This is a genomic window from Agrococcus sp. GCM10030265 (assembly GCF_042666675.1).
Taxonomy (GTDB): Bacteria; Actinomycetota; Actinomycetes; order Actinomycetales; family Microbacteriaceae; genus Agrococcus.
On sequence record NZ_JBHTCZ010000002.1, the window covers coordinates 1,395,965 to 1,448,873 of the forward strand.

The 52,909-nt window shown below is 74.2% G+C and carries 59 protein-coding genes and 1 tRNA gene (1 of these 60 only partly in view); 25 read left to right on the forward strand and 35 right to left on the reverse strand.

Going from position 1 to position 52,909, the window contains the following annotated elements; all coding sequences use genetic code 11:
- The 5 genes in view from ACFQPP_RS11110 to ACFQPP_RS11130 are tightly spaced (at most 10 nt apart) and all read right to left on the reverse strand, a layout consistent with a single transcriptional unit that may run on beyond the window.
- On the reverse strand, positions 1 to 167 hold the start of the coding sequence (locus ACFQPP_RS11110) for an aldose 1-epimerase family protein (RefSeq protein WP_376916653.1). The gene continues 757 nt to the left of window position 1, outside the view; only the first 167 of its 924 coding nucleotides appear in the window; its start codon is at positions 165 to 167; the stop codon falls past the left edge of the window.
- Positions 164 to 1,147 carry a glycoside hydrolase family 43 protein gene (locus ACFQPP_RS11115; protein ID WP_376916654.1) on the reverse strand — a complete coding sequence of 328 codons (984 nt, stop codon included), beginning with the start codon at positions 1,145 to 1,147 and terminating at the stop codon, positions 164 to 166. Before ACFQPP_RS11115 ends, ACFQPP_RS11110 begins: the two co-directional genes overlap by 4 nt.
- Positions 1,148 to 1,149: 2 nt before the next feature.
- Complete coding sequence (locus ACFQPP_RS11120; RefSeq protein ID WP_376916655.1) at positions 1,150 to 2,001, reverse strand: carbohydrate ABC transporter permease; 852 nt, start codon at positions 1,999 to 2,001, stop codon at positions 1,150 to 1,152.
- Positions 1,998 to 2,969, reverse strand: a complete 972-nt coding sequence (locus ACFQPP_RS11125; RefSeq protein WP_376916656.1) for a carbohydrate ABC transporter permease — start codon at positions 2,967 to 2,969, stop codon at positions 1,998 to 2,000. The genes ACFQPP_RS11120 and ACFQPP_RS11125 overlap by 4 nt, the downstream gene beginning before the upstream one ends.
- Positions 2,970 to 2,979: 10 nt before the next feature.
- The gene (locus ACFQPP_RS11130; protein WP_376916658.1) at positions 2,980 to 4,251 is read right to left on the reverse strand and encodes an ABC transporter substrate-binding protein; all 1,272 of its coding nucleotides are present in this window, start codon (positions 4,249 to 4,251) and stop codon (positions 2,980 to 2,982) included.
- 178 nt (positions 4,252 to 4,429) lie between these two features.
- Between ACFQPP_RS11130 and ACFQPP_RS11135 the strand changes: the two genes are divergently transcribed.
- From ACFQPP_RS11135 to ACFQPP_RS11150, 4 genes are all read left to right on the forward strand, one after another.
- A complete protein-coding gene (locus ACFQPP_RS11135) occupies positions 4,430 to 5,440 on the forward strand; it encodes a LacI family DNA-binding transcriptional regulator (protein WP_376916660.1) in 1,011 nt (336 codons plus the stop codon).
- Positions 5,441 to 5,450: 10 nt separating this feature from the next.
- Positions 5,451 to 7,319, forward strand: coding sequence for a sugar-binding domain-containing protein (locus ACFQPP_RS11140; RefSeq protein ID WP_376916661.1), 1,869 nt, complete (start codon positions 5,451 to 5,453; stop codon positions 7,317 to 7,319).
- Positions 7,320 to 7,623: 304 nt separating this feature from the next.
- On the forward strand, positions 7,624 to 12,171 hold the full coding sequence (locus ACFQPP_RS11145) for an ATP-dependent helicase (RefSeq protein ID WP_376916662.1): 4,548 nt from the start codon (positions 7,624 to 7,626) through the stop codon (positions 12,169 to 12,171).
- Positions 12,172 to 12,193: 22 nt separating this feature from the next.
- Entirely contained in the window at positions 12,194 to 12,982 is a 789-nt protein-coding gene (locus ACFQPP_RS11150) for a DNA-formamidopyrimidine glycosylase family protein (RefSeq protein ID WP_376916663.1), read from the forward strand.
- A gap of 73 nt (positions 12,983 to 13,055) precedes the next feature.
- On the opposite strand, the gene ACFQPP_RS11155 is transcribed toward ACFQPP_RS11150, so the two are convergent.
- The 5 genes from ACFQPP_RS11155 to ACFQPP_RS11175 form a co-directional block, all read right to left on the reverse strand.
- Complete coding sequence (locus tag ACFQPP_RS11155; protein WP_376916664.1) at positions 13,056 to 14,426, reverse strand: hypothetical protein; 1,371 nt, start codon at positions 14,424 to 14,426, stop codon at positions 13,056 to 13,058.
- A complete protein-coding gene (locus ACFQPP_RS11160; RefSeq protein WP_376916665.1) occupies positions 14,423 to 14,773 on the reverse strand; it encodes a PadR family transcriptional regulator in 351 nt (116 codons plus the stop codon). Before ACFQPP_RS11160 ends, ACFQPP_RS11155 begins: the two co-directional genes overlap by 4 nt.
- 64 nt (positions 14,774 to 14,837) lie before the next feature.
- Positions 14,838 to 15,230, reverse strand: coding sequence for a hypothetical protein (locus ACFQPP_RS11165; RefSeq protein WP_376916666.1), 393 nt, complete (start codon positions 15,228 to 15,230; stop codon positions 14,838 to 14,840).
- 110 nt (positions 15,231 to 15,340) lie between these two features.
- Complete coding sequence (locus ACFQPP_RS11170) at positions 15,341 to 15,658, reverse strand: hypothetical protein (RefSeq protein WP_376916667.1); 318 nt, start codon at positions 15,656 to 15,658, stop codon at positions 15,341 to 15,343.
- A gap of 31 nt (positions 15,659 to 15,689) precedes the next feature.
- Positions 15,690 to 16,496 (reverse strand): alpha/beta fold hydrolase, encoded by an 807-nt coding sequence (locus ACFQPP_RS11175; RefSeq protein WP_376916668.1) that lies wholly within the window; start codon positions 16,494 to 16,496, stop codon positions 15,690 to 15,692.
- A 64-nt stretch (positions 16,497 to 16,560) separates the two neighbouring features.
- Between ACFQPP_RS11175 and ACFQPP_RS11180 the strand changes: the two genes are divergently transcribed.
- Positions 16,561 to 17,256, forward strand: coding sequence for a hypothetical protein (locus ACFQPP_RS11180; RefSeq protein WP_376916669.1), 696 nt, complete (start codon positions 16,561 to 16,563; stop codon positions 17,254 to 17,256).
- Positions 17,257 to 17,283: 27 nt separating this feature from the next.
- Here the strand turns inward: ACFQPP_RS11180 and ACFQPP_RS11185 are convergent, their stop codons facing one another.
- Entirely contained in the window at positions 17,284 to 18,165 is an 882-nt protein-coding gene (locus tag ACFQPP_RS11185; protein WP_376916670.1) for a carbohydrate kinase family protein, read from the reverse strand.
- Positions 18,162 to 19,058 (reverse strand): pseudouridine-5'-phosphate glycosidase, encoded by an 897-nt coding sequence (locus ACFQPP_RS11190; protein ID WP_376916671.1) that lies wholly within the window; start codon positions 19,056 to 19,058, stop codon positions 18,162 to 18,164. Before ACFQPP_RS11190 ends, ACFQPP_RS11185 begins: the two co-directional genes overlap by 4 nt.
- Positions 19,059 to 19,224: 166 nt before the next feature.
- On the opposite strand from ACFQPP_RS11190, the gene ACFQPP_RS11195 reads away from it, so the two are divergent.
- Positions 19,225 to 19,914, forward strand: coding sequence for a type 1 glutamine amidotransferase (locus ACFQPP_RS11195; RefSeq protein WP_376916672.1), 690 nt, complete (start codon positions 19,225 to 19,227; stop codon positions 19,912 to 19,914).
- 131 nt (positions 19,915 to 20,045) lie between these two features.
- Here ACFQPP_RS11195 and ACFQPP_RS11200 read toward each other — a convergent pair whose 3' ends face one another.
- From ACFQPP_RS11200 to ACFQPP_RS11215, 4 genes are all read right to left on the reverse strand, one after another.
- Positions 20,046 to 20,999 (reverse strand): asparaginase, encoded by a 954-nt coding sequence (locus ACFQPP_RS11200; protein WP_376916673.1) that lies wholly within the window; start codon positions 20,997 to 20,999, stop codon positions 20,046 to 20,048.
- 110 nt (positions 21,000 to 21,109) lie between these two features.
- Positions 21,110 to 21,703: a methylated-DNA--[protein]-cysteine S-methyltransferase gene (locus tag ACFQPP_RS11205; RefSeq protein WP_376916674.1), complete on the reverse strand. Its 594-nt coding sequence runs from the start codon at positions 21,701 to 21,703 to the stop codon at positions 21,110 to 21,112.
- Entirely contained in the window at positions 21,696 to 22,163 is a 468-nt protein-coding gene (locus tag ACFQPP_RS11210) for an RNA polymerase sigma factor (protein WP_376916675.1), read from the reverse strand. Before ACFQPP_RS11210 ends, ACFQPP_RS11205 begins: the two co-directional genes overlap by 8 nt.
- Positions 22,160 to 22,684 (reverse strand): methylated-DNA--[protein]-cysteine S-methyltransferase, encoded by a 525-nt coding sequence (locus ACFQPP_RS11215; RefSeq protein ID WP_376916676.1) that lies wholly within the window; start codon positions 22,682 to 22,684, stop codon positions 22,160 to 22,162. Before ACFQPP_RS11215 ends, ACFQPP_RS11210 begins: the two co-directional genes overlap by 4 nt.
- A 133-nt stretch (positions 22,685 to 22,817) precedes the next feature.
- Here ACFQPP_RS11215 and ACFQPP_RS11220 point away from each other — a divergent pair, with 133 nt between their 5' ends.
- Positions 22,818 to 23,366 carry a histidine phosphatase family protein gene (locus ACFQPP_RS11220; RefSeq protein ID WP_376916677.1) on the forward strand — a complete coding sequence of 183 codons (549 nt, stop codon included), beginning with the start codon at positions 22,818 to 22,820 and terminating at the stop codon, positions 23,364 to 23,366.
- On the forward strand, positions 23,366 to 24,715 hold the full coding sequence (locus tag ACFQPP_RS11225) for an FAD-binding oxidoreductase (protein ID WP_376916678.1): 1,350 nt from the start codon (positions 23,366 to 23,368) through the stop codon (positions 24,713 to 24,715). Before ACFQPP_RS11220 ends, ACFQPP_RS11225 begins: the two co-directional genes overlap by 1 nt.
- A gap of 3 nt (positions 24,716 to 24,718) precedes the next feature.
- Here the strand turns inward: ACFQPP_RS11225 and ACFQPP_RS11230 are convergent, their stop codons facing one another.
- Together ACFQPP_RS11230 and ACFQPP_RS11235 are read right to left on the reverse strand one after the other, a co-directional pair.
- Positions 24,719 to 25,159, reverse strand: coding sequence for a hypothetical protein (locus ACFQPP_RS11230; RefSeq protein WP_376916679.1), 441 nt, complete (start codon positions 25,157 to 25,159; stop codon positions 24,719 to 24,721).
- An 86-nt stretch (positions 25,160 to 25,245) separates the two neighbouring features.
- Positions 25,246 to 25,794 carry a MarR family winged helix-turn-helix transcriptional regulator gene (locus ACFQPP_RS11235; RefSeq protein WP_376916680.1) on the reverse strand — a complete coding sequence of 183 codons (549 nt, stop codon included), beginning with the start codon at positions 25,792 to 25,794 and terminating at the stop codon, positions 25,246 to 25,248.
- A gap of 326 nt (positions 25,795 to 26,120) precedes the next feature.
- On the opposite strand from ACFQPP_RS11235, the gene ACFQPP_RS11240 reads away from it, so the two are divergent.
- The 3 genes from ACFQPP_RS11240 (at position 26,121) to ACFQPP_RS11250 (ending at position 27,701) form a co-directional block, all read left to right on the forward strand.
- The gene (locus ACFQPP_RS11240; RefSeq protein WP_376916682.1) at positions 26,121 to 26,441 is read left to right on the forward strand and encodes a hypothetical protein; all 321 of its coding nucleotides are present in this window, start codon (positions 26,121 to 26,123) and stop codon (positions 26,439 to 26,441) included.
- 103 nt (positions 26,442 to 26,544) lie between these two features.
- Positions 26,545 to 27,090 (forward strand): hypothetical protein, encoded by a 546-nt coding sequence (locus ACFQPP_RS11245; RefSeq protein ID WP_376916684.1) that lies wholly within the window; start codon positions 26,545 to 26,547, stop codon positions 27,088 to 27,090.
- A gap of 113 nt (positions 27,091 to 27,203) precedes the next feature.
- Complete coding sequence (locus tag ACFQPP_RS11250; RefSeq protein WP_376916685.1) at positions 27,204 to 27,701, forward strand: MarR family winged helix-turn-helix transcriptional regulator; 498 nt, start codon at positions 27,204 to 27,206, stop codon at positions 27,699 to 27,701.
- 48 nt (positions 27,702 to 27,749) lie between these two features.
- On the opposite strand, the gene ACFQPP_RS11255 is transcribed toward ACFQPP_RS11250, so the two are convergent.
- Positions 27,750 to 29,519, reverse strand: a complete 1,770-nt coding sequence (locus ACFQPP_RS11255) for a cation:proton antiporter (RefSeq protein WP_376916686.1) — start codon at positions 29,517 to 29,519, stop codon at positions 27,750 to 27,752.
- 85 nt (positions 29,520 to 29,604) lie between these two features.
- Here ACFQPP_RS11255 and ACFQPP_RS11260 point away from each other — a divergent pair, with 85 nt between their 5' ends.
- Complete coding sequence (locus ACFQPP_RS11260) at positions 29,605 to 30,027, forward strand: OsmC family peroxiredoxin (RefSeq protein WP_376916687.1); 423 nt, start codon at positions 29,605 to 29,607, stop codon at positions 30,025 to 30,027.
- 95 nt (positions 30,028 to 30,122) lie between these two features.
- Positions 30,123 to 31,304 carry a YncE family protein gene (locus ACFQPP_RS11265; RefSeq protein ID WP_376916688.1) on the forward strand — a complete coding sequence of 394 codons (1,182 nt, stop codon included), beginning with the start codon at positions 30,123 to 30,125 and terminating at the stop codon, positions 31,302 to 31,304.
- Between the two features lie 34 nt (positions 31,305 to 31,338).
- Here ACFQPP_RS11265 and ACFQPP_RS11270 read toward each other — a convergent pair whose 3' ends face one another.
- Entirely contained in the window at positions 31,339 to 31,815 is a 477-nt protein-coding gene (locus tag ACFQPP_RS11270; RefSeq protein ID WP_376916689.1) for an Lrp/AsnC family transcriptional regulator, read from the reverse strand.
- Positions 31,816 to 31,988: 173 nt separating this feature from the next.
- Here ACFQPP_RS11270 and ald point away from each other — a divergent pair, with 173 nt between their 5' ends.
- Positions 31,989 to 33,095, forward strand: a complete 1,107-nt coding sequence (ald, locus tag ACFQPP_RS11275) for an alanine dehydrogenase (RefSeq protein ID WP_376916690.1) — start codon at positions 31,989 to 31,991, stop codon at positions 33,093 to 33,095.
- Positions 33,096 to 33,182: 87 nt separating this feature from the next.
- Here the strand turns inward: ald and ACFQPP_RS11280 are convergent, their stop codons facing one another.
- Genes ACFQPP_RS11280 through ACFQPP_RS11295 form a run of 4 tightly spaced genes read right to left on the reverse strand, consistent with a single transcriptional unit; the run spans position 33,183 to position 36,888 of the window.
- On the reverse strand, positions 33,183 to 34,181 hold the full coding sequence (locus ACFQPP_RS11280) for a glycine betaine ABC transporter substrate-binding protein (protein ID WP_376916691.1): 999 nt from the start codon (positions 34,179 to 34,181) through the stop codon (positions 33,183 to 33,185).
- Positions 34,178 to 35,005, reverse strand: a complete 828-nt coding sequence (locus ACFQPP_RS11285; protein ID WP_376916692.1) for an ABC transporter permease — start codon at positions 35,003 to 35,005, stop codon at positions 34,178 to 34,180. The genes ACFQPP_RS11280 and ACFQPP_RS11285 overlap by 4 nt, the downstream gene beginning before the upstream one ends.
- Positions 34,998 to 36,239 (reverse strand): ABC transporter ATP-binding protein, encoded by a 1,242-nt coding sequence (locus tag ACFQPP_RS11290; RefSeq protein WP_376916693.1) that lies wholly within the window; start codon positions 36,237 to 36,239, stop codon positions 34,998 to 35,000. Before ACFQPP_RS11290 ends, ACFQPP_RS11285 begins: the two co-directional genes overlap by 8 nt.
- The gene (locus ACFQPP_RS11295) at positions 36,232 to 36,888 is read right to left on the reverse strand and encodes an ABC transporter permease (protein ID WP_376916694.1); all 657 of its coding nucleotides are present in this window, start codon (positions 36,886 to 36,888) and stop codon (positions 36,232 to 36,234) included. The genes ACFQPP_RS11290 and ACFQPP_RS11295 overlap by 8 nt, the downstream gene beginning before the upstream one ends.
- Before the next feature lie 257 nt (positions 36,889 to 37,145).
- Between ACFQPP_RS11295 and ACFQPP_RS11300 the strand changes: the two genes are divergently transcribed.
- The 3 genes from ACFQPP_RS11300 to ACFQPP_RS11310 are packed head-to-tail and all read left to right on the forward strand — an operon-like array spanning position 37,146 to position 38,239.
- Positions 37,146 to 37,454, forward strand: a complete 309-nt coding sequence (locus ACFQPP_RS11300) for a putative quinol monooxygenase (protein WP_376916695.1) — start codon at positions 37,146 to 37,148, stop codon at positions 37,452 to 37,454.
- The gene (locus ACFQPP_RS11305; protein WP_376916696.1) at positions 37,451 to 37,846 is read left to right on the forward strand and encodes a hypothetical protein; all 396 of its coding nucleotides are present in this window, start codon (positions 37,451 to 37,453) and stop codon (positions 37,844 to 37,846) included. Before ACFQPP_RS11300 ends, ACFQPP_RS11305 begins: the two co-directional genes overlap by 4 nt.
- A gap of 48 nt (positions 37,847 to 37,894) precedes the next feature.
- The gene (locus ACFQPP_RS11310) at positions 37,895 to 38,239 is read left to right on the forward strand and encodes a hypothetical protein (RefSeq protein WP_376916697.1); all 345 of its coding nucleotides are present in this window, start codon (positions 37,895 to 37,897) and stop codon (positions 38,237 to 38,239) included.
- Between the two features lie 205 nt (positions 38,240 to 38,444).
- On the opposite strand, the gene ACFQPP_RS11315 is transcribed toward ACFQPP_RS11310, so the two are convergent.
- Together ACFQPP_RS11315 and ACFQPP_RS11320 are read right to left on the reverse strand one after the other, a co-directional pair.
- Entirely contained in the window at positions 38,445 to 39,509 is a 1,065-nt protein-coding gene (locus ACFQPP_RS11315) for an oxidoreductase (RefSeq protein WP_376916698.1), read from the reverse strand.
- 84 nt (positions 39,510 to 39,593) lie between these two features.
- Positions 39,594 to 40,706, reverse strand: a complete 1,113-nt coding sequence (locus ACFQPP_RS11320; RefSeq protein WP_376916699.1) for a hypothetical protein — start codon at positions 40,704 to 40,706, stop codon at positions 39,594 to 39,596.
- Positions 40,707 to 40,826: 120 nt separating this feature from the next.
- Between ACFQPP_RS11320 and ACFQPP_RS11325 the strand changes: the two genes are divergently transcribed.
- Positions 40,827 to 41,378, forward strand: a complete 552-nt coding sequence (locus ACFQPP_RS11325; protein WP_376916700.1) for a VanZ family protein — start codon at positions 40,827 to 40,829, stop codon at positions 41,376 to 41,378.
- Between the two features lie 102 nt (positions 41,379 to 41,480).
- Entirely contained in the window at positions 41,481 to 42,005 is a 525-nt protein-coding gene (locus ACFQPP_RS11330) for a VanZ family protein (RefSeq protein ID WP_376916701.1), read from the forward strand.
- A 13-nt stretch (positions 42,006 to 42,018) separates the two neighbouring features.
- Here the strand turns inward: ACFQPP_RS11330 and ACFQPP_RS11335 are convergent, their stop codons facing one another.
- The 3 genes from ACFQPP_RS11335 to ACFQPP_RS11345 are packed head-to-tail and all read right to left on the reverse strand — an operon-like array spanning position 42,019 to position 44,821.
- Complete coding sequence (locus tag ACFQPP_RS11335; protein WP_376916702.1) at positions 42,019 to 42,918, reverse strand: cytochrome c oxidase assembly protein; 900 nt, start codon at positions 42,916 to 42,918, stop codon at positions 42,019 to 42,021.
- Complete coding sequence (locus ACFQPP_RS11340; RefSeq protein WP_376916703.1) at positions 42,915 to 43,403, reverse strand: DUF2243 domain-containing protein; 489 nt, start codon at positions 43,401 to 43,403, stop codon at positions 42,915 to 42,917. The genes ACFQPP_RS11335 and ACFQPP_RS11340 overlap by 4 nt, the downstream gene beginning before the upstream one ends.
- Entirely contained in the window at positions 43,400 to 44,821 is a 1,422-nt protein-coding gene (locus tag ACFQPP_RS11345) for an APC family permease (RefSeq protein ID WP_376916704.1), read from the reverse strand. Before ACFQPP_RS11345 ends, ACFQPP_RS11340 begins: the two co-directional genes overlap by 4 nt.
- A gap of 210 nt (positions 44,822 to 45,031) precedes the next feature.
- Here ACFQPP_RS11345 and ACFQPP_RS11350 point away from each other — a divergent pair, with 210 nt between their 5' ends.
- Positions 45,032 to 45,766, forward strand: a complete 735-nt coding sequence (locus ACFQPP_RS11350; protein WP_376916705.1) for an MBL fold metallo-hydrolase — start codon at positions 45,032 to 45,034, stop codon at positions 45,764 to 45,766.
- Positions 45,767 to 45,805: 39 nt separating this feature from the next.
- On the opposite strand, the gene ACFQPP_RS11355 is transcribed toward ACFQPP_RS11350, so the two are convergent.
- Complete coding sequence (locus ACFQPP_RS11355) at positions 45,806 to 46,765, reverse strand: helix-turn-helix transcriptional regulator (protein WP_376916706.1); 960 nt, start codon at positions 46,763 to 46,765, stop codon at positions 45,806 to 45,808.
- Between the two features lie 103 nt (positions 46,766 to 46,868).
- On the opposite strand from ACFQPP_RS11355, the gene ACFQPP_RS11360 reads away from it, so the two are divergent.
- The 5 genes from ACFQPP_RS11360 (at position 46,869) to ACFQPP_RS11380 (ending at position 49,949) form a co-directional block, all read left to right on the forward strand.
- Positions 46,869 to 47,288, forward strand: coding sequence for a VOC family protein (locus ACFQPP_RS11360; protein WP_376916707.1), 420 nt, complete (start codon positions 46,869 to 46,871; stop codon positions 47,286 to 47,288).
- 176 nt (positions 47,289 to 47,464) lie between these two features.
- Positions 47,465 to 48,505, forward strand: coding sequence for an NAD(P)-dependent alcohol dehydrogenase (locus ACFQPP_RS11365; RefSeq protein WP_376916708.1), 1,041 nt, complete (start codon positions 47,465 to 47,467; stop codon positions 48,503 to 48,505).
- Positions 48,506 to 48,597: 92 nt separating this feature from the next.
- Positions 48,598 to 48,732 (forward strand): hypothetical protein, encoded by a 135-nt coding sequence (locus ACFQPP_RS11370; RefSeq protein WP_376916709.1) that lies wholly within the window; start codon positions 48,598 to 48,600, stop codon positions 48,730 to 48,732.
- Between the two features lie 45 nt (positions 48,733 to 48,777).
- A complete protein-coding gene (locus ACFQPP_RS11375; protein WP_376916710.1) occupies positions 48,778 to 49,293 on the forward strand; it encodes a hypothetical protein in 516 nt (171 codons plus the stop codon).
- Between the two features lie 389 nt (positions 49,294 to 49,682).
- Positions 49,683 to 49,949, forward strand: a complete 267-nt coding sequence (locus ACFQPP_RS11380; protein ID WP_376916711.1) for a hypothetical protein — start codon at positions 49,683 to 49,685, stop codon at positions 49,947 to 49,949.
- Between the two features lie 49 nt (positions 49,950 to 49,998).
- Here ACFQPP_RS11380 and ACFQPP_RS11385 read toward each other — a convergent pair.
- The 5 genes from ACFQPP_RS11385 to ACFQPP_RS11405 all read right to left on the reverse strand — a co-directional run bounded on the left by ACFQPP_RS11385 (position 49,999) and on the right by ACFQPP_RS11405 (position 52,811).
- A tRNA-Arg gene (locus ACFQPP_RS11385) sits at positions 49,999 to 50,071 on the reverse strand.
- A gap of 80 nt (positions 50,072 to 50,151) precedes the next feature.
- Positions 50,152 to 50,355: a cold-shock protein gene (locus tag ACFQPP_RS11390; protein WP_376916712.1), complete on the reverse strand. Its 204-nt coding sequence runs from the start codon at positions 50,353 to 50,355 to the stop codon at positions 50,152 to 50,154.
- A gap of 176 nt (positions 50,356 to 50,531) precedes the next feature.
- Entirely contained in the window at positions 50,532 to 51,311 is a 780-nt protein-coding gene (locus ACFQPP_RS11395) for an enoyl-CoA hydratase-related protein (protein ID WP_376916713.1), read from the reverse strand.
- 10 nt (positions 51,312 to 51,321) lie between these two features.
- Complete coding sequence (locus tag ACFQPP_RS11400) at positions 51,322 to 52,356, reverse strand: 3-hydroxyisobutyryl-CoA hydrolase (RefSeq protein WP_376916714.1); 1,035 nt, start codon at positions 52,354 to 52,356, stop codon at positions 51,322 to 51,324.
- A 116-nt stretch (positions 52,357 to 52,472) separates the two neighbouring features.
- Positions 52,473 to 52,811, reverse strand: coding sequence for a hypothetical protein (locus ACFQPP_RS11405; RefSeq protein WP_376916715.1), 339 nt, complete (start codon positions 52,809 to 52,811; stop codon positions 52,473 to 52,475).
- Positions 52,812 to 52,909 lie beyond the last annotated feature (98 nt).

Consider the following 52,909-nt stretch of genomic DNA (forward strand, 5'->3'; position numbering starts at 1 on the left):
GCGCCGTGGTACCGGAGCGTCGTCGTGTCGGGGTCGAAGGGCATGAAGACGTCGCGGCCGCCGTGACGGAAGGCGCGCACGGACGCACCCACCGACGCGATCGTCGCCTCGTAGGCGCCGTGCCGCAGGTGCACCACCCCCGAGAGCCCCTCGGATGCGGCGGTCATCCGAGCTCGCTCACGGGCTCGAGCCCGTCCCACGACAGGGGCGCGACGTACATCGAGCGATAGGTGAACGCCGCGTCCCAGCCGTGCAGGACGAGTCGCGGCTCGCCGTCCGGGCCCTCGACGACGTCCTGCCCGCCGGGCCCGACGACGTGCTCGCCGGTCGAGGCCGTCGTGATCCAGGGCCCCTCGTGCTTCGTCCACGGACCGGACAGCGACGGCGCGGTCGCGTACCCGATCGCGTAGTCGTCGCTGCCGTAGTCGTTCGCGGAGTACAGCATCGTCAGCCCCTCGGGATGGGCGACGATCGTGGGCGCCTCGACGAGCGCGCCCTCCCAGTCCTGATCCTGCTGGACGAGCCGCACGGGCTCGCCCGCGAGCGACAGGCCATCGGCCTGCAGGGGCGCTGCCTGCAGCCACGTGTCGACGCCGACCGCGTTGCCGTCGTTCTTCCACACCAGATGCAGCACGTCGTCGACCCGCACGGTCGTCGCGTCGATGGCCCCGCCCTGCGCCTCGTCGCACACGAGCATCCCGGTGCCCTGCACGACGAACGGGCCCGCGGGACTCGCCGCGGTCGCGACGCCGATGCACTGCGCCGACGCCGCGAAGTCGTGCGCGGTGAAGTAGAGCGCGTACTCGCCGCTCGCGAGCCGCGTGACCTCGGGCGCCCACGTGCGCCCCGGCACGATCCAGCTCGGCAGCTCGGGCATCGCATCGCCGAGGGACTCCCAGCGCTGCAGATCCTCCGAGAACGACACCGGCACGTTCCGCCGGTTCGACTCCGTCGAGTAGGCGTAGTAGCCGTCGTCCGTCGCGAGCACGTCGGGATCGGGGAAGTCGTCCGCGATGACGGGCGACGCCCACGCGGGCCCGTCGGCCTCGCCGCCCTGCGGTGCGACGTCCGCCGTGCCGCAGCCGGCGACCGACAGCGCGAGCGCGGCGGCGACGACCGCCGCGATGCGCATCCTCGTCGTCGGCACGCTCATCCCTTCACCCCGGACTGCGCGACGCCCTCGACCACGAACCGCTGCAACGCCACGAACAGCGCCAGCACCGGGGCGCTCGCGATCACGGCGCCCGCCATGAGCAGGTCGTAGCGCACGGCGTTGGCCGACTGCAGCGTCGACAGGCCGGCGGGCAGCGTCTGCAGATCCGGGCTGAACAGCACGTACACGGGCCAGAGGAAGTCGTTCCAGTTCGTCAGGAACGCCAGCAGCCCGAGCGTCGCGAGCGCGGGCCGCGCCAGGGGGAGCACGACGCGCACGAACGTCGTGAGCCGGTTGGCCCCGTCGAGGCGTGCCGCCTCCTCGATCTCCACCGGGATGCCGAGGAAGAACTGCCGCATGAGGAACACGCCGAACGCGCCGGCTGCCGTCGGCACGATGACCGCGACGAGCGAGTTGAGCCATCCCAGCTCCGAGACGATCGTGTAGTTGGGGATGACGAGGATGACGGGTGGCACGAGCAGCGTCGCGATGATCGCGCCGAAGACGAGGCGCTTGCCGCGGAACTCCATGCGCGCCAGCGGGTACGCGGCGAGCGACGCCGTCACGACCACGAGCACCGCGTTCGCGGCGGCAGCGGTCAGGCTGTTGAGGAACCACGTGAACACCGGCGTGCTCGCCGAGCCGAGGATCGTCTCGTAGGCCTGCAGCGTCCACTCCCGCGGCAGCCAGCTCGTCGCGTCGCCCGTCGCGTCCGCACGCGACTTGAACGACGTGAGGACCATGTAGACGATGGGGCTGACGAAGCCGAGCGCCAGCAGCGACAGCAGCACGGTGCGCGCGACGAGCGACGCCCTCGGCCTGCGTCGGGAGCGCGTCGTCGCGGTCATCGGATCCCTCCGGCCTGCACGCGCGTGCGCGTGCGTTCGCGATCGCGGAAGAGCCAGAACACGACGACGCTCAGCAGCACGAGGATGAGCGTGAGGATGTAGCTCATCGCAGCCGCGCTGCCCATCTGGAAGTTGCGGAGCCCCGTCTCGGCGATCTGGAAGATGGCGGTGCGGGTCTCGCGACCCGGCCCGCCCTGGGTGAGCAGGTACGACTGCCCGAACATGTTCGCCGACGCGATGATCGTGTTGAGCGTCACGAACGTGAGGATGGGCCGCAGGCCGGGCAGCGTCACGTGGCGCAGCTGCTGCCACCGGTTCGCGCCGTCGACGCGCGCCGCCTCGTACAGCTGGGCCGGGATGTCCTGCAGCGCGGCGAGGTAGATCACGGCGTTGAAGCCGAGCGTCCACCACAGCGTGACGCCCACGAGGGCCACCCACGCCGCCGGCACGGTCGTCAGCCAGGCCGTCGCATCCGGCAGGCCCACCGCACCGAGGTACTGGTTCACGAGACCGATGTTGTTGTCGAGCAGGTAGCGCCACAGCACCGTGACCACGGCGACGCCTAGGACGTACGGTGCGAAGTAGACCGCGCGGAACACGTTGCGGCCGGGGACCTTCGCGTTCATGATGAGCGCGACCGCGAGCGGCACCACGAGCAGCAGCGGCACGCTGAACGCCGTGAAGATGCCGGTCGCCTGCATCGACTGCCAGAAGATCTCGGCGATCGACGAGCCCGGCGTCAGCAGGTCGGCGTAGTTGTCGAGGCCGACGAAGGGCTTCATCGGCAGGGTGTAGTCCCAGCGGTGCAGGCTCATCCACAGGCCGAGCACGGCGGGGAAGGCGACGAAGCCGACGAAGAGCAGCAGGTACGGGGCCATGAACAGCCACGGCGTGGCCGCGGCCTGCTCACGCAGGCCCCGCGTGCGCCCAGGCGTCTGCCTGGGCGCACGCGCGGTGGAGGACGTCACGGGCGTCTCGTCACTCGCCGAAGGCGGCGAGGTTCTCCTCGATGAGCGCCGTGGCCCGGTCGCTCGCGTCCGTCAGCAGCGTCTCGGGCTCCCCGGCCCCCAGCACGCCCTCGGCCACGGCGATCTCGAGGGTCTCGGTCTGCACCGAGCCGATGCCGGGCACCGTGGGGATGAACTGCATCGCGTCGAGGTCGTCGACGAGCACGCTCTGCGGCAGGGAGTCGAGCGCGCCGTCCTCGAGCGCCGTGAGGCGCGCCGGGATCATGCCTGCGCCCGCCCACTCGGCGGAGTGCTCGCTCATCCATGCGATGAAGACGCGCGCCGCGTCGATGCGGTCCGGGTCGTCCTGCCGCGGCAGGAAGAACTGGTGCGACGACGCCCATGCGGCCTCCGTGTCGCCGATGGTCGGCACGGGCGCGAGCGCGTAGGGCGTGCCCGACTCCTCGAGGTCGTTGATCTGCCAGATGCCGTCCCACGTGATCGACGTCTCGCCGTTCTTGAACGCGACGTACTGCGAGTCCTGGGCGACGTCGCTCGGCGAGTAGCCGGCGTCGACGATGCCGCGCATCCACTCGAGCGCCTCGACGCCCTCCTCGGCCCCGTAGGTGGCTGCCGACGCGTCATCCGCGTAGGCCTGTCCCCCGAACTGCCCGTTCAGCGTCAGCCACATGAGGTGCGCGGGCCATCCGCTCGGCATCCAGAACGGCGTCTCGTAGCCGGCGGCCTGCAGCGCGTCGAGCGCGGCCTGGAACGACGCCGCGTCGGTCGGCGGCTCGGTGATGCCCGCCGCCGCGAAGTGCTCGGTGTTGTAGTACATGCCGATGGAGTGGACGTCGAGCGGGACGCCGTAGCGCTGGTCGTCGTAGATGCCGGCCTCCCAGACCGGCTCGGAGAAGTCGTCGGCCGAGAGCTCGAGCGCATCCGTCATGTCGTCGAGCGGCAGGATGACCTGCCGAGCGGCGTTCGTCGCGAGCTGGTCGAAGTGCATGACGCCCACGTCGGGCCCCTCGCCCGCCGTGACGGCCGCGGGGAGGCGCTGGTACATGTCGCCCCACTCCATCGTGTTCGTCTCGATCGCGATGGTGTCGTGCTCCTCGTCGAACTGCTCGACCAGCGCCTGCATGAACGGGCCGTCGCCACCGGTGAACCCGTTCCAGAACGACAGCGTCACCTCCGGCCCGTCGTACTCGCCGGTGAACGGCTCGGCGGCCGCGCCGGCGCCGCCTCCACCCGAGCATCCGGCGACCAGGCCGATGCTGCCGATCGCGGCGATGACGGTCACCGCCCGACGCGACCTGCGGCTCCAAGCTGACTGCTTCACGGGGTCCTCCTCGTCGAAAACCATCGGCCGACGCGTGCGGTCGACCTGTCCGCAGCGTACAGCGCTGTAAACCGGGAAGTAAAGAGGGGCAGATCGCGGCTGACCTAGGCTGACGCCATCGCGTGCGTGAGGAGCGACCATGGCGAGAGTCCGACTGATCGACGTCGCCGAGCGCGTGGGCGTCTCGATGAAGACCGTCTCGAACGTCGTCCACGGCCACCCGAACGTGGCACCCGCGCTGCGGCAGCGCGTGCAGGCGGCGATCGACGAGCTGGGCTACCGCCCGAACCTCACGGCGCGTCGCCTCGCCACCGGCAAGACCGGCATGATCGCGCTGGCGGTGCCCGAGATGGACCACCCCTACTTCGCCGAGCTCTCGCGCAACGTCGCCGAGGTCGCGACGACGCTCGGGCTCCGCGTCATCATCGAGCAGACCCTCGCCGACCCCGCGGCGGAGGCAGCGGTGCTGCAGGACCGCGAGCAGGGGCTCGTCGACGGCGTCGTCTTCCACCCCGTGAGCATGGACACGCTGCAGATCGCGCGGCTCAACCCCGACACGCCGCTCGTGCTGCTCGGCGAGTCCGCGAAGCCCGTCACCGCGGACCACGTGATGATCGACAACCGCCTCGCGGCAGCCGACGGCACCACGACGCTGCTCGAGTCGGGCAGACGTCGGGTGGCGTTCCTCGGGGTCATCGACCACGACGCGACCGGCTCCACCGCGCTGCGCCTCCTCGGCTACCAGGAGGCGCTCATCGGCGCCGGCGCCGCGCTGGAGCCCGCCCTCGTGCTGCCCGTCGGAGGCTTCCGCGTCGCCGACGCGTACGCCGCGATGCGCGCGGCGCTCGAGGCCGGCATCGAGATCGACGCCGTGCTCTGCCGCGACGACCGCTTCGCCATCGGCGCGGTGCGCGCGATCGCCGACCACGGGCTGCGCGTGCCGCAGGACATCGCGGTCGTCGGCTGGGACGACACCGAGCTCGCGACCTCCAGCACCCCGACGCTCACGTCGATCTCGCCGGACAAGCAGGCGCTCGCCCGCGAGGCCCTCACGCTGCTCATCGAGCGCATCGACGGCTACACCGGCATCGGTCGCCACCGGATCGTGCCGCACGCCATCGCTACCCGGGAGAGCAGTTTCCAGCGCTAGAATCTGGCGCATGCTCGACACCCCGACGACGCGACCGAGCGTCCACGACGGCCAGTACCCACGCCCGCAGCTGCACCGAGCTGGATGGGCGTCGCTCGACGGGGCATGGGGATTCCAGCTCGACGACCTGGATGCGGGGCGCCGCGAGCGCTGGTTCGAGCCGGCCAGGACGTTCGCCGCGACCATCGCCGTGCCCTACCCGCCGGAGTCGCCGCGCTCCGGCATCGCCGACACCGGGCACCACCGCGTCCTCTGGTATCGACGCACCGTCACGCCCGACGACCTGCGGCGCGCAGGCTGGCACGGCACCGGCAGCGCGCTGCTGCACCTCGGCGCCGTCGACTACCGCGCCGAGGTCTGGGCCGACGGCATGCTGCTCGGCACCCATGAGGGAGGGCACACCCCCTTCACGCTCGACGTGACCGCCGCGGCGAGCACCGGGGCCCCCTTCGACGTCGTCGTCCGCGTCGAGGACGACCCGCTCGACCTCGAGCAGCCGCGCGGCAAGCAGGACTGGCAGGAGCATCCGCACTCGGTCTGGTACCACCGCACCTCGGGCATCTGGCAGCCCGTGTGGCTCGAGACCGTGCCCGCGTGGCACGTGCGCGCCCTGGCATGGACGAGCGACGTGCACGCCGGCACCGTGCGCCTCGACCTCGACACGAGCCGCCGACCCGAGCCCGGCGCCGCCGTGCGCGTCGTCATCCGCGACGAGCACCGCACGCTCGGCAGCGCGACGCACGCGATCGCAGGCCCGCGCGCGTCGGCGACCGTCGCGCTCGACGGCCTCGACAACGGGCAGGGCTACGAGCACATGCTCTGGTCGCCCGAGCACCCCAGGCTGCTGGATGCGACCGTCGAGCTGCTCGACGCCGACGGCGGCGTCGTCGACCACGTCGGCTCGTACCTCGGGCTGCGCACCGTGGGCGTCGAGGGCGGACGCCTGCTGCTGAACGACCGCCCCTACCCCGTGCGCGCCGTGCTCGCGCAGAACTACTGGCCCGAGTCGCACCTCGCCGCCCCGAGCGCCGACGCGCTGCGCGACGAGGTGCAGCTCATCAAGGACCTCGGGTTCACGACCGCCCGCGTGCACCAGAAGATCGAGGATCCCCGCTTCCTCTACTGGGCCGACCGCCTCGGCCTGCTCGTCTGGGCCGAGATGCCGAGCGCGTACGCCTACTCCCCCACGAGCGTCGCCCGCATCACGAGCGAGTGGATCGACGTCGTCGCGCGCGACCGGTCGCATCCGAGCGTGGTGGCCTGGGTGCCGATGAACGAGAGCTGGGGCGTGCAGCATGCGGCACACGACCCGCGGCCGCGCGACTTCATCCGCTCGCTCTTCCATCTCACGAAGGCGCTCGACGACACCCGCCTCGTGATCTCGAACGACGGCTGGGAGCACGCCGACTCCGACCTCCTCACCGTGCACGACTACGAGGGCGACGCCGACGTCCTCGCCGCCTCCTACGCCGACGCCGACGCCATCCGCTCCACGCTCGACGGCGTGGGCCCGGCAGGCAGGCGCATGCGCCTGCTCCCCGCGGCCGAGAGCCCCGCGCTCGCCGTGGCGCCCGTCGTCCTCAGCGAGTTCGGCGGCATCCAGTACGCGCCCACGGCCGACATCCCGACCTGGGGATACTCCGAGGCGCGCACCGCGGACGAGTTCGAGCAGCGGCTGCGTGCGATCGTGACGGCCGCGGCCGCCTCGCCCGCGCTGGCCGGCTACTGCTACACGCAGCTCACCGACACGGTGCAGGAGGCGAACGGGCTCGTCGACCAGCATCGCCGCCCGAAGCTGCCCATCGAGACCATCCGCGCGATCGTGCTCGGCGAGGAGCCTGCACGCCCCGATGCCCGGCCCGCGGAGGACGCCGCCTGACGGGCGGGTCGCCGTCGGAGCGCATCGCCCGCTCGTGAGACACAGGAGATCCACAGCCCCTTGAGGCCTCGCTCGTTACCGTTCCGTTATAGCGTGAGGATCACGTTGATGGTTGTGCTGTGGCCATCAGCGGAGGGTGCGATCCGAGATCCACCTTGGTGCAAGGGACTGGGGCCGGTCGAGCGAACTCGACCGGCCCTTGCGCATGTCCGGGGTGCTGCATGCTGGCTCGCACCGCTCGACCCGCGCGCGCGCACGATGCAAGCCCGTCCGTCGTGTCGGTGGTCTGGGCTTGGATGGGTGGATGCCTGACGCACTCGACGCCTTCGGCCCCGCCACCGCGGCGTGGTTCCGCGGCGCGTTCGAGGCGCCGACGCCCGCGCAGGAGGGCGCGTGGGCTGCGAGCCGCGACGGTGGCAGCGCGCTGGTGATCGCGCCGACGGGCTCTGGCAAGACGCTCGCGGCGTTCCTCACCGCGATCGACCGCCTCGCGCGCGAGCCCAAGCCCGACGATCCGCTGCATCGCACGCGCGTGCTCTACCTCTCGCCGCTCAAGGCGCTCGGCGTCGACGTCGAGCGCAACCTGCGCAGCCCCCTCGTCGGCGTCGCCCGCACCGCCGCCGAGCTTGGCCTCCCCGCGCCCGACATCACGGTGGGCGTGCGCTCCGGCGACACCCCGCAGGCCGAGCGCAGGCAGCTGCTGAAGACGCCGCCCGACATCCTCATCACCACGCCCGAGTCGCTCTTCCTCATGCTCACGAGCGCGGCGCGCGAGACCCTCGTCGGCGTCGAGACGATCATCGTCGACGAGATCCACGCCGTCGCCTCCACGAAGCGCGGCGCACACCTCGCCGTCTCCCTCGAGCGCCTCGACGCCATGCTCGAGCGACCCGCGCAGCGCATCGGCCTCTCCGCCACGGTGCGCCCGCCCGAGGCGGTCGCCCGCTTCCTCGGCGGCCCCCGCCCCGTCACGATCCTGGCGCCCGAGGCGCGCGGCCGCGTCGACCTGCAGGTCGTCGTGCCCGTCGACGACATGAGCGACCTCGGCTCCGCTCCTCCGCGCGAGGGCGCGGCGAGCGCATCCACCGACGAGACGCAGCCGCAGCAGCAGTCGATCTGGCCGCACGTCGAGGAGGCGATCGTCGATCGCGTCGTCGAGCAGCGCTCGACCATCGTCTTCACGAACTCGCGCCGGCTCGCAGAGCGCCTCACCGCGAGGCTCAACGAGATCTGGGTCGGCAGGCAGGCGGAGGCGGCCGAGCCCGGCTCGAGCGAGGCGCAGCCGACGCCCGCCGCCGACCGCATCCCCGCGCAGATGATGGGCCAGTCGGGCCAGACCTCCGGCGCCGAGCCCGTGCTCGCTCGCGCGCACCACGGCTCGGTGTCGAAGGAGCAGCGAGCCCAGATCGAGGACGACCTGAAGCGCGGCGTGCTGCGCTGCGTCGTCGCGACGTCGTCGCTCGAGCTCGGCATCGACATGGGGGCCGTCGACCTCGTGATCCAGGTCGAGTCGCCGCCGACGGTCGCGGCCGGCCTGCAGCGCGTCGGACGCGCAGGCCACCAGGTGGGCGAGATCTCGCGCGGCGTGCTGTTCCCCAAGCACCGCGCCGACCTCTTGCACGCCACCGTCACGACCGAGCGCATGCGCGAGGGCGCCATCGAGCGCATCGCCGTGCCGCAGAACCCGCTCGACATCCTCGCGCAGCAGACGGTGGCACACACGGCGCTCGGTCCCGTCGACGTCGACGACTGGTTCGAGATCCTGCGGCGCTCGGCGCCCTTCGCCTCCCTGCCGCGCAGCGCGTACGAGGCGACGCTCGACCTCGTCTCGGGCCTCTACCCCTCCGACGAGTTCGCCGAGCTGCGACCCCGCGTCGTCTGGGATCGCGTGTCGGGCACGCTCACGGGGCGCCCCGGCGCGCAGCGGCTCGCGGTGACGAGCGGCGGCACCATCCCCGACCGCGGCATGTTCGGCGTCTTCCTCGCGGGCTCCGAGCGCGGGGGCCGCGTGGGCGAGCTCGACGAGGAGATGGTCTACGAGTCGCGCGTCGGCGACGTCTTCGCGCTCGGCGCGACGAGCTGGCGCATCGAGGACATCACGCACGACCGCGTCGTCGTGACCCCGGCGTTCGGGCAACCGGGCCGCGTGCCGTTCTGGACGGGCGACGCGATGGGGCGCTCGGCCGAGCTCGGCGCAGCGATCGGCGGATTCCTGCGCGAGGCCGGCGCCTGGACGCCCGAGGGCGCGTCCGCACGGCTGGCCGAGGCGGGGCTCGACGCGCGTGCGTCGCAGAACCTCCTCGCGTTCCTCGCCGAGCAGCGCGCCGCGACGGGGCAGCTCCCCAGCGATCGCACGCTCATCGTCGAGCGCTTCCGCGACGAGCTCGGCGACTGGCGGGTCGTGCTGCACTCGCCCTACGGCAACCGCGTGCACCAGCCGTGGGCCCTCGCGATCACGGCCCGCATCCGCGAGCGCCACGGGTTCGACGGCGGCGCGATGGCCTCCGACGACGGCATCGTCGTGCGGCTGCCCGACACCGACGCCGACCCGCCGGGCGCCGAGCTCTTCGTCTTCGACCCCGACGAGCTCGAGGCGATCGTCACCGAGCGCGTCGGCGACTCCGCGCTCTTCGCGAGCCGCTTCCGCGAGTGCGCGGCCCGAGCGCTGCTGCTGCCGCGTCGCAACCCCGGCCGCCGGTCGCCGCTGTGGCAGCAGCGGCAGCGCGGTGCCCAGCTGCTCGAGGTCGCGCGCCGCTACCCGTCGTTCCCGATCGTGCTCGAGACCGTTCGCGAGGTCCTGCAGGACGTCTACGACGTGCCGGCGCTGCGCGGCGTCGCCGAGTCGATCGCGAGCCGCGGCATCCGCCTGCTCGAGGTCGAGACCGCCGACGCGTCGCCCTTCGCGCGCTCGCTGCTGTTCGGCTACGTCGCCTCCTTCCTCTACGAGGGCGACGCCCCGCTCGCCGAGCGCCGAGCCGCCGCGCTGTCGCTCGACACGACGATGCTCGCCGAGCTGCTCGGCCGCGCCGAGCTGCGCGAGCTGCTCGACCCCGACGTCATCGCCACCACCGAGGCGCAGCTGCAGCGCCTCGACCCCGAGCGCCGGCTGAAGGGCGTCGAGGGCGCCGTCGACCTGCTGCGCCTCCTCGGCCCGATGGACGCGAGCGCGCTGCGCGAGCGTCTCGACCCCGCGTCGGTCGCCGACGTCGACCTCGACGCGGCGCTCGACGCGCTGCGGCGCGAGCAGCGCGTCATGCGCCTGCCGATCGCGGGTGCGCAGCGCTGGGCCGTCGTCGAGGATGCCGCGCGCCTCCGCGACGCCCTCGGGGTGCCGCTGCCCGTCGGCCTGCCCGAGGCGTACCTCACCCCCGTGCCCGACGCGGTCGGCGACCTCGTGAGCAGGTACGCGCGCACGCACGGGCCGTTCCAGCCCGGCGAGGCGGCCGCAACCCTCGGCCTCGGCGTCGCCGTCGTGCACGACGCGCTGCGTCGGCTCGCGGGCACCCGCCGCGTGCTCGAGGGCGAGTTCCGCCCGGGCTCCGTGGGCGTCGACTGGTGCGACGCCGAGGTGCTGACGCGGCTGCGATCGCGCTCGCTCGCCGCGCTGCGCAAGGAGGTCGAGCCGGTCGAGCCCGAGCAGCTCGCGCGATTCCTCCCCGTGTGGCAGCATGCCGACGGCTCGCTGCGCGGCGTCGACGGGGTGCTGCAGGTCGTCGAGCAGCTCGCGGGCGTCGCCGTCCCCGCGAGCGCATGGGAGTCGCTGGTGCTGCCCTCTCGGGTGCGCGACTACCAGCCGGCCATGCTCGACGAGCTCACGAGCACGGGCGAGGTGCTGTGGAGCGGCGACGGCACCCTCCCCGGCTCCGACGGCTGGGTGCGGCTGCACCTCGCCGAGACCGCGCACCTGACGATCGACGCCCCGACCGAGGCTCCCGACGTCGCGGGCGCCGCCGTGCTCGAGGCGCTCGGCAATGGCGGCGGCTGGTTCTTCCGCCAGCTGCAGCAGTCGCTCGACGTGCCCGACGCCGAGCTCACGACGACCCTGTGGCAGCTCGTGTGGGGCGGGCACGTGACGAACGACACGCTCGCGGCGCTGCGCGTGCGCACGGGCACGGCGTCGCGGCGCACGCGGCAGCCCACGCGCACGCGCGCCTACCGCGGCCGCATGCGACCGCGCGGCACGACGCAGACCGCCGCGCCCGAGGTGGGTGGTCGCTGGTCGCTGACGCCGCAGCCCGAGGGCGACGCGACGGTGCGGCGCCTCGCCGCGGCCGAGCAGCTGCTCGAGCGACACGGCATCGTGACGCGCGGTGCCGTGCAGTCCGAGCAGGTGCCGGGCGGGTTCGCCGCGGCGTACCGCGTGCTGACGCAGCTCGAGGAGGCGGGCCAGACTCGCCGCGGCTACTTCGTCGCCGGGCTCGGCGCCGCCCAGTTCGCGACGCCCGCCACCGTCGACCGACTGCGCGCGTTCGGCGTCGACCCCGACCAGGCGCCGCCGCTCACGGCTCGCACGTTCGCCGCGACCGACCCCGCGAATCCGTACGGCGCCGCGCTGCCGTGGCCCCAGCGCGACGAGGGCCACCGCCCCGGTCGCAAGGCGGGTGCGCTCGTGACGATCGTCGACGGCGCGCTCACGCTGTTCGTCGAACGCGGTGGGCGCACGCTGCTCACCTTCGACGACGAGCCCGCGCGCCTCGCCGCGGCAGCCGCGTCCCTCGCCTCGGTCGCCCCGGCGCTCGGGCGCATCGCCGTGCATCGCGTCGACGGCGAGGGCGTGCTGGGCTCGGCGCTCGACCCCGTCCTGCGCGAGGCGGGCTTCGCCCTCACGCCGAAGGGTCTGCGACTGGGATGAGCGACACGACGGAGGCTCGCTGATGCCCGAGGGAGACACGGTCTGGCGCACGGCGCGCTCGCTGCACGAGGTGCTCGCGGGGCAGACGATCACGCGATTCGACCTGCGCGTGCCGCAGCACGCGACCGCCGACCTCTCCGGCGGCGTCGTGCAGGAGGTCGTCGCGCGCGGCAAGCACATCCTGCACCGCATCGTCGACGACGAGGGCATGGCGTGGACGCTGCACACCCACCTGAAGATGGACGGCTCGTGGCACCGCTACCGGCAGGGTTCGCGGTGGCAGCGGCCCGCGTACACGGTGCGGGCGGTGCTCGACACCGCCGAGTGGCAGACCGTCGGATATCTGCTGGGCGTCGTCGACCTCGTCACGACCGCCGACGAGTCGACGGTGGTCGGGCATCTCGGCCCCGACCTGCTCGGACCCGACTGGGATGCGGAGGCCGCGGTCGAGCGCCTCGCCGCCGACCCCGACCGCGAGATCGGCGTCGCGCTGCTCGACCAACGCAACCTCGCCGGCCTCGGCACGGTGTTCCGCGCCGAGCTGTGCTTCCTGCGCGGAGTCTCGCCGTGGCGCCCCGTGCGCGACGTCGACGACCTGCCGGGCCTCGTTGCGCTCGCGCAGCGCAGCATCCGCGCGAACCGCGACCGCACCGAGCGCACCTTCACGGGCTCCCTGCGCCGCGACCGCTTCTGGGTGTACGGCCGCGAGCACGAGCCGTGCCGCCGCTGCGGCACCCCCATCGAGCGCGGCCACCTGGGCCCGGCGACGATGGAGCGCGTCGCCTACCGCTGCCCCGTCTGCCAGCCGTAGCCGGCGGCTCGCCGCAGGTCGCCGCCAGCCCCTGCCCTCTCCGCCAGCCGCGGACGACGGCTCGCGGCGGCCCTCACCCGCGCGAGCGGTCGAGCGCGGGCTCGCGGCTCGCGGCATCCGCGGCGGCCCTGGCGTCGGAGCGCGCACGCACGAGCGCCGCGATCAGGATCGGCACGCCTGCGACCCACGCGACGGGTGCGAGCCAGGTGGCGGGCTGCAGCAGCATCAGCGTCGCGACGCATCCCGTCGCGAGTGCGGCGGGCACGCGCCACGGCGTCGAGCGCAGCAGCAGCACGACCGCGGCCGCGCACGCCGCACCCGCGCAGGCCGCCGAGACGACGGCGCTGCCGACATGCGCGAGCGCCGACGGGTCGAGCGCGACGGCGACGCTCGCTGCGAGCACCGCCGCGACGAGCGTGACCGCGGGCGCCCACGCCCACCGCCCGACGGCGGTGCGCACCATGGTCGCACCCGCGACGATGGCGGGCACCGAGGCCGCCGCCGCGAGGGCGCCGACGAGGCGCATCCCTCCGTCGTCGACCGGCACGAGCCCGCCTGCCGCGAGCAGCAGGAAGACGCTCGTCGGCGCACCGAGCACCAGCGAGACGCCGCCGAGGGCGCCGACGAGTCGCGGCGACCAGGAGGGCCGCGCGGGCTGCGCGACGGCCGTGGAGCCCAGGCGTGCGAACGACAGCAGCAGCAGGACCACGGCGGCGAGGGCGTCGAGCGTCGTCATGGCCATCGCGACGGCGCCTGCCGCGAGGGTTGCGGCGCCGAGGAGCGCGAGCGGCCACCGCCAAGGGGCCCCGACCCGGCCCTCGAGCCACCCGCCGACGAGCGGCACGGCGCAGGCGGCGGCGAGCAGCACCACGAGTCCGAGGATCCACGAGGGCATCGCCGGCGACGCGGACGACGACCCGTCGCCGTGCCGGACGACCGTCGGGTACAGGGATGCGGCGATGCTCGCCACAGCGAGCGCACCGCCCAGGATCGACGCGGCGGCGGCGGCGAGCAGCAGCGCGGGCGCGTAGCCGGAGCGGCGGGCCCCTGCGAGCGAGAGGGCGCTCCACACGACGAGCGGTGCCGCGATGGCGAGGGTGAGCACCTGCGCGACCAGGTGCGCCACCCCGACCGGCACGAACGCCTCCGACCCGGTGGGGATCGGCACGGCTGGCCCACCCGTCGGGTCGGCGAGGCCGAGCGCGGACGCGCCGAGGATGGCGACGAGCGCGAGCGCGGCGAACGCTGCGGCCGACGCTGCGGACGCGTGCGCGGCCACGCCGTGCATGCGCATGGACCATGCATCCGCGCCTGTCGGCTGGGCGAGACCGCGCGCCTCCGCATCGTCGAGCAGCATCGCGACCATCACCTCGCCGTGCTCGTCGCGCCAGCTGCGGGGGTACCAGCGCAGCAGGTCGCGCAGGCGGCGCTCCAGCGGGCTCACGCGAGCGCCTCGCGCGCCGCTCCCGTCGCCGCGCGGCCTGCGAGCCGCGCACGTGCGACACGCGTGCGCGCCTCCAGCGCGGCCGTCTCGCGCTCGAGCGCGTCGCCGCCGGCGTCGGTGAGCTCGTAGTAGCGACGCGCGCGGCCGTCGACGACCTCGTCGCCCGCGGCGATCGCGTGCCCCTCTCGCACGATGCGCTCGAGGGCGGCGTACAGGGTGGTGACGCGCAGCGTCACCGCGCCGTCGCTCAGGCGTTCGACGTCGCGGAGGATCGCGTAGCCGTGCCTGCGCCCGTCCGCGAGGGAGGTGAGGATCCAGAAGGTGGTCTCGGTGATGCCGGTCGCCATGCGCCCGAACATACCCGTGATGGGAATATAGCGCCAGCCGGCCGCTCGCGGAGGCCGGATGCGGTCAGCCGGCTCGCTGGTCGCGCGCCGCGTCGAGCACCTCGAGCGCTGCGGCGATCACGCCGGCGCCCACCGCCATCGCGACGCGCGGTCGACGCGCACCACGGCGCACGAGCACGCGCTCGACGGCACGATCGGCGCGCACGCTCAGCTCCCACGCACCCGCCGACGCCGCCGCGACGGCGGCCCCTGCACCGACCGAGGTGGCGGCGCGCCGCGCATCCGAGCCCCCGCGCAGCCGCGCATGGACGCCGGCAGCGACCGCCGCCGCGGGCACGAGCGCGAACGCGGCCCCGAGCCCCCACCGCGCGCCCACGGGGAGGCGACCGATCGGCACGAGCGCGAAGGCTGCGGATGCGGCGACGGACAGGGATGCGACGACCGGGCGTTGGAGCATGCATCCACCGTGCCAGCCCGGTCCATGCGGCACCCGTGAGCCCGCGGCTCGGCGACGGCGGCCGCGGCTGCGACTGAGGCTGCGGCTGCGGCCGAGCCTGCGGCTGCGGCTCAGCGCACCGTCCAGTGCACGACGGGGGCGGGCGGCTCGAGCAGGTACTCGTCGTCGCTCGGATAGCCGCGGGCCACGGTGACGTCGTCGCCGACGAGCCCGCGGATCGAGGCCTCGTCGCGCCAGCTCGACAGCACGCGCACCTCGGTGCGCCCGTCGCCGAGATCGCGCGTCATGATGCCCGTGGCGAGGTTGCCGGGCATCGAGACGTACGCGTCGTAGCTCGTCGCCCGCATGTGCGCGAGGTACTCGTCGACGCGCACCGTCTCGACGAGCGCCGTCCACTGCCGCACGATGCGCGCCGTCTCGTCAGTCATGTGAGCACCGTCGCATGCCGGTCGTCATCGCTCAAGGGGCTGCCGGCGCGGCATGGGCGGCCAGGAACGACAGCGCCTGCTGCTTGAAGTGCCGCGAGGTCATCGCGTTGACGTGGTTGCGGCCCGGGATGGCCGCGAAGCGGCCGTCGGCGAGGGCGGCGACGAGGGACTCGGTGTCCTGCGCATGCTCGTCGCGGTCGCCCGTCAGCAGCAGCGTGGGCGGCGTCGGCGCGTGGTCCGCGGGCGCGAACGGCGTGCGCGCCACCTCGGTCGCGAGCGCGACGAGCGCCTCGGGGTCGTTCTCGGGCAGCGCCGTGGCGAGTCGCACGACGAAGGCCGCCGCACCCGTCGGCTCCACCTCGCCCGCGAGCGCGCGGCGCGCGAGCGCGCCGTCGAGGCCGTGGAAGGGGTCGCCCGCTGGCAGCCCGCCGAGCGCGAGCGCCGAGAACGCATCCGGGTGCACCGCCGCGTAGCGCCAGCCCAGCCGCGAGCCCATCGAGTAGCCGAGGTAGCCGGGCCGCGTGCCTGCGAGGCCCGTGGCGGCGAGCACGGCGTCGACGTCGCCGAGGAATCGGGCGACGTCGTAGCGCCCGGCGCCCGGGCGCTCGCTGTCGCCGTGCCCGCGCAGGTCGAGCGCGACGCCGCGCAACCCCGCATCGACGAGCGCCCGATCCCAGCCCGCGTCGATCCAGTTGCGCTGCGCGCTCGCCGAGAAGCCGTGCACCATGAGCACGGGCCGACCCGCCGGGTCGCCGAGCTCGTGCACGGCGAGCCGCGTGCCGTCGTCGGCGACGACGATCCCCGGCGCCGGCGGGGCGGATGCTGCCGTGTCTGCCATGCATCCATCCTGGCCCGTGCGCGAGCCCTGTCCCGCCAGGCGCCGCCGCAGTACGGTGACGGACATGGATGCGGCCGGCACGTCGACGCCAGAGGCGTCGGGTCGCGCGCGCGGTCGGCTCGCCCTCGCCGACGTGCTGCCGGAGGTCGGGCGCTCTCGGCACGGTGCGACGCATGCGGCGACGGCGCGGGCGGCGCGGTGGCCGATGCTGCTGCGCTCCGCGCCCCCGACCGTGCTCGTGGGCCTGCCGATCGTGCTCGACCTGGCAGGCGTGCACGTGGAGGCGGCGCTCGTGTCGCTCGCGACCATCGCGCCGGCTGCGATCGGCTTCGTGATCGTCGTGGCGCTCGCAGCGGTGCGTGCGCAGCGCGGCGACGTCGTGGTGGCCGACGGCGGGGTGCGCGTTGGCGGATGGCCCGCGTTCGACGTGGTCGACGTGCACGAGGTGCTGCCGATCGCCTGGCGCGACCATGCCGCCGAGCGTCGCGTCGACCTCGCGCTCATCGCAGCCGACGGATCCCAGCTCGCGCAGCTCGACGGATCCCGCTACCGCGCCGCCGATCTCGTCGCCGTGCTCGGCACCCTCGCCGGCAGGGTGCGCCCGCCCGTGCGCACGCATCTCGGCCAGGCGCGCCGGCTGCGCGGGGCGCATCCGCAGGCCGTCGACCATCGGGACGCGCGCCTCGCGGGCGTGCAGTGGCTCGCGACGGTCGTGGGGTTGCTGGCGTCGGCCGCGGCGTCGTTCGTGGCGCTGGCCTGAGCGACGGCCGTCGCCCTCCCTGTCCCGTCAGCGCGCGTGGGCCGCGGGCCGCGCGCCGGCGACGGCGACGGCCTCGGCTGCCATCTCGACGCCTCGCCGCGCGGCGTTGACGGCGTCGACCCCGCCGACGACGTGCGCGACGAACGCGGCCGTGAACGCGTCGCCGGCCCCCGTGGGGTCGACGAGCGCGACGGGGATCGACGGCACGAACTGCCTGCGGCCGTGGTCGATGACGACGACGCCCGTGTGCCCGAGGGTGAGCGCGACGATCGGGGCGAGGTCGGCGAGCGCGGCTCCGATCGCCGCAGCACCCTGCTCGCCGGTGATCATCGCGCCCTCGTCGAGGTTCGCGACCAGCACGTCGGCGCCGCGGAGGGCGGCGCGCGCGGTGTCGACGCCGAGGTCGGCGATCGAGCCCGCGGAGCCGATCGTGCACGACACCTTCGCTCCGGCTGCGTGCGCGCGATCGACGAGCCTGCCGACCGCCTCGGCATGCCCGGACAGCAGCGAGTAGCCCGTGACGTGCACGACGTCGACCGCGAGCAGCGCGTCGTCGATCGCGTCGGGGTCGACGTGCGCGTTGGCGCCGCGGTCGGTGAGCATCGTGCGCTCGTCGCGGTCGACGAGCACGACGATCGTGCCCGTCTCGTGCTCGGGGTCGCCGTCGAGGCGCGGGTCGACGCCGTGCTCGGCGAGCAGCGCCGCGTGACGCTCGACGTCGCGAGCGGCGACGCGGCCGACGAACGTCGTGCGCGCCCCTGCGCGCGCGAGCCAGGCGGCCGTGTTCGCGGCGCTGCCGCCCGGGCGGCGCAGGATCTGCGCGTCCGTGTCGGTGTCCGGGCGGATGCGCCCCTCCGGGAAGACGAGCACGTCGTCGATGACGTCGCCGAACGCGAGCGCGCGGATCATGCGCCGGCGTAGGCCGTGGCGATCGCGGCGGCGAGCCGGATGTTCGAGCGCACGAGGTCGAGGTTGACCTCGAGGCTGCGGCCCTCGGAGAGCTCGACGATGCGGCCCAGCAGGAACGGCGTGACCGCCTTGCCGTGGATGCCGGCGCGCTCGGCCTCGGCGTGCGCCTGCGCGACGACAACGTCGTGCTCGGCGGGATCCCACTGCTGCTCGACCGGCAGCGGGTTCGCGACGACGAGGCCCGCGCGGGAGCGCGATGCGTCCTGCGCGCGGAGGATCGCCGCGACCTCGGCGACGTCGTCGACGCGCCAGTCGAGCTCGTGGTCGCTCGACGACAGCCAGAACCGCGGGAACCGATCGGTGCGCCAGCCGACGACCGGCACCGACAGCGTCTCCATGCGCTCGAGCGTCGCGCCGACGTCGAGCACCGACTTCACGCCGGCGCACACCACGGCGACCGGATGCGTCGCGAGCGTCGGCACGTCGGCCGACTCGTCGAAGGTCGTCGCGGCGCCGCGGTGCACGCCGCCCAGCCCGCCCGTCGCGAAGACGCGGATGCCCGCGGCCGCGGCGATGGCGACCGTGCCCGCCACGGTCGTCGCACCCGTGCCGCCGCGCGCCTGCAGCACCGCGAGGTCGCGCACGCTCGCCTTGGCGATGCCCTCCCCTGCGATGCGCTCGAGCGCGGCAGCGTCGAGGCCGACGCGCGGCACGCCGTCGACGACGGCGATCGTGGCGGGCACGGCGCCCGCGTCGCGCACGATGCCCTCGAACTCGCGCGCCGCCTCGAGGTTGCGGGGGCGAGGCAGGCCGTGGCTGATGATCGTCGACTCGAGCGCGACCACCGGGGTGCCGGTGCGCAGCGCGTCGTCGACCTCGGGGTCGATCCGCATCGCACCAGGGTAGACCGCGGTCCCTGAGGATCGAGGAGGATGCGGCGCCGTCGGATGGAGGCTCCCGAGCACCGCGGCATGCACCGCGCGAACGCCCTGCGGGCGGCGGGCCGCGCCGCTCCCGCGCGTGCACGATGCGCGATCCGCGCCGTGCGACGATCGCATCGTGCAGCGATCCGTGCTCCTCGTCCACCACCTCGACCACGAGACCGGGGGTCATGCCGCTCGCCTCACCGCGCACCTGCCGACCGAGACGATCGCCTACCCCGAGCGGGTGCCCGACGTCGACGCGATCGCAGGCATCGTGGTGCTCGGCGGGCAGATGAGCGCCGTCGACGTGGATGCGCACCCCTCGGTCGCGCGCACCACCGACCTCGTGCGGCGCGCGGTCGACGCCGACGTGCCCGTGCTCGGGCTCTGCCTCGGGCATCAGATCCTCGGCGTCGCGCTCGGCGCCGAGCACCGCGCCGGCGCGGTCGACGAGACGGGACTCGTCGCGGTCGACGTCGTGGCGTCCGATCCATGGCTCGGCGGCTTCACCGGCGAGCTGCGGCCCATGCAGTGGCACACCGACGTGGTCGGCCTGCCCACGGGCGCCTCGCTCGTCGCGACGAACGATGCCGTCGAGGTGCAGGCCTTCCGGTACGGGTCGAGCCTCGGGCTGCAGTTCCACCTGGAGGTCGACGAGGAGGTGCTGCGGCGGTGGAGCACCGACGCGTCGCCGACCCTCGGCGAGGAGCTGCCGGGCGGCGACGTCGCGGCGCTCGTCGAGGCGTACCGGGCGGATGCGGTGCTGCGCGACGTGGCCGAGCGCGGCTTCGCGGCGTTCGCCGAGTCCTGTCGCGAGCGCCTCTAGCCCCTCCGCCCGCTCCCGACCCGCGACTTCCGAGGTCTTCTGCCCTGCGTGAGGTCAGAGACGGCCGAAGACCGCACGAGGATCGGCGACGGGCGGGAGACGGGGGACGGGGGACGGGGAACGGGGGTGCGTCAGAGCGTGGGGCGCAGGGCGCCGACGACGGTCGAGCCGCCGTGCTGCAGGAGGCCGAGCTCCGCCTCGACGCGAGCGAGCGAGCCCGCGGGCAGCGCGCCGGCCTGCTCGAGCAGCGCGATCGCGACCGGAGCGCCCGGGCGACGCGAGCCGTCGGCGACCTTCACGACCACCGACGTGCCGTCGGGCGCGACGACGACCTGCGTGCCCTCGGCGCCGAACTTCGCCGTGACGCCCAGGCGCTCCATGAGCACGGTGTCGGGGGCGCCCGGCCCCTCGACGAGCCAGGCATCCGCGCGCATCGCGGCACCGACCGCCGCGAGCGCGGCGTCGTCGCCCGCGCCCGCGAGCCCGCGCACCGCTCGCGCCATGCCCAGCACCGTGGATGCGTAGACGGGCGCCGAGCAGCCGTCGGTCGCCGTCGCCGACGACGCGGCGCCCGTGCGCCGCTCGATCGCCGCACGCAGCTCGAGCTGCAGCGGATGCGCCGGGTCGGTGTAGGAGCGCTCGTCGTCGACGAGCGACGCGGCGGCCGCGAGCGCGACGTGCTTGCCGACGCAGATGGCGCCGAGCCGCGAGTGCTCGGCCATCCACCGCGTCCTGCGCGGTGGGCAGCGCAGCGACGCCGCGTCGACGCCGAGCCGCGCGGCCATCGCCGACGCCACCTCGACCTGCTCGGCGCGACCCACGACGCTGCCGGATGCGAGAGCCAGCTCGGCGCCCGCGAGCCCGAGCCGCTCGGCGATGGTCGCGGCGAAGAGCGGCTTGAGCGCCGAGCGTGCGAGGAAGGGCGCGTCGACGTCGCCTGCGGTGGCGAGCACCGAGCCGTCGGGCGCGACCATCGCGACGATGCCCTCGTGCCGCGACTCGACGAACCCGTCGCGATCGACGACCGCGATGAGGGCGGTCTCGGCGAGGCGGAGGTCGGTGGCGGGGGCGTCGGTGGCGGGCACACCGAGACGGTAGCCGACGCGGGCGCGCACTGCGACGCACCCGATGCGAGCCCCGCGCCCGGCGCGCCCGCACCCGGCGCGTGCGCTCGACAGGCCGGCACCCGACGCGCTCAGCGCGTCGCAGCCCCCTCGGCGGCCAGCAGCACGCGCTTCGCCACCTCGCCGCCCGCATACTGCCCGAGCGAGCCGTCGCTGCGCACGACGCGGTGGCACGGGATGACGATGGGCAGCGGGTTCAGCCGGCATGCGGTGCCGACGGCGCGCACGGCACCCGGCGACCCGACGGCGCGGGCCACGTCGCCGTACGACCTGGTCTCGCCGTAGGGGATCTCCTGCAGCGCGCGCACGACGTCGCCGCGGAAGCCGGTGGCGAGCGCGAGGTCGAGGTCGCCGTCGTACGTGCGCGCTCGGCCGGCGGCGAGCGCCTCGACCTCGCGGGCTGCGGCGTCGAGGCCCCGGACGTCGCGCAGCACGCGGTGCCCCAGACGGTCGGCGAGCCTGCCGATCGTCGCGTCCGGGTCGGCACCGTCGAAGGTGACGGACACGAGGCCCCGGGTCGTGGCGGCGAGCAGCAGCGCGCCGACGCGCGTGTCGATCGTGCGCACGCGCACGTCGACGAGCCCCGCCGCCTCGGCCCGCCGCGCGAGCAGCGCCGCGAGCGCCTCGGGATCCCCGTCCGGCACGACGGCGAAGGCGTCAGCCATCACGCACCTCCAGCAGCTGGCGCAGCCTGCGCACGCCATCGGACGACGCCTTGCGCGCCGCGGCAGCCGAGATGCCGAGGGCAGCCGCGACCTCGTCGAACGGCAGCCCGCCGAGATGGTGCAGCACGACCGTCGATCGCTGCCGGTCGGGCAGCGCCGCGAGCGCGCGCCGCAGGTCGAGGTCCGGATCGCGCGGCGCCACGGCCCGGTCGGGCACCTCGGCGACGGACACCGACCGCGACGATCGGCGCAGCACGTCGATCGCCTTGCGGTGCGCGATCGTGACGAGCCAGCCGCGCACGTTCGACTCGGGACCGAGCCGCGGATACGCCTCGAGCGCGGAGAGGAAGGCCTCGCTCCATGCGTCGTCGGCATCCCACGGCCCGACGATCGCGCGCACGACTCGATAGACCGTGGCCCCGTGCTCGCGCACGACGCGTTCGAAGGGCTCGCGCGTCACGCAACGGAATGTAGCGCGCCGTCGTCGAGCAGGGCGCCCGACTCGAGGTCGAGCAGCGTGCGCTTGCACGCGAGCCCGCCCGCGTAGCCCGTGAGCTGCCCCGCCGCGCCGACGACGCGGTGGCACGGCACGACGATGGAGATGGGGTTGCGGGAGTTCGCGAGGCCCACGGCGCGCACGGCCGTCGGCTGCCCGAGCTGCGCCGCGATCCATCCGTAGGTGCGCGTCTCGCCGTACGGGATGGTGCGCAGCGCCTGCCACACGCGCAGCTGAAACTCGGTGCCGACGGGGTCGAGCGGCAGGTCGAACGCCGTGCGCTCGCCTGCGAGGTACTCGCGCAGCTGCGTCGTGGCCTCGGCGAGCACGCCGACGACCGCGTCGTCGCGCGCGCCGAAGCGCGATGCGTCCGGCGCGGGCCGATGCTCGGCGTAGTAGAGCCCCTGGATGCCCGCGGGGCCGGCCACGATCGTGACGGCGCCGACGGGGGTGTCGACGATGGCGTGCCTGGTGATGTCGGTCATGGCTCCACTTCCTCTCACGCACTGCTGACGCGCGAGCACCGCACGATGTGAGGTCCGGGCGTGCGCGTCCTGTGAGGGACGCCCCCGCCGCAGCACGCCGCGACGCCGCGCGCGGACCCGCCGCTAGGCTCGCATGGTGCAGATCGCCCTCGTGAGACACGGCCAGACCGACTGGAACAAGACCCTCCGGATGCAGGGCACGAGCGACATCCCGCTCAACGAGACGGGGCGCGCGCAGGCGCTCGAGGCGGCGATCCTGCTGGCCGACGAGCCCTGGACGACGATCGTGTCGTCCACGCTCAGCCGCGCAGCCGTGACGGCCGACATCATCGCCGAGCGCCTGGGCCTCGAGGTCGTCGAGCGCGACGCGGCGCTCATCGAGCGCGCGTACGGCGAGGTCGAGGGACTCACGAAGGCCGAGGCCGTCGAGCGCTTCGGCACCGAGTGGCCGGGCGAGGAGGCGTACGAGGCGCTGCAGGCGCGCGCGGTCGCCGCCGTCGACGACGTCGCGCGCCGCCACCCCGTCGAGCACCTCGTCATCGTCACCCACGGCACCTTCATCCGTGCGTTCGCCGACGCCATCACCGGCCTCGAGACGCGCACGCCCCGCAACGCCGAGTCGATCCGCTTCCACGGGCAGCCGGGCGACTGGACGGTGGCGGAGGGCGTGGTGCTCGTCTGATGGATCTCGGCTCGCTCCGGGCAGCGTCGCCCGGGATCGTCGTCGACACGAGCGACGAGGCCCTCGAGGCCGCGCGGGCCGACAGGTCCGGGCATCGCGCGACCGGCAGGCCCGTCGCCGTCGTGCGCGCCACCGAGGTGGCGCACGTGCAGGCTGCGATGCGATGGGCGAGCGAGCACGGCGTGCCCGTGGTGCCGCGCGGCGCGGGCACGGGCCTCGCGGGCGGCGCGAACACGGGCGAGGGAGAGCTGAGCCTCGACGTCTCGGGCATGCGCCGCATCCTCGAGGTCTCGGCCGCCGACCAGCTCGCGGTCGTCGAGCCCGGCATCCTGAACGCCGACCTCAACGCGGCGCTCGCCGAGCACGGCATGTGGTGGGCGCCCGATCCGGCGAGCCGGGCGATCTCGACCGTCGGCGGCAACATCGCGACGAACGCGGGCGGCCTGCTGTGCGCGAAGTACGGCGTGACGCGCGAGGCCGTGCTGTCGCTCGGCGTGGTGCTGGCGTCGGGCGAGCGCATCGACGTGGGCCATCGCACCGTCAAGGGCGTCACGGGGCTCGACCTCGCGGCGCTCATGATCGGCAGCGAGGGCACGCTCGGCGTCATCGTGGAGGCGACGCTGCGGCTGCGGCCGGCGGTGCCCGGCAGCATCTGGACGATCGGTGCGTTCTTCGACGACGAGACCGCCGCGGCAGCCGCGTGCGCCGCGATCACGGCCGCGCACATCCGCCCCGCGATCATGGAGCTCGTGGGCACGGTGTCGGTGCGGATGCTCGCCGCCTACACCGGCAGGCCCATGCGCGGCGCCTTCGTGCTGCTGCAGTTCGACGACGTGGGCGCGGAGGCCGTGGCCCAGGGCGCCCTCGCCATCGTCGAGGCGCACGGCGGCGAGGCCGAGATGACCGACGACCTCGAGCGCTCGACGATGCTCGTCGAGGTGCGCAGGCAGGTGCACTACGCGCTCGACTCGTTCGGCACGGTGCTCGTCGAGGACGTCTCGGTGCCGCGCACGCGCATGCCCGAGATGTTCGCCCTGTGCGCCGACGTCGCCGAGCGGCACGGCGTCACGGTCGCGACGAGCGCGCACGCGGGCGACGGCAACCTGCACCCGACGTTCGTCTTCGACGAGGACGAGCCGACGGATGCGGTGTGGGCGGCCGCCGACGAGATCTTCCAGGGCGCGATCGCCATGGGAGGCACGCTCACGGGCGAGCACGGCGTCGGCGTGCTGAAGCGGCGCTGGCTGGGCCTCGAGCTCGGCGACACGCAGCTGCGGCTGCAGCGCGAGATCAAGGCCGTGTTCGACCCCGCGGGCATCCTGAACCCCGGCAAGGTCTTCGAGGCCTAAGCCTCAGACGTCCTCGGGCGTCTGGCCCTCCTCGGTGGCGGTGAACCAGCCGAGCCAGCCGTCCTCGGTCGCGACGACCTCGTAGGCCCCGCAGCGCAGCACCTGCTCGGGCAGGCCGTCGCCCGCGTCGATGCCGCCGTAGCGGCCGTCGAACGGCAGCGACACGCGGTCGGTCGTCTCGCATCCGATCGGCTCGGCGTCGCTCGTGACGGCGATGACGGCGTTCGTCTCGTCCTCGGTGGCGGTCGTGCGGATCTCGGTGGCGTCGGCGGGCAGCCATGCGGGCATCGCGACGCCCACCCATCCGTCCTCGGCCTCGTCGCGGTCGACGAACGCCTCGGTGTGCACGCCGTGCATCCCGTCGGTGAGGGATGCGCAGCCTGCGAGCAGCAGGAGGGCGGCGATGGATGCGGTGGCGGCGGAGGCGAGGCGGGTGGCGTGCATGGCTCCAGCACACCGCGGGCGGGGCGGGCGGCGCGTCCTCCTCGCGGTCGCGTCGCGTCGTCCGCTCGGACGATCCCCCGCCCGCGTCAGTCGCGGTGGGGGTCCGGGTCGCCGACGACGTCGCGCAGCTCGGCGTCGAGGTCGCCGGCCTCCTCGACGGCGGCGGCCATGCCGGAGAGGAATCGTGCGACGACCTCGAGCTCCTCGGAGGTGAGGTCGTCGACGACCTCGATCATGCGCGCGTGCATGGCGCCGAGCGTCGCCCGCACCTCGTCGTCGGTCGAGGTCGTGGCGACCACGATCGTCGACCGGCGGTCGGTGGGGTGCGGTCGGCGCTCGACGTGGCCGCTCTGCTCGAGCCGATCGACGAGCACCGTGACGGACGCGGAGGTGATGCCGAGGATGCGGGCGAGGTCGCGCTGGCGCACGAGGTCGCCGCGCCGCTGCGCCGCGAGCATGATGCGCAGCGCGAGCAGGTCGGTCTCGCCCATCTCCATGGAGGCGCGGGTGCGGGCGCGCATGCGCGCCTCTGCGGCCCGGTAGCGGCGCAGGAGGTTCAGCACGTCGACGGTCGACGCGTCGTCGCGCTCCGGGTACCAGTAGCCCGAGGCGTTCGCCGTCTCGTCGTTCTGCATGCTCAGCACTCTAGAGCGAGGCGGATGATTCGACGGATACCGGCGAGATGGTTGCTTGGGGACGACCGCGACGCATGAGGTGCACCGAGTGCAGCATCGCAGGCCCAGACGACCGAGCCTGGCGGCAGAACCTTCGAGAACCCTGAAGATCACTGACCCGTTGCGAGCGGACGCCTGGTCGGTGCACGCTCGTGCCGGAGCGATGATGGGGCGCGCCGACACGCTGACTTGCTCGCTGCGGGAGAACCAAGTACTTTGCTTGATGAACTAGCAATCAGATCGGCAGGCAGCTTCGCCGGGCCGAGGACGAACGCGAGGAGAGCACCATGGCAACGCTGAGGTACGGCAACGGAGACGAGTCGACGTTCGGCATGGACGACGCGGACCTGGCGCACCTCGCCGCTGTCGTGACCGCGAAGCTGCGCAGGCGCGAGCCCTTCCTCCTCACCTGCCTGTCGGATGCGACGCGGCAGTCGATCTGGATCCACGAGTCGAGCACGATCGTCTACTCGTACGACGCGGCCGAGGCCATCGAGCTCGACCGTGCGCGCCTCGAGGCCATGGTGCAGGAGACGAACCGACCGGCGGGCCTCGCCGTGCGATGCCACGCCCCGTCGCTGCAGGCGGCGCTCGCCACGGCAGCCTGAGGAGCACGGCGATGACCGACATGTGGGTCGACTGGGGCGCCGAGATCGTCGCGCCCTCCACCCTGCGCTCCGGCGAGCGCGCCGACGCCGCGGCGGCCCGACCGTGACGATCGCGCAGCCGTCGCAGGCCGCGCACGAGCCCACGGTGCACGACGTGCTGCCGCAGCTGCGTGCCGCCTCCCTGCGCATGCTCACGGCGGTGCTGCGGCTGAGCGACGCCGAGCTCGCGCTGCCCGCGCGCTCGTCGCTCGGCACCCGCCGCCACGTCGTCGCGCGCATGACGCGGCGCGCAGACCGCACCACGCGCGTGCTCGACGGCGTCGCCGACGGCCCCGAGCCCGCCGACCAGCTGCTCGACATGCCCGCCGGCGACCTCATGGCTGCCCTCACCGCGGCTCTCGGCGGCGTGCTCGGCGCCCTCACCGAGCATGCGAGCGGCACGCGAGCCGCGAGCGACGAGGCGCGCGCAGCCGCCGTGCACGCCTGCGAGCACCTCGCGTGGCTCGAGCTCAGCCACGTCGACCTCGACGCCGGCTACGACATGCACGACGTGCCCGACGCATCCCTCGACGCCATCGCGGCGCACTTCCGCGCGGCGCGCGCATCCGATGGAGCGAGCAGCCCCTTCGCGCCGCTGATGTCGAGCTGAGGCCGACGCTCGCGAGGGGGACGCGCGAGACGCCTGGGAGGAGGCCGCGTCGTGCGGAGGTTAGAGTCTCTAGCGAATCGTCGCAGCAGGGCACACGGTCGAAGGAGGCGCGCATGACGGCATCCACGACGCACGGCTCGCAGGCCGAGGACGTCGACGTCGACGTGCCGGGCGACGACCCGGTCACGCAGCTCGTGTGGGCGGTCGAGGAGGTGCGCCTCGCCGAGTCGCGGCTCTCCCGCCGCCGCCAGGCCGCATGCGGACCGGGGCACAGCGAGCGCGAGGCGATGCGCTTCATCGCCGATCGCGCCGACGCGGGCCGACCAGCCACCCCCACCGAGCTCGCGCAGCACCTCGGCCTCACGACGCCGTCGGTCAGCGCCATCGTGCGCAGGCTGCAGGACGGCGGGCTCATCTCGACGCGCCAGCACGCCGACGACCGGCGCAGCAAGCTGCTCGAGCCCGCCTCGCGCAGCAGCCCCGACACCGCCGACCCGCTCGCGCCCGCCATCCGCGAGGCGGCGGCGCGGCTCGACCCGGCCGAGGCGCAGCGCCTCGCCGAGTTCCTCGCGCACGTGCGCGACCTCGTCGACGCCGACTGCCGCGACTGACCCGACGCGACCGGCGCCGCGGACCGGCGTCTGCGCTCGAGCGTCGGCTCAATGGCCGGCGTCGTCGCCCGCCATCGCATCGAGCTGCACCTCGAACACGTCGAGCTGCCGCTGCATCGCCGCGAGGGTCTCCGACGAGAACGCGCCGCGCTGCCGCTCGGCCCTGAGCGTCGCGCGCTCGGCAGCCAGCTGCGCGCGCCGCACGCGCACGAACGCGCGGGTGCGCTCCTCGTCGACGTCGTCGCCGATGCCGAGCATCGTCGCGGCACGCTCCACGCGACGAGCGGGCATCGCGAGGATCTCGTCGCGCATGGCGCCGCCGAGCGGCTGGTCGAGCGCATCGAGCTCGGTCGTCATCGCGGCGCTGCCCGCGTCGGCGCAGCGGCGCGTGAGCTCGAGCAGCTCCGCCCGCTCCTCCGTCGTCGAGTCCTTCGTCAGGCGCAGGGCGCGGATGAGGGCGGGCAGCGTGAGCCCCTGCACGAGCAGCGTGACGATCGCGACGACGAACGCCACGAGCACGAGCGCCGCGTAGTACGGATGGTCGTGCGGCAGCGTCTGCACCGCGGCGACCGTCACCACGCCGCGCATGCCCGACCAGCCGAGCGCGACGCCGTCGCGCCAGCCGAGCGACTGGTCGCGCTCGGCGGTGACGTCGTTCGCCTGCTGCTCGAGACGCCTGCGGAACTGGTCGAGCCGCGACGTGACGCGGGCGTCCTCCGTGGCGGCGAACCGCTCGTCGGCCTGCTGCATGCGCCTCGCTCCGAGCCGCTGGCGCCGCTCGAGCTTCCGAGCGCGGACGCGGATCGACCACAGCAGCAGCGGCATGACCGCGAAGCGCAGCGCGACGAGGAGCAGCGTGACGAGCAGCCCCACGCCCACGACCTCCCACAGCGACTGCTCCGCGCCCTCGACGGCGTCCACCACCGGTCGCAGCCGCAGTCCCATGTAGAGGAAGACGGCGTGCTCGATGACCATGGTGAACGTCTGCCAGCTCGTGCGCTCGCCCTGCCGCTCGCGCGCGCCGATGCGCCCGGGCCCCAGGTTGCCGACGACGATGCCCGCGACGACCACGGCGACGACGCCGGATGCGTGGACCTGCTCGGCGGCGAGGAACGCCACGAACGGCACGACGATCGACAGCGCCGTGTCGAGGACGAGATCGTGGATGCGGCCGCGCACCGCCACCGCCACCCGGCCGACGACGTAGCCGATGACGAGCGCGCCGACGACCGCCCATGCGAACGTGCCGGCGACGTCGCCGACCTCGACGGCAGGGCCGCCGTCGCCCGCGTCGACGGCGATGCCCACCGCGGTCGACAGCAGCACGAGCGCCGTCGCGTCGTTCACGAGGCCCTCGCCCTCGAGGATCGTGACGATGCGCGGCGGCAGGCCGAGCCGCTTGCCGAGCGACGTCGCGGCGACCGCGTCCGGCGGCGCCACGACCGCGCCGAGCGCGACCGCCAGCGCGAATCCCACGGCCGGCCAGATCCACGCGACGAGCCCGCCGACGACGAGCGCGCACACCACGACGAGCACGACGGACAGGAACGCGATGACGCGCAGGTTGCGGCGGAAGTCGACGAAGGGCACCTGCAGCGCCGCCGCGTAGAGCAACGGCGGCAGCACGACCGTGAGGATGATCTCGGGGTCGACGACGACGTCGGCCGCCCCCGGCACGAAGCCCAGACCGATGCCGACGAGCGTCAGCAGCAGCGGCGCGGCCACCCCGATGCGGCCGGCGATCGCCGAGACGGCGCCCACGATGACGATGCCGAGCACGGCGACGATCGTGATCTCCTCGGCGAGGTGCTGCTCCATATCCGCCTCCCGCCCTCGAGGCTAGCCCCGGCGCATCCTCCACCCCCGGTCGTAGCCTGATGGCAACCGACGAAGGGAGCCACCCATGGCAGTCACGAGCAGCGCGAGCACCGTCTGGAACGGCGGCCTCGCCGACGGATCCGGCACGACGACCCTGAAGTCCGGCATCGAGACCGCGGTGTCGTGGAAGGCGCGCACCGAGGGCTCCGGCCAGACCACGCCCGAGGAGCTCATCGCGGCAGCGCACGCGTCCTGCTTCTCCATGGCGCTGTCGCACGCGCTCGGCGAGGCCGGCCACGCCCCCTCGACCATCTCGACGAGCGCCGAGGTCGGCTTCGTGCCCGGCCAGGGCATCACGGGCTCGACGCTCACGGTGACGGCGACGGTGCCGGGCCTCGACCAGGCCGAGTTCGAGCGCATCGCGAACGAGGCGAAGTCGGGCTGCCCCGTCTCGCAGGCCCTCGCCGGCATCGAGATCACGCTCGCGAGCGCGACGCTCGAGGGCTGACGCCACCCGACGACGCCCCGCGAGCCATCGCGCTCGTGGGGCGTCGTCGCGCTCGGGCATCGGCGGCGCAGGGATGCGCGTCGTACGATGCGCGGATGCCCACCCGTCACCGCCTCGCGAGGCTCGCGAGCCTCGCAGCGCTCGCCGCCGCCGGCTCGCTGCTCGTCGCCTGCGCGCCCGGGTCGCTCGCACCCGCCCCGTCCGCTGCGCCGACGACGAGCCCGAGCCCCTCCCCCTCGCCACCGCCATCCCCGACGTCCGCGCCCGAGCGCGAGCTGCTGCTCGCGACCCTCGCGGCGTCGAACGCACTCGCCGTCGTCGACCCGACCGCCACCGATCCCGTGGTCGCATCGATCGAGGTGGGCGCGGCACCGTGGGGCGTCGCCGTCGACGAGCGAGCCGGGCGCGCGTTCGTCGCGACGGCCGAGGGCCTCGCGGTCGTCGACCTCGCGACGATGGCGCGCACCGCGCTCGTGCCGTATCGGCATCAGCCCGCGGGCGTCGCCTTCGGCGAGTACCGCGACGGCGGCCTCGGCGTCGCGGTGTCGCCGGACGGCGCGACCGCGTACGTCGCCGTGCATCGCTGGCCGGACCCCGCCTGGCTCGAGGTCTTCGACGTCGCATCGGGCACGTTCGTCGCCTCGGTCGACGTGGGCGTGCGGCCCTTCGACGTGCTCGTCGACCCGGCCGGCGCGTGGGTCGCGACCGTCGACCACGACACCTACGGCGTCACCGTCGTCGACGCCGCGACGCTCGCGGCGCGCACCATCGAGGTGGCACCGTTCGGCGACCTCGGCTTCGCCTCCTGGGAGAAGCCGCACTACGGGGTCGTCACGGCGACGGGCACCATCCTGCTGCCGTTCCAGGGGCAGGCGATGGTCGAGGTCGATCCGATCGCCGGCACGTCGAGCATCGCCCCGCTCGCCGCGCAGACGCATCAGCACGGCGTCGCGCAGGTCGGCGGCGAGGGCGCCGACGCGGGCACGACCGTGGTGGTCGGCACGGGGGCGTTCGGCTCGGCCACGCGCGGGCCGAGCCTCGAGGTGCTGCGACCCGACGGCACCGACCAGGTGGTGCCGCTCGCGCAGATGCACGAGACGGCGACCGTCTGGCGGGCGGATGCCGACGATGCGTGGTCGGCGGTGCTCGCGGGCGGCTCGACGCGCGACGGCTGGTGGGATGGGCTCACGATCGTCGACCTCGACACGCTCGCGCAGCGCGAGATCCCGGTGGCCGGGCGACCGCAGGCCGTCGTGGCGGCGACCCTGCCTGGCTGACGCCGCCGCCTCGGCGGCCCCGGCTCGTGACGCCTCAGCCGAACGACGCCGTCGACACGTTGCGGTGGTAGTCGAACACGATGCTCGTGCGCGTCGACGCGACGGTCTGATCTGCCGAGAGGTGCTCGACGACGAAGCGGCGCAGCCCCGCCGAGTCGGCGACGGCGACGTGCACGATGAAGTCGTCGACACCGCCGAGGAAGTAGACCTGGCTCACCTCCGGCAGCGCACGCACCCGCTCCGAGAACTCCGTGATGCTCGCCTGCCGGGCACCGGGTCGCAGCGTCACGTGCACGAGCGCGTGCAGCCCGGCGCCCATGCGCTCCTGCCGCACGACGGCCTCGTAGCCGGCGATGACGCCGCGCTCCTCGAGCCGCCGCACGCGCGCGTGCACCGTCGACTCGGCGAGGCCGACCGAGCGGGCGAGCTGGCGGTTGGATGCGCGCGCGTCGCGGCGGAGGATGCCCAGCAGGGCGACGTCGACCGCGTCGAGGCCGTCGGGCTGCAGCATTCGCGCTCCGCATCGTGCGATCGAGGCCATCGGCCGAAGGATTCGACCGATGGCGAGGCGGCCGCGGGCAATGCTTCGGCGCCTCTCGTGCATCCTGCCACTTCCTCCCATCATGGATGCACCAGCACCGACCCTGCGTCGACGACGACGCCGGACCGACGAGGAGAGTCGCCATGCGCATCGCCGTCCCCGCAGAGATCAAGCCGAGCGAGCAGCGCGTCGCCATCACCCCCGCGGGCGTCGACGCGCTCGTGGCACGCGGCCACGAGGTGTGGGTCGAGCAGGGCGCGGGCGAGGGCTCGCGCATCGCCGACGCCGACTACGTCGCAGCCGGCGCGCGCATCGCCGCCGACGCCGACGAGGCGTGGGCGAAGGGCGACCTGCTGCTGAAGGTCAAGGAGCCCATCGAGCCGGAGTTCGCCCGCATGCGCGACGGCCAGGTGGTCTTCACCTACCTGCACCTCGCCGCCGCCGCCGACACGGCGCACGCCCTCGTGGCAGCGGGCACGACCGCGATCGCCTACGAGACGGTGCAGCTCGACGACCGGTCGCTGCCGCTGCTCGCACCCATGAGCGAGGTCGCCGGCCGCCTGTCGATCGTCATGGGCGCGCACCACCTCATGGGCCCCGCCGGCGGGCGCGGCATCCTGCTCGGCGGCGTGCCGGGCACGCGCCGCGCGAAGGTCGTCGTCATCGGCGGCGGCGTCGCCGGCGAGCACGCGGCGCGCAACGCCGTGGGACTCGGCGCCGACGTCACGGTCATCGACCTCTCGCTCCCCCGCCTGCGACAGCTCGAGGCATCCTTCGGCTCGACGATCCAGACGCGGCACTCGTCGCGGCTCGAGATCGCCGACCAGGTCGCCGACGCCGACCTCGTCATCGGCTCGGTGCTCGTGCCGGGCGCCGCCGCCCCGAAGCTCGTCACCGACGACATGGTGGCGGCGATGCGCCCCGGCTCGGTGCTCGTCGACATCGCGATCGACCAGGGCGGATGCTTCGAGGGCTCGCGCCCGACGACGCACGCCGATCCCGTCTTCGCGGTGCACGACGCGCTCTACTCGTGCGTCGCGAACATCCCCGGCGCCGTGCCGGAGACGTCGACGCGTGCGCTCACGAACGCGACGCTGCCCTACGTGCTGCGCATCGCCGACCTCGGCTGGGAGGCCGCGGCGCGCGCCGACGTGGCCCTCGCTCGCGGCGTCAACGTGCACGGCGGCGCCGTGACGAACGCGGGCGTGGCCGAGGCGCTCGGCGTCGACGCGGTGCGCGCGCTCGCGTGACCTCGCCGGGATGCGCACGCGAGCGGCCCGACGAGGCGCATGCGCATCCGCCCATCCGCTCGCGAGCGGGTCTCGCCGGCCAGGCCGCTAGGGCTCGGTGACGAACCCCTCCTGCACGAGGAAGTCGAGCGCGACGTCGGCGGGCAGCTCGCCACCCTCGTCGACGCGCAGGTTGAGCGCGCGCAGGGCGTCGTCGGTGAGCGCCTCCGACACGGCGCCGTAGATCTCCTCGAGCTCCGGGTACGTCTCGAGGGTCTCGGTGTTGATGACCGCTGCGGCGTTGTACGCGGGGAAGAACCCGAGGTCGTCCTCGAGCAGCGTGAGGTCGAGGCTCTCGATGCGCCCGTCGGTCGAGAAGACCTCGCCGAAGTTGCACGTGCCGCGGTCGGTCGCCGTGTAGACGGCGCCCGTGTCGTAGATCGAGATGCTGTCGTCGGGCACGCCCTCGGCCGAGCCCCGCGGGATGCCGTACAGCTCGAGCAGCGGGCCGAGCCCGTCGGCGCGCGAGTTGAACTCGGGCTCGACGCAGATGGTGCGCTGCTCGACGGGCAGCGCCGCCATGTCGGAGAGCGACGCGACGCCGCCGAGCTCCTCGATCGCCTCCGACCGCACCGCGAAGGCGTACGTGTTGTTGAGCGCGGCGGGCTCGAGCCACGTGAGGCCGATCTCGGCATCCGCATCCCGCACGGCCTCGTACTGCGCCTGCTGGTCGTCGAAGCCCTCCTCCTCGCCCATGTACGTGAGCCAGGCGGTGCCCGTGTACTCCCACGTCATGTCGGCGGTGCCGGACGTCATGAGCTCGCGCACCGGCACGGAGCCCGGCACGTTCGTCATGTCGGTGACGTCGAAGCCGGCCGCCTGCGCCACGAGCACGCCGATCTTGCCGAGGATGAGCTGCTCGGTGAAGTTCTTGCTCGTGACGGTGAGCGACGCGCCCTCCTCGAGACCCTCGATGGGCTCGATGGATCCGGGGGCGACGGCGGGCGTGTACGCGGTCGCCGGCTGCAGGCCGCAGCCGGTCATCGCGAGCATGCCCGCGCCCGCGAGGGCCGCGGCGAGGCGGGTGGTGCGGGGGCGACGCGTCATGCCAGTCCCTTCGGTCGGGCGACGTGCTCGACGACGCGGCCGATCCAGTCGACGATGAGCGCGAGCACGGCGATGAGCAGCGCGCCCGCGATGAGCACGGTGAACAGGTAGAGGTTGATGCCCGTCGTGATGAGCAGGCCGAGCCCGCCGCCGTTCACGAAGGCCGCGAGCGCGGCGGTGCCGACGAGCAGCACGAGCGCGGTGCGCACGCCCGAGAGCATGACGGGCACCGCGAGCGGCAGCTCGACCCGCAGCAGCACCATCGTCGACGTCATCCCCATGCCGCGTCCCGCCTCGACGAGGCGGTCGTCGACGCCGCGGATGCCGATCATCGTGTTGCGCAGCACCGGCAGCACGGCGTAGAGCACGAGCGCGACGATCGACGCCTGGAACCCGTCGGGCACGAGGGCCGCGAGCAGCACGATGAGGCCCACGGCGGGTGCCGCCTGGCCGAAGTTCGCGATCGCGAGGATGGGGCCGGCCGCGCCGCGGAACGGGCGCCGGGTGAGCAGCACGCCGAGCGGGATCGCGATCACGAGCACGAGCGCGGCACCGACGAACGTCAGGCCCAGGTGCTGGCCCGTGAGCTCGACGAGCGTGCCGGGGTTCAGGGTGTTGCGCTCCGTCGCGGTCAGCGGCGCGACGGAGAGCCAGATCGCGAACGCGCCGAGGATGGCGAGGAGCACGACGATCTGCACGATGAGCGGGCGCCAGCCGCCACGGGCGAGGCGGCGCCGAGGTGCGGGCCGAGCGGCGGGGGCCGCGGCGCTCGTCACGGCGCCCGGCTCGTCGGCGACCGTCGCGGATGCCTGGGCGTCAGGCATCCGAGCCCTCAGGCTGCTGCACCGACAGCTGGCCGGTGTTGATGCCCACGGGCGCGCCCGCCGGCCGCTCGCTGGCGGCCTCGCGCGCCGCCGTGATCGCCTCCATGACCGTCTCGACCGTGATGACGCCGATGAACGCGCCGCCACGGCCCGTGACGAGCGCGGCGCCCGCGCTCGAGACGAGCATGGTGTCGAGCGCGTCGTTGAGCGTCGCAGCCGAGCCGATGACGGGGAGCCCGGGCGTCACGCCCGTCGGCAGCCGGTCGATGCGCCCGAGCTCGCGTCGCGACGGCCACGCGACGGGGCGGTCGCGGTCGTCGGTGACGACGACGTGGTGGTGGCCCGCGCGCTCGATGCGCTGCAGCGCATCGCTCGCGTCGCCGCCCGCTCGCACGACGACGGCCTCGGCGAGCTCGACCTCGCGCACCCGGCGCAGGCTCAGCTGCTTGAGCCCCGCACCCGATCCGATGAAGTCCTCGACGAAGTCGTTCGCGGGCTCGGCGAGGATGCGCTCGGGGGTGTCGTACTGCACGATCTGCGCACCCTCGCGGAACACGACGATCCAGTCGCCGAGCTTCACGGCCTCGTCGAAGTCGTGCGTCACGATGACGATCGTCTTGCGCACCTCGTGCTGGATGCGGATGAGCTCGTCCTGCAGGCGCTGCCGCGTGATGGGGTCGACGGCGCCGAACGGCTCGTCCATGAGCAGCACGGGCGGGTCGGCGGCGAGGGCGCGTGCGACGCCGACGCGCTGCTGCTGGCCGCCCGAGAGCTCCCGCGGGTAGCGGTCGCGGTAGGTGCCGGGGTCGAGCGAGACGAGGTCGAGCAGCTCGTCGACGCGGGCGGCGATGCGCGCCTTGTCCCACCCGAGCATCTTGGGCACGAGCGCGACGTTCTGCGCGACGGTCATGTGCGGGAAGAGCCCGCCTGCCTGGATGACGTAGCCGATGCGCCTGCGCAGATCGTCGCCGTCGATGGTCGTGACGTCCTCGTCGCCGAGGATGATGCTGCCCTCGGTGGGCTCGATGAGGCGGTTGATCATCTTCAGCGTCGTCGTCTTGCCGCAGCCGGACGGGCCGACGAGCATCACGATCTGGCCGGCGGGGATCTCGAGCGTGATGCCGTCGACCGCGGGCCGCTGCTGGCCGGGGTAGCGCTTCGTGACGTTGTCGAGCCGGATGGCCTTGCCCGAGATGGCGGTCCCGGCGGCGTCGGTGGTGGCGGTGTCAGACACGGATGCCCTTCGAGGTCGTGAGCCGGCCGACGCCGACGAGGATGAGGTCGAGGATGGCGGCGAGGATGACGACGCCGACGGTGCCGACGACGATCGACTCGAGCGCGCCCGCGCCGCCGAGGCGCGAGAGCCCCTGGAAGATGAAGCCTCCGAGGCCGGGGCCGAGCACGTAGGCGGCGACGGCCGCGATGCCCATCACCATCTGCGCCGAGATGCGCACGCCCGACAGGATGACGGGCCACGCGAGCGGCAGCTCGACGCGGGCGAAGGTGCGCATGCGGCTCATGCCGATGCCCTTCGCCGACTCGACGAGGCTGCGGTCGACGCCTGCGAGGCCGACGATGGCGTTGCGCAGGATCGGCAGCACCGCGAAGAAGACGATGACGACGACCGCGGGCGCGACGCCGAAGCCGAGCGGCGCGACCATGAGGCCGATGAGCGCGAACGACGGCACGGTGAGGCCGATGGCGCTCACGGCGTTCGCGGCGCCGCTGCGGCCCGGGCTCGTGTAGACGAGCGCGGCGATCGCGATCGCGAGCGCCGTCGCGACGACGAGGGACTGCACGACGAGGCTCAGATGCTGCGCCGACGCGAAGAGGATCTCCTCCCATCGCGACGCGATGAACTGCCAGATGTCCACGTGCTCCATTCGTCCGATCGTCCGGGCGCACCTCGGATGCGGTGCCCTCGGTCCTCGACGCTGCCAGGGGCTTGCGCCGGTGTCGAGCGACGGGAGACGCTCGGGGAGGCTGCGGCGGCCCGTCCTCGCGCGGCATGTCGCGGGTCTCGGGCGGGACATCACGAATCCGTAACGCTCGTGCCGACGCCGCCTGTGCTATCCGCGCGCGCCCGTCCTCCCGCGTGCGCGACCGCCCGGGTGTCGGGGGACACGGCTAGCCTCGCCGCATGACCTTCGCGAACGTCGGCACCCTCGGCGCGAAGCCCGGTGCGCGCGACGAGCTCGTCGCCATCCTCACCCGCCCGAGCAGCGAGCTCGCCGCCGCCGGCTGCCTCCTCTACGAGGTCGGCGTCGCCGACGACCAGCCCGACGCCGTGCACGTCGTCGAGCTGTGGGCCGACGCCGAGGCCCACCGCGCCTCGCTCGCGCTGCCGTCCGTGCGCGCCGCGATCGAGGAGGCGATGCCGCTCCTGTCCGGCGAGATGGGCGGCGTGCGCTTCGACGTCGTCGGCTCGCCGCTGCGCGCGTCGTCGTGACGCGCTTCGCGATCGACGCGGGCGCGCTGCTGCGGCTCGCCGAGTCGACGACGCCGCTCGCCGCGGGGCATGCGCTCGTCGGTCGCGGCTCGCTGCGCAGCGACGCGATGGCGATCCTCTACCGCGACGTGCGCGAGGGCCGCCGCACCGAGGCCGACGCGAAGGCCGTGCTCGAGCGGGCGACGGCCACCCGGATCCGACTGCTCGGCGACCGCGTCTCGCGCGCCACCGCCTGGGCGATCGCACGCGAGCAGGGTCGCGACGACATCGGCGACGCCGAGCATCTCGCGGTCGCGAGGCTGCAGGCCGCGCTCGTCACCGACGACGCGGTGCTCGCCGCCGCAGCCGAGGGCATCGTGCCGCTCGCGGCCTTCGGCGATCTGCTGCGCTGAGACGCCGCCTCGAGGCCGGTGGCGCCGACGACATGCCAGCATGGGCGCATGGCCGACCTCTTCGCGACGCTCGACACGCTCGTCGAGTCCTGCAGCATCGTGATCGACCGCCCGCGCGGGTCGACGCATCCTCGGCACGCCGACGTCGTCTACCCCGTCGACTACGGGTACCTCGAGGGCACGACGGCGGGCGACGGCGACGGCATCGACGTCTTCCGCGGATCCGACCGCGGCGCGGGCGTCGTGGGCGTGACGGTCTCGGTCGACCTCGGCAAGCGCGACGCCGAGGTGAAGGTGCTGCTCGACTGCTCCCCGAGCGACGTCGATGCGATCCGCGCGCTCGTCGTCGACCGGCTCGACGTCGGCGCGATGGTGCTCCTGCGCGAGCGCTGACGCGCACGAGGCGTCAGCGGGACGCCGGCGCGCAGCACGAGCAGGCGGGCACGACCGAGGGCGCCGACGCGGCATCCGCCCACCGCCAGCCGAGGAGCACGTCGCCTGCCGGCCCGACGAGCAGCGCAGCCGAGAGGCAGGTGCACGGCGACGTCTGCCTCGAGTCGGCGACGGCGGATGCCGAGCCGAACTCTCGCGTCGATGCTCAGTAGGCGCGCTCGTACTGCGACGGGGTCCAGTCGACGTCGGCGCCGAGCTCTCGCGCCCAGCGGATCGGCAGGTGCGGGTCGCGCAGCGCGGCACGCCCGACGCGGACGGCGTCGACGCCCGCGTCGACGATCGCCTGCGCCTGCTGCCCCGTCTCGATGATGCCCACGGCGGAGGTCGGCACGTCGGCGGCGGCGATGCGCTGCGCGAGGTGCGCCTGGTAGCCGGGGCCCACGGGGATCTCGGCCCGCACGAGGCCGCCGGACGACGCGTCCACGAGGTCGGCGCCTGCCTCCTCGGCCCACCGGGCGATCGTCGCCGCGTCGTCGGCGGTGAGGCCGCCGTCGGTCCAGTCGGTCGCCGACAGGCGCACCATGATGGGCATGGAGGGCAGCGCGGCACGGATGCCGCGCACGACCTCGAGCAGCAGCCGCGCACGCCCCGCGAGGTCGCCGCCCAGCTCGTCGTCGCGCGTGTTCCACAGCGGCGAGAGGAACTGGTGCAGCAGGTAGCCGTGCGCGCCGTGCACCTCGACGAGGTCGAAGCCGGCGTCGGCTGCCCGCACGGCTGCGGCGACGAACGCGTCGACGACGTCGCGCGCCTCGTCGACCGACAGCGCGCGAGCGTCGGCGAGCCCCATGACGGAGCCGTCGACTGCCGACACCGTCTGCCAGCCGCCGTCGGCGATGGGCAGCGAGCCCGAGCCCGCGTCGGGCCCGAACGTCGGACGCGTCGACGCCTTCGCCCCCGCGTGGGCGAGCTGGATGCCGATCGCTGCCCCGCGCGCGTGCGCGAAGTCGACGATCGGGCGCCAGGCGTCGCGCTGCGAGTCGTCCCAGATGCCCGTGTCCTGCCGCGAGATGCGCCCCTCGGGCACGACGGCCGACGCCTCGACGACGAGGAGCCCCGTGCCGCCTGCGGCGAGCGCGCCGTAGTGCACGCGGTGCCAGTCGGTGGGCACGCCGTCGAGCGCGTCGACCGAGTACATGCACATGGGAGCGATCCAGATGCGGTTGCGCAGCCTCAGCTCGCGGACGGTCATGGGGTCGGTGATCGACGGCACTGCTGCTCCTCGCGTTGGGTCCACCTCCGTCCAGCGCAGCGAGCGCGCGGACATTCCCGAGGCGCTGGCAGCACCGGCGCGGCGCTACGGCACGGTGACGTCGTAGCGGTCGAGATCCTCGCCGAAGTCGACGCGCACCGTCACGACGAGGAACTCCTCCGGCACCTCGACGGGGCGGGCGATGCTGACGTCGAAGCTCATGGCGTGCGGGTCGTCCGGCCGCAGCCGCCCGACGACGTCGAGCACCGTGAAGCGGTCGCTCGCCGGCCGGATCTGCAGCGGCGGGCACCCCTCGCGCGGCGCCGTCGCGCAGGCCTCCAGGAAGCCGAGGGCGGTCGCCTGCACGTCGGCGTCGAGCATCTCGGTCGTGTCGCTCGTCCAGCGCACGGAGCCGGTCGAGGCCGAGACCACGAGGCCCTCGAGCCGCTGCACCTCGAGCTGCGCCGGGGTGCGCACGTCGACGTCGTAGCGGCCCGGCAGCATCCACGCCGCCTGGTCGCCGCGCGCGACGGCCGGGTCGAGCGGCACGCCGTCGACGGCCTCGACCACGAGGGCGCCCGAGCGGATGCGCACGGGCACCTCGACCCCGTCGGTGACGAGCCACCGGCCCTCGATGCGCTCGAGGACGAGACGCGTCGGGTCGACGCGGCGCTCGACGAGCACGTCGCAGTCGACGGTCGCGACGTCGACGCCCAGGCGCGGGGCGTCGCATGCGAGCGAGGCTCGCGCCGCGGGCTCGATGCCCGCCGTGAGCAGTGCGCGCGTCGCCGTCGCGTCGTCGAGTCGCTGCTCGGATGCGAGCGCCGCGCCGTCGGCGGACTCGACGACGTCGGCGTAGGCGGCCACCGCTTCCTCGACCGCCGCCCGCTCCCCGTCCGAGCGCACGAGGTCGGCGACGACGACCCCGCCCGCGACGAGCAGCGCGCCCGCGAGGAAGGCGGCGAGCGGCACGCGCGCGCGCCGCCACGACCGCAGCCGCCGAGCATCGGCGCGCGGTGCCTCGGCCTCGTCCGCGGCGGATGCGTCGGCATCCGGAGCGGTCGGCCCCGCGACCGACGCCGGCGGCGCGAGCGCTTCGAGCGCGCGCCTCGCGGCGTCGTGCTCGGGGACGCCGAGGAGAGGCTCGGCCGCGGGCCCGGCGTCACGCGGCGGATCGGGCTCCACCGGAGGCATCTCGAAGTCGGGCATCCGACCCATGGCGCCTCCTCCCGGTGGCTCGACGGTACTCCGCCGTCGCCGCCCGCGCATGGCGTGCGCAGGGGCGGCGCATGGCAGGGCTCCCTACGCTGCTCGGATGCCGTCACGAGGATCCCGCGCATGATCGCCGCGCTCGCCGACGCGCTGCGCGACTCGATCGTCGTGCCATCGGCGTCGGTCGGGATGTCGTCGCTCGCGGTGCTCGTCATCGCCGGCCCGCTGGCGGCATGGTGGCTCGCTGCACGTCGTCGCGCGGCAGGCGCGATCGCGGCGCTCGCGCTGCTGCCGATCCTCGCGCTCACGATGACGCCCACGAGCCGCGACATGCGCATCGGATGCGCCGTCGACTGGAGCCCGCAGCTGACGACGGCGGAGCCGCTGTGGAACGTGCTGCTGTTCGTGCCGTTCGGCCTCGCCCTCGCCGTCGCATGGCGGAGGCCCGTGCTCGCGGTCGCGGCGGGATCCGCGACGTCCTTCGGCATCGAGCTCGTGCAGGCGGTCGTCACGCCGATCGGGCGCTCGTGCGACACGAGCGACTGGATCGCGAACACGTCGGGAGCGCTCATCGGCGTGCTGCTCGCGGGCGTCGGCCTCGGGCTCGCACGGCTGCAGCGCCGCGACGCCGAGCGTGCCGCAGCGCAGGCCGACCCGCGACGGCAGCTGCAGCACTGACCGCCGCGGGCATCCGCCGCCCGCGAGCGCGGCATCGGCGCGGCCACCGCGGCGTCGCCGCTCGTGCCCCGCGCGCTGCCGGTCTAGGCTCCCGCTCGAGCGATGCGACGGAGGGAGGCGGGCGTGCTGTCGACGATCCTCGCCACGTACCCGTGGATCGCGCCGTCGCTGCTCGCGGTCGTCGTCGTGCTCGGCCCGCTCGTCGCGTGGGCGCTCGCGCCCGTGCGGCGTGCGGCGATGGTGCTCGCGGTCGCCGCGTTCGTCGCGGTCGGGGCGCTCACCCTCTGGCCGACGCGCGCCGCGGTCGGGGCGGGCTGCTCGCTGCGGTGGGACGTCGACCTGCTCGCGCCCGAGCCGCTCGCGAACGTCGTGCTGCTCGTGCCGCCCGTGCTGCTGCTCGCGGTCGCGACGCGACAGCCGTCGCTCGCCGCGCTCGTCGGCGCGATCGCCGCGGCTGCGATCGAGATCGTGCAGGCGGTGCTGCCGATGCTCGGCCGCGCGTGCGACGTGGGCGACTGGGCTGCGAACGCGACGGGCTCGGTGCTGGGCGCCGTGCTCGCGGCGATCGGCATCGCGATCGCACGCAGCAGGCGGCGCCGGGCGCGAGCCGACCGCGTGCGCCGCTGACGCGTCCGCGCGGCTACGACGTCGCGACCGCGCGGCCGCCCGCGGCGCGAGCGCCGGCAGCTCGGCCGCCCGCAGCACCGCCGCCCGCAGCACCGCGGCGCGCATCCCGGCCGAGCGTGCCGCGCGCTCGGTGGTCGGCGGCGACGCGTCGCCGGTACCACTGCCCGAACAGCACGACCGCGAGCGCGAGCTCGACGACGTCGCCACCCGCCGACATCACGCGCGCCGCCGTCTGCGACTCGGCGACCGACGCCCCCACCGCGGCGTCGCCGTACAGCTGCACCGCGAGGATGCGGTGCGCCGCGCCGGCGAGCACGAGCGCGCCGACGCGCACGGCGAGGCGCGGGCGATGCGGTGCGGGGTCGACGCCGACGAGCGACCACGTGAACAGCGATCCGGTCGCGACGAGGTGCGCGAGCACGAGCACGTGCAGCACCGGGTCGTGCAGCGCGACGCGGCCGGCCTCGGTGCCGTAGAGCAGCCACATCGTGCCGACGTGCAGCGCGGTGGCGACGACGGGATGCGCCACGACGCGAGCGAGGCGGCTGCGCAGGATGCGGGCGAGCCTGCGCGCCTGCACGGCGGCGAGCGCGTTCAGCGCGAGCGTCGTGGGGGCGGCGAGCACGAGCAGCATCGGCGCCACCATCCCGACGAGCAGGTGCACGACCATGTGCGCCACGGCGTCCTCGTGGGCGCGCACGGCGAGCGGTCCGACCGCCGATGCGGCGACGAGCGTCGTGCCGGCGAGCCACAGCACCGTGCGGTGCAGCGGCCACGGCCTCCGCGTGCGCAGGCTGCGCACCGCGCCGAGGTGGAGCGCTGCGGCGAGCACGGCGGGCACGGCCACGACGATGCCGGGCCCGAGGGCGGCGACGAGGCCCAGCCCCGCGTCGTGGGCGCCGTGCCCGGTCACGACACGGCCGGGGGGCCGGGCCGGCGCGGCGGCGACGCGAGCGCGCATGCCACGGCGCCCGCGGCGAGCAGCGCGACGGCGGAGGCGACCCATGCGACGTCGTACGGCAGCAGGTCGACCCCGTAGCGGATCTGGTGGATGCGCAGCAGCTTGTGGTCGACCACCGCGTCGAACAGCTGGAAGGCGCCCATGCCGCAGAGGACCCCGGCGGTTGCGACGCGGCGCCCGATCGCGCGGCGGCGATGCGCGTCGGCGAGCAGGAAGCCGCCCGCCGCGAGCCCGACGACCTCCGCCGCGTGCAGCAGCCCATCCGACAGGAGGCCGATCTGCGGCGTCGCGCGGTCGAGCAGGTGGTGCCAGCCGAGGAGCTGGTGGAAGACGATCTCGTCGACGGCCGCCATGAGCGCGACCCCGATGAGCACGGCCGCCCAGAAGGCCCGGTCGCGCAGGATCCACGGCAGGCCGCGGCGCCGCTCGCGCGTCATCGCGAGCGCCGGTCGCCGCGCGAGCGCACGAGGCGCTCGATGCCGAAGAGCGCGAGGCCGAGCACGAGCAGGCCGCCACCGAGCGCCCACACCGTGCCCGACTGCTGCGTGAGCAGCAGGATGCACGAGGCGACGCCGAGCACGGGCACGACCGCGGGGATGCGGAAGTGGTCGTGCTCGACGCGGTCGCGCCGCAGCACGAGCACCGCGACGTTCGTGCTGATGAAGACGAGCAGCAGCAGCAGCACGACGGTCTCGGCGAGCAGCGCGAGGTCGCCGAACGCCGTGAGCGCCATCGCGACGAGGGTCGTCGCGACGATCGCGACCCAGGGGGTGCGGCGCCGCGGCAGCACCCGCGCGAGGGTCGCGGGCAGCAGCCCGTCGCTCGCCATGCCGTATGCGACTCGGCTGGCCATGATCATCGTGAGCAGCGCGCCGTTCGCGACGGCGATGAGCGCGACGAGGCTGAAGAGCCAGGACGGCACGCCCACGCCCGTCGCCTCGACGACGGCGAGCAGCGGCCCGGAGGATGCGGCGAGCTCGTCGGCGGGCAGCGCCACCGCGGCCGCGAGGCCCACGAGGGCGTAGAGGATGCCGGCGGTCGCGAGCGCGCCGAACAGTGCCCTCGGGTACACGCGCGACGGGTCGCGGATCTCCTCGGCGACGTTGGCCGACGTCTCGAACCCGACGAACGAGTAGTAGGCGAGGATGGCGCCGCCGAGGATCGCCGTGCCCGGCGCGACGTCCGAGCGCAGCTCGGCGGCGCGGCTCACGTCGCCGCCGCCGGATCCGACGAGCAGCAGCACCGTCACGATGACGAGCAGCAGCCCCGTGAGCTCGATGGCGGTCATGACGACGTTCGCACCGAGCGACTCGCGGATGCCGCGGAGGTTCACGAGCGCGACGAGCGCGAGGAAGCCCATGGCGGCCGGCACGGCGGGCACCGACACGAAGGTCTGCAGGTACTCGCCCGCGAAGGCGAGCGCGAGGCCGGCGGCGCTCGTCACGCCGGCGGCGAGCATGGCGAAGCCGACGAGGAACCCGACGACGGGCGCCCGGTAGGCGCGTTGCGCGAACACCGCCGCGCCACCGGCTCGCGGGTACTTCGTCACGAGCTCGGCGTACGAGCCGGCGGTCAGCAGCGCGAGCGCGAGCGCGACGAGCATGGGCAGCCAGATCGCCCCGCCCACCTCGCCTGCGAGCTCGCCTGCGAGCGCGTAGATGCCGGCGCCCAGCACGTCGCCGAGGATGAAGAGGAACAGCAGCGGGCCGGTGATGCGCCGTGCGAGCGTCGGCGCGCCCGTCGGCCGCGCCGTCGCGCCCTCCGGGGCCGTCGCGCCCTCCGGGGCCGTCGCGTCCTCCGGCGCCGTCGTCGCATCCGTCGGCGTCGTGCCCTCGGCATCGTGCCGCTCCCGCATCGTGGCTCCTCACGCTCGTCGAATGCGCTCGCAAGCGTGGGTGATGGCCGACGGCGACGACAAGGGGGTCGCGAGACGGTCGCGCGACGTGCAGCCGCGGGCACGGCTCCCGTCGCGCGCGGCGACGCAGACTCGCGGGCCGACCGCGACCCCCTTCCTCGCGCACGGCGGCGCGACGTAGCGTCGCCCGTCCACGACCGAGGAGCTCGCATGCTGCATCGGGACGCCGCACCCGGCATCCACCGCCTGGCCATCGCCGCCACCAACCTGTACCTCGTCGAGGTCGACGATCGCGTGCTGCTCGTCGACGCGGGGCTGCCCGCGGCCTGGCGTCCGCTGCACGAGGCGCTGCACGCGATCGGCCGCACGCCCGACGACCTCGCGGGGGTGCTGCTGACCCATGGCCACTTCGACCACGTGGGGCTCGCTCGCCGCATCGCGGAGCGCTGGTCGGTGCCTGTCTGGTCGCATCCCGCCGACGTGCGGCTCGCGCGGCATCCGTACGGGTACCTGCACGAGCGTGCACGCCTGCCGTACCCGGTGCTGCATCCCACCGCGATCCCCGGCCTCGTCGCGATGACGGCCGCGGGTGCGCTGACGGTGCGCGGCGTCGAGGCGCGGCCCATCGACGACGACGTGCCGTTGCCCGCCGACGCGCGCATCCTCGAGGTGCCCGGCCACACCGACGGCTCGATCGCCATCCACCTGCCCGAGCGCGACGCGCTGCTCACGGGCGACGCGCTCGTCACCCTCGACCCCTACACGGGCGTGCGCGGGCCCCAGATCGTGGCGGGTGCGGCGACGGCGCGCAGCGCGGTCGCGCTCGACTCGCTGGATGCGTTGGCCGCGACCGGTGCGACGAGGGTGCTCACGGGACACGGCCCCGGCTGGCGCGGCGGCATCGACCGGGCCGTCGAGGCCGCGCGGCGACGCGGAGCCCACTGACGCGGAGCGCACCCACGCCGGTCCCACCGACGCCGGGCCTCAGGCCTGCGCCGCTGCGGCGGCCCGCTCCCCCAGCACGCCGAACGCCGCCGCGAGCTCGGGTGGCGTCACCTGCGTCATCGCGGCGTCGAAGCGCGCGAACGAGGCCGCGAGCCCCATCCACGACCAGGCGCCGAGCGTGAGCCGCGTCGCCCGGCCGTCGACGCCGTCGACCTCCTCGACCTCGCCCTCGCTCGCGAAGGGCAGCACCCGATCGGCGGGCAGCGCGAGCACCACCGAGCCGCGGCACGGCCAGTCGGTACCCGTCGTGGACCCGCGGAACCGTGCGAGCACGAAGGCGCGCGCGTCGCCGCCCGGCACCTCGCGTCGCGCGAAGCGCACGCCCGTCGGCGGCAGCGGGCGGATGCGGTCGACGCGCAGCAGCCGCCACCGGTCGCGCTCGGGGTCGAACGCGACGAGGTACCAGCGCCCCTGCGCCAGCACCACGCCGTGCGGCTCGACCCGCCACGACGGCCCCTCGCGACCGTCGTAGACGATGCGCAGCATCTCGTCGGCTCGTTCCGCCGTCGCGACGGCGAGGAGCACGTCGGGGTCGGCGGCCACCGCTCCCGCTGCGTCGAGCGACGACACCGCGAGCGCGTCGACGCGGTGCCGCAGCGGGGCGGGCAGCACCTGCCGCACCGTCGCGAGCGCGCGCACGGCGTCCTCGGCGACGGCCGTCCCCGCAGCGGAGGCCGTGCGCAGCGCGACCGCGAGCGCGACGGCCTGCCCGTCGTCGAAGCGCATGGGTGGCAGCTCGCTGCCGGCCTCGAGCCGGTAGCCGCCACCCGGTCCCTTGATGGCGTGGATGCGGTAGCCCATCCCGCGCAGCCGGTCGACGTCGCGCCGCACCGTGCGCGCGCTGACGTCGAGCCGCGTGGCCAGCGCGTCGCCCGGCCAGTCGCGGCGAGCCTGCAGCAGCGACAGCACCGCGAGGAGGCGCTGGGCGGGCGTCGACATGCTGCTCAGGCTACGTCGAGAAGAGGACCGTAGGTGACCGGCACTGCCGGGATCGTGGGATCCACGCGGTGGGAGACGCCCGCCGCCCACCGAAGGAGCATCCATGAGCATCGCCATCACGCCCCACCTGAACTTCCGCGGCACCGCTCGTGCAGCGCTCGAGCACTACCGCGACGCGTTCGGCGGCGAGCTCGTCGTCGTCACGCACGCGCAGTCGTACGGCACGACCGACCCTGCCGAGGCCGACCTCGTGGGCTGGGGCCAGGTCGAGGCGCCGTCCGGCTTCCGCATCATGGCCTACGACGTGCCCGCCGAGCGGGCCTACGAGCCGGGCGTCGCACCGAGCTTCGTCTCGGCGCGCGGCACCGACGCCGACGAGCTGGCAGCGGCGTGGGAGCGCCTCGCCGAGGGCGGCACGGTCGTCGTGCCGCTCGCGCCGTCGCAGTGGGCCCCGCTGTACGGCATGCTGCAGGACCGCTTCGGGGTCACCTGGGTCGTCGACGTCGCGGTCGCCTGGAGCTGATGCCGTGCCTGCGCCCTCGGGAGGGGGCGCAGGCTACCCGGTACTCGCAAGCCCTCCCGGCGACGTGCGCGGGGTGATGGACTGGTGCAGCCGGTCGCGACGCTGCGAGCGCTCGCATGCGCAGCCCACGAGGCCTCGTCCGGCCCACCATCCACCGACATCCATAGGAGACCGCCATGCGCACCGTCGACGCCTACGCCGCCACCTCGGCGACCGAGCCGCTCGTCAAGACCACCATCGAGCGCCGCGACGTCGGCGCCCGTGACGTGCTCATCGAGATCGCCTACGCCGGCATCTGCCACTCCGACATCCACACCGTGCGCGGCGAGTGGGGCGAGACCACGTACCCGCTGGTCGTCGGCCACGAGATCGTCGGCGTCGTCGCCGAGGTCGGCTCCGAGGTCACGAGCCACGCCGTGGGCGACCGCGTCGGCGTCGGCTGCATGGTGAACTCGTGCCGCGAGTGCGAGGCATGCCTCGCCGGCGACGAGAACTACTGCCTGCGCGGCAACGTCGGCACCTACGCATCCGTCGACCGCGACGGCACCATCACGCAGGGCGGCTACTCGACGCACGTCGTCGTCGACGCCGACTTCGTGCTGCGCGTGCCCGAGTCGATCCCCTACGAGGCCGCCGCGCCGCTGCTGTGCGCAGGCATCACCACGTACTCGCCGCTGCGGCACTGGAGCGTCGGCGAGGGCACGAAGGTCGCGGTCGTCGGCATGGGCGGCCTCGGCCACATGGCCGTGAAGATCGCGGTCGCGATGGGCGCCGAGGTCACCGTGCTGTCGCAGTCGCTCTCGAAGCAGGACGACTCGCTCCGCTACGGCGCGATCGCCCACCACGCCACGAAGGACCCGGAGACGTTCGAGACGCTCGCCGGCGCCTTCGACGTCATCGTGAACACGGTGAGCGCGAAGATCGACGTCGACGCCTACCTCGGGCTGCTGCGCCGCAACGGCTCGCTCGTCAACGTCGGCGCCCCGGCCGAGCCGCTGTCGCTCAACGTCTTCTCGCTGCTCGCCGGCCGCAAGTCGTACTCGGGCTCGATGATCGGCGGCATCCGCGAGACGCAGGAGATGCTCGACTTCTGCGCCGAGCACGACATCGCGCCCGAGATCGAGCTCATCGACGCCGAGCGCATCAACGAGGCGTACGAGCGCGTGCTCGCCTCCGACGTGCGCTACCGCTTCGTGATCGACGCCGCGACGATCTGACGCGCATCGCACGAGACCCCCGTCGCCGTGAGGCGGCGGGGGTCTCGTCGTCGTGCCTGCGGGATGTCCGCGCCCGAGGGTGGGCGCGCTGCATGCGGCCTCGGCGCCTCGCAGCCGCCTGGGCGTCCGGCCTGCTGGGCGCGCTCGACGATCTGGACGCCGTGCTCACGCCGGGCGAGCGCGCGCTCGCCGCCGAGCTGCTGCGCCGCATCGCCGACGCTCGCTGAGCGGACGTCGGCATCCTCGCCGGCGCGTGCGAGCAGACTGGGGTCGTGAGCGCGATCCCCCCGACCCCCGAGCAGCCGTGGCAGCCCGAGCAGCCGTGGCAGCCGGCGCAGCCGTGGCAGCCGGCGCAGCCGTGGCAGCCGGCGCAGCCGCCGCAGCAGACGGGCGTGCACGGCGCCGCCGGGCAGGCGTGGCAGCACGCGCCAGGCACCCCCGGCCCGGGCGGTCTGGTCGGCACGCCTGCAGCCCCGCCGCGATGGCATCCGCTGCCCTGGCTGTCGCTCGCGTTCGGCATCGCGAGCCCCGTGGCGACGCTCGGGTCGGGACTCGGCGGGCTCGTGAGCCTCGCGTCGATCGTCGGGCTGCCCGACGTGTCGACGATCGTCGCCTGGGTCTTCGGCCTCGCCGCCGTGGTGCTCGGCATCGTCGCCCTCGCGCAGCGCAGGCGACCCGTGGCGGCCGCGATCGTCGGCATCGTGCTGCCGGTCGCCGGCCACGTGGTGCTGCTGGGGCTGTGGGTGCTCGTCTTCGTCGGCGTGATGACGCTCGCGGGCATCGCCTGACGTCGAGCCGCGCCTCGAAGGCGGCGCCGCGCGGGTCGACGGGCGCCGCTGCACGCCTGAGGCGGATGCGGCGAGCTGCGACGCACGGATTCGCCACGAGGGCCCTCGCAGACGCGGCGGCGGATGCGCCGGATGCACGGGTGAGGAGGAGCCGACGGCCAGGCCGGCTCCTCCGACGGACCCTTGCGGGCGACCCGTGTAGACGACCCCTCAGGCCGCTGTGCCTTCACGGTAGGACGGGCGCCTCGGAACCACCATGGGCAGAACTCCCCATGCCCTCACCACGCTCGAGGCGCACGGACGTGGTAGGCGTCGGCCGCGGGATCGACGGCTCGAGCGACGGAGTGCAAGGGCTCGCGCATCGCGTACGGCTGCGCGACGCTGGCCGCATGACCGACGGAACCCAGCCCACCGCGTCCGACCCCGACCTCCCCACCGACCCCGACACGGCGGAGCCGGCGACCGAGGCCCCCGATCCCGACGCGCCGACCGACCCGAGCACGCCCGGCATCGCGGAGCCCGATGCGACGATCCCGAGCGTGTCGCCGACGGCGGCGTACGGCGGCCCCGTGTCGTCCGAGCTCGACGGCCCTCCCGAGCTCGATCGCGCCGCGGCCGAGGCCGACGAGGAGCCGACGAACGTCGAACGCGACTGACCCCTCGCACGACGAAGCCCCTCGCTGTCGCGAGGGGCTTCGTGTCGTGCGCGCCCGGAGGGATTCGAACCCCCAACCTTCTGATCCGTAGTCAGATGCTCTATCCGTTGAGCTACGGGCGCATGGCCGCGAGGGCCGTGGACAAGCATAGGGGACCACGGCCCATCGCGCGAATCGGCGTGGCGCGAGCCACGCCGACGAGTCACATCGGCGTGATGTTCGAGGCCTGCAGACCCTTCTGGCCCTGCGTCACCTCGAACTCCACCTTCTGGTTCTCGTCGAGCGTCTTGAAGCCCGACGAGTTGATCTGCGAGTAGTGCGCGAAGAGGTCGGCGCTGCCGTCGTCGGGGGTGATGAAGCCGTAGCCCTTGCCCGAGTCGAACCATCTCACGGTCCCAGTGGCCATGAGTCTCCCTGTCATGCTGTGGTGCTGCGGTGGTGCGCGGCGGGTGCCGCACGCCGGTCGCAGAGGCAGCCCCTGTCCCCCGCACGGCGTGCTCTCACGGTAGCGAATCGACCTTGAGACGACGGGTCCCGATCATGCCGATTGGATAACGGTCTGGCACGCGCCGCGGAGGCGGATCAGCGGTGGATGAAGCGGGGATCGCGCTTCTCGCGGAAGGCCGCCATGCCCTCCTTCTGGTCCTTCGTGTCGAACTGCGCGGCGAACGCGTGGCGCTCGAGCCGCAGGCCCTCGGCGAGCGACGTCTCGAGCGCCGCGTCGAGCGCGGCCTTCGCGGCGTACAGGCTCGGCAGCGACTTGGATGCGATGCCCTCGGCCAGCGAGGCGACCTCGTCGAGCAGGTCGTCGGCGGGCACGACGCGCGAGACGAGCCCGGCGCGCTCGGCCTCCTCGGCGGTGATGAGGCGCCCGGTGAGCACCATGTCGGCCGCCTTGTAGTACCCGAGCGCGCGCACGAGCCGCTGCGTGCCGCCGATGCCGGGGATGACGCCGAGGTTGACCTCGGGCTGCCCGAATCGCGCCGTGTCGGCGGCGACGATGAGGTCGCACATCATCGCGAGCTCGCAGCCGCCGCCGAGCGCGTAGCCCGAGACGGCGGCGATGACGGGCGTGCGCACCGCGGCGAACTGCGGCCACCTGCCGAAGGGGTCGTCGACCATCCACTCGACGCCCGTCTTCGACTCCATCTCCTTGATGTCGGCGCCTGCGGCGAAGGCCTTCGCCGAGCCGGTGACGACGATCGCGCCGATGCCGGGGTCGGCGTCGAACGCGGTGGCGGCGTCGACGACGTCGTGCATGATCTGCGCGTTGAGCGCGTTGAGCGCCTCGGGACGGTCGAGCGTGATCCAGCCGACGCGTCCTCGCGTCTCGACCTGGATGGTGGTGGGTGCGTCGGTCACGGAGGGCTCCTCAGGGTGCTGCGGGCAGGTCGAGGTCGCCGCCGGGCGGCGGCGCGAAGTAGGCGGCGACGTCGTCGTCGGCGACATGGGCGAGGTCGGCGGGCTGCCAGCGCGGCTGGCGATCCTTGTCGACGAGCTGCGCGCGGATGCCCTCGGCGAGGTCGTGCGTCGTGATGGCGTGCGCCACGATGCGCAGCTCCTGCGCGAGCGCAGCCTCGAGGCTCGGCAGCGCGGCGCCGCGGCGGCGAGCCTCGGCGGCGACCCGCAACCCCGTGGGCGACTTCGTGCGGATGAGCGCGGCCGCGGCGCGCTCGTCGTCGCCGCCGGCGTCGAGGGCGGCGAGCACGTCGTCGACGCTCGTCGCCTCGAAGGCGGGCGGCACGTCGTCGCCCGCGCCCGGTGCGGGCACGGTCGCGAGCGCGGCGATGGCCGCATCCGGGTGCTCGTGCTCGAGCCGGGCGACGAGCTCGTCGAGCCGCTCGGCGGGCACGTGATGGTCGGCGAGCCCCGCGCGCACGGCGGCGGCGGGCCCGACGGGCTGGCCGGTGAGCGCCATCCACCCGCCGATGCGGTGCGCAGCCGGTCGCGACAGCAGCCAGGAGGCGCCGACGTCGGGTGCGAACCCGATGGTGACCTCGGGGAAGCCGACGCGGCTGCGGTCGGTGACGACGCGATGCGAGGCGTGGCCTGCGATGCCGACGCCGCCGCCGAGCACGACGCCGTCCATGAGCGCGACGACCGGCTTGGGGAAGCGGGCGACCGCGGCGTCCATGCGGTACTCGTCGCGGAAGAACTGCAGCGTGCCGTCGATCTCGCCGTCGAGGATCGCGCGCCGCAGGCCCACGACGTCGCCGCCCGCGCACAGCCCGCGATCGCCGGCGCCGCGCAGGACGACGACCTCGACGCGGTCGTCGTCGCGCCATCCGTCGAGGGCGGCGAGCACCGCGAGCACCATGCCGTGGGTGAGGGCGTTCATCGCCTTCGGCCGATCGAGCACGAGGATGCCCACCCTGCCGCGGCGCTCGACGACGACGTCTTCGCTCATGCGCCCACGCTATCGAGGGCCGGCGTCGCGGGCACGAGCCTCGCCCGCGAGACGCGACGCCGTCCGGCGCGACGCGCGCTCGGCGCTCGGCCGTGCGTCCCCGGACGCGGCCGGCGTCAGAGCACCGGCGGCGCCTGCTTGCCTGCGGTGATCTGCTCCGCCTCCTGCTCGGTGACGAGCACGAGGCCGCGGGTCGAGTTGGCCATCTCCATGAGCGCCTCGAGCCACATCGGGCTCAGCTGCGGCACGCGCGATCCCGAGAATCGGAACTCGAGCGGGATCGAGGGCGACATCCACAGCGAGACGCGGCCGGAGCCTGCGTGGGCGTCGACCGTCCACGAGAGGAGGAAGGACTCCTGCCGGCGCAGCTTCGCCGAGACGACGGCCTTCACGTGCGCGAGCATCCGATCCTCGATCTCGTACTGCGTCGATCCGGCGTAGGTGAGGTGGCCCATGGTGACCATCCTAGGAGGGAATCGCATCGAGATGATTCGGGTCGCTAATCGTCTGACTGCCTGACGCCGAGGCAACTAGTTCGACTTGCAAACTATCT

What these genes read in the sequence shown, in the direction of transcription:
- ACFQPP_RS11370 (WP_376916709.1), top strand. Translation starts at nt 48,598, where the DNA reads ATGCGGCCTCGGCGCCTCGCAGCCGCCTGGGCGTCCGGCCTGCTGGGC.
- ACFQPP_RS11190 (WP_376916671.1), bottom strand. Translation starts at nt 19,058, where the DNA reads ATGCGGATCGACCCCGAGGTCGACGACGCGCTGCGCACCGGCACCCCG.
- ACFQPP_RS11235 (WP_376916680.1), bottom strand. Translation starts at nt 25,794, where the DNA reads ATGCAGAACGACGAGACGGCGAACGCCTCGGGCTACTGGTACCCGGAG.
- ACFQPP_RS11240 (WP_376916682.1), top strand. Translation starts at nt 26,121, where the DNA reads ATGGCAACGCTGAGGTACGGCAACGGAGACGAGTCGACGTTCGGCATG.
- ACFQPP_RS11295 (WP_376916694.1), bottom strand. Translation starts at nt 36,888, where the DNA reads ATGGAGCACGTGGACATCTGGCAGTTCATCGCGTCGCGATGGGAGGAG.
- ACFQPP_RS11215 (WP_376916676.1), bottom strand. Translation starts at nt 22,684, where the DNA reads ATGACCGACATCACCAGGCACGCCATCGTCGACACCCCCGTCGGCGCC.
- ACFQPP_RS11285 (WP_376916692.1), bottom strand. Translation starts at nt 35,005, where the DNA reads ATGCCTGACGCCCAGGCATCCGCGACGGTCGCCGACGAGCCGGGCGCC.
- ACFQPP_RS11345 (WP_376916704.1), bottom strand. Translation starts at nt 44,821, where the DNA reads ATGCGGGAGCGGCACGATGCCGAGGGCACGACGCCGACGGATGCGACG.
- ACFQPP_RS11280 (WP_376916691.1), bottom strand. Translation starts at nt 34,181, where the DNA reads ATGACGCGTCGCCCCCGCACCACCCGCCTCGCCGCGGCCCTCGCGGGC.
- ACFQPP_RS11265 (WP_376916688.1), top strand. Translation starts at nt 30,123, where the DNA reads ATGCCCACCCGTCACCGCCTCGCGAGGCTCGCGAGCCTCGCAGCGCTC.
- ACFQPP_RS11400 (WP_376916714.1), bottom strand. Translation starts at nt 52,356, where the DNA reads ATGAGCGAAGACGTCGTCGTCGAGCGCCGCGGCAGGGTGGGCATCCTC.
- ACFQPP_RS11180 (WP_376916669.1), top strand. Translation starts at nt 16,561, where the DNA reads ATGGATGCGGCCGGCACGTCGACGCCAGAGGCGTCGGGTCGCGCGCGC.
- ACFQPP_RS11380 (WP_376916711.1), top strand. Translation starts at nt 49,683, where the DNA reads ATGACCGACGGAACCCAGCCCACCGCGTCCGACCCCGACCTCCCCACC.
- ald (WP_376916690.1), top strand. Translation starts at nt 31,989, where the DNA reads ATGCGCATCGCCGTCCCCGCAGAGATCAAGCCGAGCGAGCAGCGCGTC.
- ACFQPP_RS11350 (WP_376916705.1), top strand. Translation starts at nt 45,032, where the DNA reads ATGCTGCATCGGGACGCCGCACCCGGCATCCACCGCCTGGCCATCGCC.
- ACFQPP_RS11390 (WP_376916712.1), bottom strand. Translation starts at nt 50,355, where the DNA reads ATGGCCACTGGGACCGTGAGATGGTTCGACTCGGGCAAGGGCTACGGC.
- ACFQPP_RS11150 (WP_376916663.1), top strand. Translation starts at nt 12,194, where the DNA reads ATGCCCGAGGGAGACACGGTCTGGCGCACGGCGCGCTCGCTGCACGAG.
- ACFQPP_RS11310 (WP_376916697.1), top strand. Translation starts at nt 37,895, where the DNA reads ATGGCCGACCTCTTCGCGACGCTCGACACGCTCGTCGAGTCCTGCAGC.
- ACFQPP_RS11355 (WP_376916706.1), bottom strand. Translation starts at nt 46,765, where the DNA reads ATGTCGACGCCCGCCCAGCGCCTCCTCGCGGTGCTGTCGCTGCTGCAG.
- ACFQPP_RS11250 (WP_376916685.1), top strand. Translation starts at nt 27,204, where the DNA reads ATGACGGCATCCACGACGCACGGCTCGCAGGCCGAGGACGTCGACGTC.
- ACFQPP_RS11325 (WP_376916700.1), top strand. Translation starts at nt 40,827, where the DNA reads ATGATCGCCGCGCTCGCCGACGCGCTGCGCGACTCGATCGTCGTGCCA.
- ACFQPP_RS11205 (WP_376916674.1), bottom strand. Translation starts at nt 21,703, where the DNA reads ATGGCTGACGCCTTCGCCGTCGTGCCGGACGGGGATCCCGAGGCGCTC.
- ACFQPP_RS11120 (WP_376916655.1), bottom strand. Translation starts at nt 2,001, where the DNA reads ATGACCGCGACGACGCGCTCCCGACGCAGGCCGAGGGCGTCGCTCGTC.
- ACFQPP_RS11360 (WP_376916707.1), top strand. Translation starts at nt 46,869, where the DNA reads ATGAGCATCGCCATCACGCCCCACCTGAACTTCCGCGGCACCGCTCGT.
- ACFQPP_RS11165 (WP_376916666.1), bottom strand. Translation starts at nt 15,230, where the DNA reads ATGCTCCAACGCCCGGTCGTCGCATCCCTGTCCGTCGCCGCATCCGCA.
- ACFQPP_RS11230 (WP_376916679.1), bottom strand. Translation starts at nt 25,159, where the DNA reads ATGCACGCCACCCGCCTCGCCTCCGCCGCCACCGCATCCATCGCCGCC.
- ACFQPP_RS11225 (WP_376916678.1), top strand. Translation starts at nt 23,366, where the DNA reads ATGGATCTCGGCTCGCTCCGGGCAGCGTCGCCCGGGATCGTCGTCGAC.
- ACFQPP_RS11160 (WP_376916665.1), bottom strand. Translation starts at nt 14,773, where the DNA reads ATGGCGACCGGCATCACCGAGACCACCTTCTGGATCCTCACCTCCCTC.
- ACFQPP_RS11140 (WP_376916661.1), top strand. Translation starts at nt 5,451, where the DNA reads ATGCTCGACACCCCGACGACGCGACCGAGCGTCCACGACGGCCAGTAC.
- ACFQPP_RS11175 (WP_376916668.1), bottom strand. Translation starts at nt 16,496, where the DNA reads ATGGCAGACACGGCAGCATCCGCCCCGCCGGCGCCGGGGATCGTCGTC.
- ACFQPP_RS11260 (WP_376916687.1), top strand. Translation starts at nt 29,605, where the DNA reads ATGGCAGTCACGAGCAGCGCGAGCACCGTCTGGAACGGCGGCCTCGCC.
- ACFQPP_RS11405 (WP_376916715.1), bottom strand. Translation starts at nt 52,811, where the DNA reads ATGGGCCACCTCACCTACGCCGGATCGACGCAGTACGAGATCGAGGAT.
- ACFQPP_RS11320 (WP_376916699.1), bottom strand. Translation starts at nt 40,706, where the DNA reads ATGGGTCGGATGCCCGACTTCGAGATGCCTCCGGTGGAGCCCGATCCG.
- ACFQPP_RS11135 (WP_376916660.1), top strand. Translation starts at nt 4,430, where the DNA reads ATGGCGAGAGTCCGACTGATCGACGTCGCCGAGCGCGTGGGCGTCTCG.
- ACFQPP_RS11330 (WP_376916701.1), top strand. Translation starts at nt 41,481, where the DNA reads ATGCGACGGAGGGAGGCGGGCGTGCTGTCGACGATCCTCGCCACGTAC.
- ACFQPP_RS11340 (WP_376916703.1), bottom strand. Translation starts at nt 43,403, where the DNA reads ATGACGCGCGAGCGGCGCCGCGGCCTGCCGTGGATCCTGCGCGACCGG.
- ACFQPP_RS11300 (WP_376916695.1), top strand. Translation starts at nt 37,146, where the DNA reads ATGACCTTCGCGAACGTCGGCACCCTCGGCGCGAAGCCCGGTGCGCGC.
- ACFQPP_RS11365 (WP_376916708.1), top strand. Translation starts at nt 47,465, where the DNA reads ATGCGCACCGTCGACGCCTACGCCGCCACCTCGGCGACCGAGCCGCTC.
- ACFQPP_RS11255 (WP_376916686.1), bottom strand. Translation starts at nt 29,519, where the DNA reads ATGGAGCAGCACCTCGCCGAGGAGATCACGATCGTCGCCGTGCTCGGC.
- ACFQPP_RS11185 (WP_376916670.1), bottom strand. Translation starts at nt 18,165, where the DNA reads ATGATCCGCGCGCTCGCGTTCGGCGACGTCATCGACGACGTGCTCGTC.
- ACFQPP_RS11145 (WP_376916662.1), top strand. Translation starts at nt 7,624, where the DNA reads ATGCCTGACGCACTCGACGCCTTCGGCCCCGCCACCGCGGCGTGGTTC.
- ACFQPP_RS11220 (WP_376916677.1), top strand. Translation starts at nt 22,818, where the DNA reads ATGGTGCAGATCGCCCTCGTGAGACACGGCCAGACCGACTGGAACAAG.
- ACFQPP_RS11270 (WP_376916689.1), bottom strand. Translation starts at nt 31,815, where the DNA reads ATGCTGCAGCCCGACGGCCTCGACGCGGTCGACGTCGCCCTGCTGGGC.
- ACFQPP_RS11170 (WP_376916667.1), bottom strand. Translation starts at nt 15,658, where the DNA reads ATGACTGACGAGACGGCGCGCATCGTGCGGCAGTGGACGGCGCTCGTC.